50 protein-coding genes and 1 riboswitch (2 of these 51 only partly in view) are annotated in these 57671 nt (G+C 58.9%); of the genes, 30 read left to right on the forward strand and 20 right to left on the reverse strand.

Annotated elements, in window-relative coordinates; genetic code table 11:
- On the reverse strand, positions 1-25 hold the beginning of the coding sequence (locus tag B145_RS24125; RefSeq protein ID WP_083917573.1) for a histidine phosphatase family protein. Its footprint begins 575 nt before the window's first position; only the first 25 of its 600 coding nucleotides appear in the window; its start codon is at positions 23-25; the stop codon falls past the left edge of the window.
- A gap of 36 nt (positions 26-61) precedes the next feature.
- Positions 62-511 carry a hypothetical protein gene (locus B145_RS0102350; protein WP_018604906.1) on the reverse strand — a complete coding sequence of 150 codons (450 nt, stop codon included), beginning with the start codon at positions 509-511 and terminating at the stop codon, positions 62-64.
- Between the two features lie 476 nt (positions 512-987).
- On the opposite strand from B145_RS0102350, the gene fdnG reads away from it, so the two are divergent.
- The 4 genes from fdnG to B145_RS24130 all read left to right on the forward strand — a co-directional run bounded on the left by fdnG (position 988) and on the right by B145_RS24130 (position 6481).
- On the forward strand, positions 988-4053 hold the full coding sequence (fdnG, locus tag B145_RS0102355) for a formate dehydrogenase-N subunit alpha (RefSeq protein WP_083917585.1): 3066 nt from the start codon (positions 988-990) through the stop codon (positions 4051-4053).
- A 2-nt stretch (positions 4054-4055) separates the two neighbouring features.
- Positions 4056-4943 (forward strand): formate dehydrogenase subunit beta, encoded by an 888-nt coding sequence (fdxH, locus tag B145_RS0102360; RefSeq protein WP_018604908.1) that lies wholly within the window; start codon positions 4056-4058, stop codon positions 4941-4943.
- Positions 4940-5560 (forward strand): formate dehydrogenase subunit gamma, encoded by a 621-nt coding sequence (locus B145_RS0102365; RefSeq protein WP_018604909.1) that lies wholly within the window; start codon positions 4940-4942, stop codon positions 5558-5560. Before fdxH ends, B145_RS0102365 begins: the two co-directional genes overlap by 4 nt.
- 99 nt (positions 5561-5659) lie before the next feature.
- Complete coding sequence (locus tag B145_RS24130) at positions 5660-6481, forward strand: formate dehydrogenase accessory protein FdhE (protein ID WP_018604910.1); 822 nt, start codon at positions 5660-5662, stop codon at positions 6479-6481.
- Positions 6482-6601: 120 nt separating this feature from the next.
- Here the strand turns inward: B145_RS24130 and B145_RS0102375 are convergent, their stop codons facing one another.
- Complete coding sequence (locus B145_RS0102375; RefSeq protein WP_157288232.1) at positions 6602-6907, reverse strand: hypothetical protein; 306 nt, start codon at positions 6905-6907, stop codon at positions 6602-6604.
- 1203 nt (positions 6908-8110) lie between these two features.
- Here B145_RS0102375 and B145_RS0102385 point away from each other — a divergent pair.
- From B145_RS0102385 to rbsD, 6 genes are read left to right on the forward strand one after another with little or no spacing between them, the layout of a single operon-like run.
- Positions 8111-9061 carry a sugar ABC transporter substrate-binding protein gene (locus tag B145_RS0102385; RefSeq protein ID WP_018604919.1) on the forward strand — a complete coding sequence of 317 codons (951 nt, stop codon included), beginning with the start codon at positions 8111-8113 and terminating at the stop codon, positions 9059-9061.
- A gap of 56 nt (positions 9062-9117) precedes the next feature.
- Positions 9118-10656 carry a sugar ABC transporter ATP-binding protein gene (locus B145_RS0102390; protein WP_018604921.1) on the forward strand — a complete coding sequence of 513 codons (1539 nt, stop codon included), beginning with the start codon at positions 9118-9120 and terminating at the stop codon, positions 10654-10656.
- 7 nt (positions 10657-10663) lie between these two features.
- A complete protein-coding gene (locus B145_RS0102395) occupies positions 10664-11653 on the forward strand; it encodes an ABC transporter permease (protein WP_211209734.1) in 990 nt (329 codons plus the stop codon).
- Positions 11654-11671: 18 nt separating this feature from the next.
- A complete protein-coding gene (locus B145_RS0102400; RefSeq protein ID WP_018604925.1) occupies positions 11672-12682 on the forward strand; it encodes a LacI family DNA-binding transcriptional regulator in 1011 nt (336 codons plus the stop codon).
- An 8-nt stretch (positions 12683-12690) separates the two neighbouring features.
- Positions 12691-13620, forward strand: coding sequence for a ribokinase (gene rbsK, locus B145_RS0102405; RefSeq protein WP_018604926.1), 930 nt, complete (start codon positions 12691-12693; stop codon positions 13618-13620).
- Positions 13621-13657: 37 nt separating this feature from the next.
- Positions 13658-14053 (forward strand): D-ribose pyranase, encoded by a 396-nt coding sequence (gene rbsD, locus B145_RS0102410; protein WP_018604927.1) that lies wholly within the window; start codon positions 13658-13660, stop codon positions 14051-14053.
- Positions 14054-14610: 557 nt separating this feature from the next.
- Here rbsD and B145_RS0102420 read toward each other — a convergent pair.
- From B145_RS0102420 to B145_RS0102430, 3 genes are read right to left on the reverse strand one after another with little or no spacing between them, the layout of a single operon-like run.
- Positions 14611-16395: an SEL1-like repeat protein gene (locus tag B145_RS0102420; protein ID WP_018604929.1), complete on the reverse strand. Its 1785-nt coding sequence runs from the start codon at positions 16393-16395 to the stop codon at positions 14611-14613.
- Positions 16388-18505, reverse strand: coding sequence for a phospholipase D-like domain-containing protein (locus tag B145_RS0102425; RefSeq protein ID WP_018604930.1), 2118 nt, complete (start codon positions 18503-18505; stop codon positions 16388-16390). The genes B145_RS0102420 and B145_RS0102425 overlap by 8 nt, the downstream gene beginning before the upstream one ends.
- Positions 18506-18539: 34 nt before the next feature.
- On the reverse strand, positions 18540-21401 hold the full coding sequence (locus B145_RS0102430; RefSeq protein ID WP_018604932.1) for a type VI secretion system Vgr family protein: 2862 nt from the start codon (positions 21399-21401) through the stop codon (positions 18540-18542).
- 344 nt (positions 21402-21745) lie between these two features.
- Here B145_RS0102430 and groES point away from each other — a divergent pair, with 344 nt between their 5' ends.
- The 3 genes from groES (at position 21746) to B145_RS24145 (ending at position 25735) form a co-directional block, all read left to right on the forward strand.
- Entirely contained in the window at positions 21746-22036 is a 291-nt protein-coding gene (gene groES / locus B145_RS0102435) for a co-chaperone GroES (RefSeq protein WP_018604934.1), read from the forward strand.
- A gap of 48 nt (positions 22037-22084) precedes the next feature.
- Positions 22085-23731, forward strand: coding sequence for a chaperonin GroEL (groL, locus tag B145_RS0102440; RefSeq protein WP_018604937.1), 1647 nt, complete (start codon positions 22085-22087; stop codon positions 23729-23731).
- 348 nt (positions 23732-24079) lie between these two features.
- Complete coding sequence (locus tag B145_RS24145) at positions 24080-25735, forward strand: hypothetical protein (RefSeq protein WP_157288233.1); 1656 nt, start codon at positions 24080-24082, stop codon at positions 25733-25735.
- Here the strand turns inward: B145_RS24145 and phoR are convergent.
- Both phoR and phoB read right to left on the reverse strand, forming a co-directional pair.
- Positions 25686-26966: a phosphate regulon sensor histidine kinase PhoR gene (phoR, locus tag B145_RS0102450; RefSeq protein ID WP_018604942.1), complete on the reverse strand. Its 1281-nt coding sequence runs from the start codon at positions 26964-26966 to the stop codon at positions 25686-25688. The genes B145_RS24145 and phoR overlap by 50 nt on opposite strands.
- Before the next feature lie 54 nt (positions 26967-27020).
- Positions 27021-27731, reverse strand: a complete 711-nt coding sequence (phoB, locus tag B145_RS0102455) for a phosphate regulon transcriptional regulator PhoB (protein ID WP_018604943.1) — start codon at positions 27729-27731, stop codon at positions 27021-27023.
- 163 nt (positions 27732-27894) lie between these two features.
- Between phoB and B145_RS0102460 the strand changes: the two genes are divergently transcribed.
- Genes B145_RS0102460 through B145_RS24150 form a run of 3 tightly spaced genes read left to right on the forward strand, consistent with a single transcriptional unit; the run spans position 27895 to position 29702 of the window.
- A complete protein-coding gene (locus tag B145_RS0102460; RefSeq protein WP_018604944.1) occupies positions 27895-28329 on the forward strand; it encodes a gamma-butyrobetaine hydroxylase family protein in 435 nt (144 codons plus the stop codon).
- Between the two features lie 11 nt (positions 28330-28340).
- A complete protein-coding gene (gene ubiE, locus B145_RS0102465) occupies positions 28341-29078 on the forward strand; it encodes a bifunctional demethylmenaquinone methyltransferase/2-methoxy-6-polyprenyl-1,4-benzoquinol methylase UbiE (RefSeq protein WP_018604945.1) in 738 nt (245 codons plus the stop codon).
- 54 nt (positions 29079-29132) lie between these two features.
- Positions 29133-29702, forward strand: a complete 570-nt coding sequence (locus B145_RS24150; RefSeq protein WP_018604946.1) for a ubiquinone biosynthesis accessory factor UbiJ — start codon at positions 29133-29135, stop codon at positions 29700-29702.
- A 79-nt stretch (positions 29703-29781) separates the two neighbouring features.
- Here the strand turns inward: B145_RS24150 and B145_RS0102475 are convergent, their stop codons facing one another.
- On the reverse strand, positions 29782-32163 hold the full coding sequence (locus B145_RS0102475) for a putative Ig domain-containing protein (protein ID WP_083917586.1): 2382 nt from the start codon (positions 32161-32163) through the stop codon (positions 29782-29784).
- 58 nt (positions 32164-32221) lie between these two features.
- Positions 32222-32307, reverse strand: a riboswitch (cyclic di-GMP riboswitch).
- 322 nt (positions 32308-32629) lie between these two features.
- On the opposite strand from B145_RS0102475, the gene norR reads away from it, so the two are divergent.
- The 9 genes from norR to B145_RS0102520 all read left to right on the forward strand — a co-directional run bounded on the left by norR (position 32630) and on the right by B145_RS0102520 (position 42475).
- Complete coding sequence (gene norR / locus B145_RS0102480; protein ID WP_018604949.1) at positions 32630-34177, forward strand: nitric oxide reductase transcriptional regulator NorR; 1548 nt, start codon at positions 32630-32632, stop codon at positions 34175-34177.
- A 150-nt stretch (positions 34178-34327) separates the two neighbouring features.
- Positions 34328-35989: a hydroxylamine reductase gene (hcp, locus tag B145_RS0102485; RefSeq protein ID WP_018604951.1), complete on the forward strand. Its 1662-nt coding sequence runs from the start codon at positions 34328-34330 to the stop codon at positions 35987-35989.
- Between the two features lie 130 nt (positions 35990-36119).
- Positions 36120-37172: a flavin reductase family protein gene (locus B145_RS24155; RefSeq protein WP_018604953.1), complete on the forward strand. Its 1053-nt coding sequence runs from the start codon at positions 36120-36122 to the stop codon at positions 37170-37172.
- 193 nt (positions 37173-37365) lie between these two features.
- Positions 37366-38301 carry a type 2 periplasmic-binding domain-containing protein gene (locus tag B145_RS24160; protein WP_018604955.1) on the forward strand — a complete coding sequence of 312 codons (936 nt, stop codon included), beginning with the start codon at positions 37366-37368 and terminating at the stop codon, positions 38299-38301.
- A gap of 176 nt (positions 38302-38477) precedes the next feature.
- The gene (locus B145_RS0102500) at positions 38478-38756 is read left to right on the forward strand and encodes a hypothetical protein (protein WP_018604957.1); all 279 of its coding nucleotides are present in this window, start codon (positions 38478-38480) and stop codon (positions 38754-38756) included.
- A gap of 118 nt (positions 38757-38874) precedes the next feature.
- Positions 38875-39885 (forward strand): TraB/GumN family protein, encoded by a 1011-nt coding sequence (locus B145_RS0102505; protein WP_245541819.1) that lies wholly within the window; start codon positions 38875-38877, stop codon positions 39883-39885.
- Positions 39886-40043: 158 nt separating this feature from the next.
- Positions 40044-40475 (forward strand): hypothetical protein, encoded by a 432-nt coding sequence (locus B145_RS0102510; protein ID WP_018604959.1) that lies wholly within the window; start codon positions 40044-40046, stop codon positions 40473-40475.
- Positions 40476-40616: 141 nt separating this feature from the next.
- The gene (locus B145_RS0102515; RefSeq protein ID WP_157288235.1) at positions 40617-41063 is read left to right on the forward strand and encodes a hypothetical protein; all 447 of its coding nucleotides are present in this window, start codon (positions 40617-40619) and stop codon (positions 41061-41063) included.
- 125 nt (positions 41064-41188) lie between these two features.
- On the forward strand, positions 41189-42475 hold the full coding sequence (locus B145_RS0102520; protein ID WP_018604961.1) for a peptidase U32 family protein: 1287 nt from the start codon (positions 41189-41191) through the stop codon (positions 42473-42475).
- On the opposite strand, the gene B145_RS28500 is transcribed toward B145_RS0102520, so the two are convergent.
- Complete coding sequence (locus tag B145_RS28500; protein ID WP_157288236.1) at positions 42406-42762, reverse strand: hypothetical protein; 357 nt, start codon at positions 42760-42762, stop codon at positions 42406-42408. The genes B145_RS0102520 and B145_RS28500 overlap by 70 nt on opposite strands.
- Positions 42763-42926: 164 nt before the next feature.
- Here B145_RS28500 and B145_RS0102525 point away from each other — a divergent pair, with 164 nt between their 5' ends.
- Positions 42927-44393 carry an aminotransferase-like domain-containing protein gene (locus B145_RS0102525; RefSeq protein ID WP_026258757.1) on the forward strand — a complete coding sequence of 489 codons (1467 nt, stop codon included), beginning with the start codon at positions 42927-42929 and terminating at the stop codon, positions 44391-44393.
- A gap of 30 nt (positions 44394-44423) precedes the next feature.
- On the opposite strand, the gene B145_RS0102530 is transcribed toward B145_RS0102525, so the two are convergent.
- The 3 genes from B145_RS0102530 to B145_RS0102540 all read right to left on the reverse strand — a co-directional run bounded on the left by B145_RS0102530 (position 44424) and on the right by B145_RS0102540 (position 49321).
- Positions 44424-45227: an alpha/beta hydrolase gene (locus B145_RS0102530; protein ID WP_018604965.1), complete on the reverse strand. Its 804-nt coding sequence runs from the start codon at positions 45225-45227 to the stop codon at positions 44424-44426.
- A gap of 257 nt (positions 45228-45484) precedes the next feature.
- Positions 45485-48385 (reverse strand): HD domain-containing phosphohydrolase, encoded by a 2901-nt coding sequence (locus B145_RS29200; RefSeq protein ID WP_026258758.1) that lies wholly within the window; start codon positions 48383-48385, stop codon positions 45485-45487.
- A gap of 51 nt (positions 48386-48436) precedes the next feature.
- A complete protein-coding gene (locus tag B145_RS0102540) occupies positions 48437-49321 on the reverse strand; it encodes a LysR substrate-binding domain-containing protein (protein WP_018604969.1) in 885 nt (294 codons plus the stop codon).
- Positions 49322-49432: 111 nt separating this feature from the next.
- Between B145_RS0102540 and trpB the strand changes: the two genes are divergently transcribed.
- Both trpB and trpA read left to right on the forward strand, forming a co-directional pair.
- On the forward strand, positions 49433-50650 hold the full coding sequence (gene trpB, locus B145_RS0102545) for a tryptophan synthase subunit beta (protein ID WP_018604972.1): 1218 nt from the start codon (positions 49433-49435) through the stop codon (positions 50648-50650).
- The gene (trpA, locus tag B145_RS0102550) at positions 50647-51432 is read left to right on the forward strand and encodes a tryptophan synthase subunit alpha (RefSeq protein ID WP_018604973.1); all 786 of its coding nucleotides are present in this window, start codon (positions 50647-50649) and stop codon (positions 51430-51432) included. Before trpB ends, trpA begins: the two co-directional genes overlap by 4 nt.
- A gap of 110 nt (positions 51433-51542) precedes the next feature.
- Here trpA and B145_RS0102555 read toward each other — a convergent pair whose 3' ends face one another.
- Positions 51543-52934: a DUF805 domain-containing protein gene (locus B145_RS0102555; RefSeq protein WP_157288237.1), complete on the reverse strand. Its 1392-nt coding sequence runs from the start codon at positions 52932-52934 to the stop codon at positions 51543-51545.
- A 267-nt stretch (positions 52935-53201) separates the two neighbouring features.
- Entirely contained in the window at positions 53202-53504 is a 303-nt protein-coding gene (locus B145_RS24165; RefSeq protein WP_157288238.1) for a hypothetical protein, read from the reverse strand.
- 165 nt (positions 53505-53669) lie between these two features.
- Between B145_RS24165 and B145_RS0102565 the strand changes: the two genes are divergently transcribed.
- Together B145_RS0102565 and B145_RS0102570 are read left to right on the forward strand one after the other, a co-directional pair.
- The gene (locus tag B145_RS0102565) at positions 53670-53984 is read left to right on the forward strand and encodes a DUF4124 domain-containing protein (RefSeq protein WP_083917574.1); all 315 of its coding nucleotides are present in this window, start codon (positions 53670-53672) and stop codon (positions 53982-53984) included.
- A gap of 47 nt (positions 53985-54031) precedes the next feature.
- Positions 54032-54439, forward strand: coding sequence for a YchJ family protein (locus B145_RS0102570; protein ID WP_018604980.1), 408 nt, complete (start codon positions 54032-54034; stop codon positions 54437-54439).
- 8 nt (positions 54440-54447) lie between these two features.
- On the opposite strand, the gene queC is transcribed toward B145_RS0102570, so the two are convergent.
- From queC to tolB, 5 genes are all read right to left on the reverse strand, one after another.
- On the reverse strand, positions 54448-55128 hold the full coding sequence (gene queC / locus B145_RS0102575; protein WP_018604981.1) for a 7-cyano-7-deazaguanine synthase QueC: 681 nt from the start codon (positions 55126-55128) through the stop codon (positions 54448-54450).
- A 27-nt stretch (positions 55129-55155) separates the two neighbouring features.
- Positions 55156-55806: a 7-carboxy-7-deazaguanine synthase QueE gene (gene queE / locus B145_RS0102580; RefSeq protein ID WP_018604982.1), complete on the reverse strand. Its 651-nt coding sequence runs from the start codon at positions 55804-55806 to the stop codon at positions 55156-55158.
- A gap of 4 nt (positions 55807-55810) precedes the next feature.
- Positions 55811-56611, reverse strand: coding sequence for a tol-pal system protein YbgF (gene ybgF / locus B145_RS0102585; protein ID WP_018604983.1), 801 nt, complete (start codon positions 56609-56611; stop codon positions 55811-55813).
- Between the two features lie 145 nt (positions 56612-56756).
- Positions 56757-57299, reverse strand: coding sequence for a peptidoglycan-associated lipoprotein Pal (gene pal, locus B145_RS0102590; RefSeq protein WP_018604984.1), 543 nt, complete (start codon positions 57297-57299; stop codon positions 56757-56759).
- 43 nt (positions 57300-57342) lie between these two features.
- On the reverse strand, positions 57343-57671 hold the end of the coding sequence (gene tolB / locus B145_RS0102595; protein WP_018604985.1) for a Tol-Pal system beta propeller repeat protein TolB. It continues 943 nt past the right edge of the window; 329 of the gene's 1272 nt are visible here — the last part of the coding sequence; its start codon lies beyond the right edge, outside the window; the stop codon is at positions 57343-57345.

Genomic DNA, 57671 nt, shown 5'->3' on the forward strand with positions numbered 1-57671 from the left:
GTCTTACGATAAACAGACGTTTCATGGATACTTACTGACTCACGCTCAATGGAGTGTTGCATTATCTATTTTCATTGCGATTGAAAATTCCTTGTTTATCAAGTCTTTTTGCAACTTCAAGAAGTTTATCTGCGTTGCATTCCTTCCAGGCCAATTGAGGGCAATATGAAGTTGCGTGATCCAGAAAGGTTTGCGCTTCCTGATCCGCCCCTCTCTTCTTGGCAAGTGCATACAGGTTTGCGTAGGCTTTTGCTGCATCGAATGCAGCAACGCTGCCATTGAAGATCTCGTCTTTGTGGTGACTGCGTTTTTCGATCAATGCCAGATGGCTCAATATGGCTTTCTCTTTCGCTGCATCAGCGCCTTCTTCCAATTGAGTCGCTATGTATGAGGAATAAAAATCAATCTCAGTGCTATCAAATGCAAGGCTGACATGGTACGCAGCCCAATAGCCTGCAGCGGCACCAACTAACATAGAAACCAGAATGGCAACAATGGCGAGAAATTTCATTTTTGGCCGATTTTGGAAAGCAGCATCAACCGCAGTATACGGTTCCCTCTAGCGTTTGGGGACTGAGCCACCCAACAGCCCGGATGGGGTAGCTCAAGGTTTCCCCATGTATGTCGAAAGATGAAGAGGATGTCGGTGGTGGGGGCGGTCTGCGGTCAAATCGTGAATCACCGTTATGGGGGCGACGCTAAACCCCTTGGCGCCTTAGGGCAAAAGGATTACTCTGTGCGCGAAGCTCGAAATCGGTGCAGGTAGGCGTGCTCGACGTGTCTGTGATGTGACGATTTGGGGTGTCCTGCTGCCTGTGGGCTGGCGAAACAGAGCCGGTGCAGGCGGTGGAAAAGATCACCAAGAGAGAGAAACAGTCTGGATGTGCCCTTGTGCGCCATGCATTCAATTGCCTGGTGCCGCATGCTTGCATCTGGAGCCTGTGGGAGATTCGAATGAACAAAAAGGCAATCCCCAGTGCTGGAGACGTGCGTGTCAGCCGTCGCCAGTTCTTCAAGATTTCCGCCGCCGGTCTGGGCACCACCAGCCTTGCCGTGATGGGCATCGCGCCTACCGAGGCACGCGCGGAGGTGCGCCAGTACAAGCTGGAACGCGCCAAGGAAATCCGCAACACTTGTACCTATTGCTCGGTGGGCTGTGGCCTGCTGATGTACAGCCTGGGCGATGGCGCCAAGAACGCCAAGGCCGAGATCATCCACATTGAGGGGGACCCGGACCATCCGGTCAGCCGGGGTGCTTTGTGCCCCAAGGGCGCGGGCCTGCTGGACTTTATCCACAGCCCCGGTCGTCTCAAATATCCCGAAGTCCGCGAGCCCGGCAGCAGCGAGTGGAAGCGCATCAGTTGGCATGAAGCCGTTGAGCGCATCGCCCGCCACATGAAGGCTGACCGCGACGCCAATGTTGTGGAAAAGAATGCAGACGGGGTGCCCGTCAATCGTTGGCTGAGTACGGCGATGCTTACCGCGTCGGCGTCCTCCAACGAAACCGGCATCCTCACCCAGAAGTTTATCCGTTCGCTCGGCATTGTGGCCACCGATGCGCAGGCGCGCGTCTGCCACGGCCCCACGGTGTCCGCACTGGCCTCCACCTTCGGGCGCGGAGCGATGACCAATAGCTGGGTGGATATCAAAAACGCCGACTTCATCCTGGTGATGGGCGGCAACGCGGCCGAGGCGCACCCGGTGGGCTTCCGCTGGGCGATTGAGGCTAAGAAGCAGCGCGGGGCCAAGCTCGTGGTGGTGGACCCGCGTTTCAACCGTACGGCAGCCGTGGCGGACCATTACGTACCGATCCGTGCCGGGTCCGACATCGTGTTCCTCGGCGGGATCATCAACTGGCTGATCGCCAACGACAAGATCCAGTGGGATTACGTCAAGGCCTTCACCAACGCCTCCGCCATCATCAAGGAAGGCTACAGCTTCAACGAAGGCTTGTTCTCCGGCTACGACGAAAAGGCTGGCAAGTACGACCGCAGCAGCTGGAACTATGAGCTGGACGACAAGGGCATCATCAAGACCGACCCCACGCTCGCCCACCCGCGCTGTGTGTGGAATCTGCTCAAGGCCCACTACGCACGCTATACGCCAGAGGTGGTGAGCGACCTGACCGGCAGCCCGCAAGACGGCTTCCTGCTGGTGTGCAAGCTGCTCGGTGAAACCGCTACGCCGGAGAAGGTCGGCACGATCCTCTACGCGCTGGGCTGGACGCAGCACACCGTCGGCACCCAGAACATCCGCACCATGGCGATGATCCAGCTCCTGCTGGGCAATATCGGCATGCCCGGCGGCGGGGTGAATGCCCTGCGCGGCCACTCCAACATTCAGGGCTTGTCCGATCTGGGCCTGCTGTCCACCTCGCTGCCCGGCTATCTGGTGCTGCCGAACGAAAAGCAGCACGCCAAACTCGCGGATTATCTGACCAGCAACACGCCGAAGGCATTGCGCGACGGGCAAATGAACTACTGGGCGAACACGCCCAAGTTCTTTGTGAGCCTGATGAAGTGGTTCTGGGGCGACAAGGCCACCAAGGACAACGACTGGGGTTACGACTGGCTACCCAAGTGGGACAAGATGTACGACGTGATCCAGATTATCGAGCTGATGTACCAGGGCAAGATGAATGGCTTCATCGTGCAGGGCTTCAACCCGCTGGCCTCCTTCCCAGATGCCAACAAGGTGGCTGAAGCCTTCGCCAAGCTCAAGTACATGGTCATCATCGACCCGATCGCCACCGAGACTTCCACCTTCTGGAAGAATCAGGGCGAATCCAACGATGTGGATACGGCCAAGATCCAGACGGAAGTCTTCCGCCTGCCCTCCACCTGCTTTGCCGAAGAAGACGGCTCCATCGTCAATTCCGCCCGCTGGCTGCAATGGCACTTCAAGGGTGCCGAGCCGCCGGGAGAAGCCAAGTCCGACCAGGAAATCATCGGTGAGCTGTTCGTGGCGCTGCGCGATCTGTACCGCAAGGATGGCGGCAAGGTGGCCGACCCGATCCTCAACCTCTCTTGGGCCTATCGTGATCCCAAGGCGCCCACGCCCGAGGAACTGGCGCGGGAATCGAATGGCCGCGCGCTCGCCGATATTCCCGATCCCGCCGACAAGACCAAGACGCTGGTCAAGAAGGGCGAGCAGTTGCCCGGCTTCGCCACCTTGCAGGACGACGGCACAACCGCCTGCGCCTGCTGGATTTTCTCCGGCAGTTGGACGCAGGCAGGCAACCAGATGTCCCGCCGGGACAACACCGATGTTGGCCTGGGCAACACGCCGGGCTGGGCATGGGCCTGGCCCGCGAACCGGCGCATCCTCTACAACCGTGCCTCCTGTGATGCCAATGGCAAGCCCTGGGATGCATCGCGCCGCCTGATCGCCTGGAATGGCGAGCGCTGGGCCGGGATCGATGTGCCGGACTTCAAGGTGGATGCGGCCCCCGAGACGGGCATGAACCCATTCATCATGAACCCGGAAGGCTACGGGCGTCTCTTCAGTGTGGATAAGCTCGTCGACGGGCCTTTCCCGGAACACTATGAACCGATGGAATCCCCGCTGGGCACAAACCCGCTGCACCCCAAGGTGGTGAGCAGCCCGGCCGTGCGCCTGTTCAAGAGCGACAAGGACCGTTTGGGTACGCATACGGAATATCCGTATGTAGGCACCACCTATCGGCTCACCGAACACTTCCAGTTCTGGACCAAGTCCGTGCGGCTTAACGCCATCGCGCAACCCGAGCAGTTCGTGGAAATTGGCGAAGTGCTGGCGCAGGAAAAAGGCATCCGCCAGGGCGACTGGGTCAAGGTCAGCTCCAAGCGCGGCTTCGTCAAAGCCCGCGCGGTGGTCACCAAACGCGTCAAAGCACTGACGGTCAACAAGAAAACCCTGCATCAAATCGGCATACCTCTGCACTGGGGCTGGGAGGGGGTGGCCAAGAAGGGCTATCTGACCAATCGCCTCTCGCCCTCAGTCGGTGACTGCAATACGCAGACGCCTGAATACAAGGCATTCCTTGTCAACATTGAAAAGATCGCGGGGGTCTGATTATGCCATTACAATCTCTGGACATCCTGCGTCGTTCCGCCACCACCACGCCCAGCACGCAGGCGCGCAAACCGATTGAAGTCGCCAAGCTCATTGACGTGACCACCTGCATCGGCTGCAAAGCCTGCCAAGTGGCCTGCTCGGAATGGAATGATCTGCGCGAAGATGTGGGTAGCTGCATCGGCGTATATGACAACCCCATTGATCTTTCCGCCCAGGCCTGGACGGTGATGCGCTTCACTGAAACCGAGGAGAATGGCAAGCTCGAATGGCTCATCCGCAAGGATGGCTGCATGCACTGCGCCGACCCCGGTTGCCTGAAAAGCTGCCCCTCGCCGGGCGCGATCATCCAGTACAAGAACGGGATCGTCGATTTCAACGAGGAAAACTGCATCGGCTGCGGCTACTGCGTGACCGGTTGCCCCTTCAACGTGCCGCGTATTTCCAAGGAAGACAGCAAGGCCTACAAGTGCTCGCTGTGCTCCGATCGCGTTGCCGTGGGGCAGGAGCCCGCCTGCGTGAAGACCTGCCCGACCGGCGCCATCCAGTTCGGCAGCAAGGAAGACATGAAGGAAGTGGCCGCCACCCGGATTGCCGACCTCAAGAAGCGCGGCTACGACAACGCCGGCCTCTACGACCCTGAAGGCGTGGGTGGCACCCATGTGATGTATGTGCTGCACCATGCGGATAAACCGCAGCTCTACCACAATCTGCCTAAGAATCCGACGATCAGCCCGCTGGTCTCCCTGTGGAAGGGGGCTACCAAACCGCTCGCTACCCTCGCCTTGGCAGGGATCGCGCTGGGTAGCCTGTTCCATTACGTTGCCAAGGGACCCAATGAGGTTTCCAAGGAGATTGAAGACGAAATCGAGAAGGAGGACGCACAATGATCCGCGATCCCAAGGACCTCAAGCGCTATAACGCCTCCGAGCGCGTCAATCACTGGATTGTCGGTATCAGCTTTATACTGCTGGCATTATCCGGGTTGTCGTTCTTCCATCCCGCCTTCTTCCCACTCAACCAGTTGTTTGGCGGGCCGGTGTGGGCGCGGATTCTGCACCCCTTTGTGGGCGTGGTGATGGCCGTGGCCTTCTTCATCATCTTCTTCCGCTTCCGCAAGCTCAACGTGATGCACGCCAGCGACTGGGAATGGCTCAAACGCAGCCATGAAATGGTCAATGGGGATGACCACAACATGCCCGAGCAAGGCAAGTACAACGGCGGGCAGAAGATGCTGTTCTGGGTGCTGGGCCTGTGCATGCTGGGTATGACGGTTTCCGGCATCCTCATCTGGCGCGCCTATTTTGGTTTTGACATTACCCTGGTGCGCTTGGGCGCCGTGGCCCATGCCGCCGTGGCCGCCGTGATGATCGGGCTCATCATGGTGCACGTCTATGCCGCCATCTGGGTGAAGGGCACGGTGCGTGCGATGTGGTACGGCACCGTTACCCGCGCCTGGGCCAAGCAGCATCACCGCGCATGGTATCGGCAGGTTACCGGCAAGTAGTCGAAATCGTTTGTCATCAAAGCGGCATGCGCAGCATGAATCTGCGCATGCCGTAATTTTCAGCCCCCTTCAGTTTCCTCAGCAGCCTGCGACGCTTCCATGATCTCTGTACCCTCTTCTTCTCTGCAACCGCCCAGCCTGTTGTGCCCTGCCGCCGATGTGTTCGCCCAGCGCGCCGAACGCTTCCGCCACCTTGCCACCGGGCATAGTCTCGGCTCCTGGCTGACTTGGCTGGCCGCACTGTGCCAGACACAGCAGCACGCACTCGATACCCGCAAGGCAACCCCGCATGGCGAAAACCTGCTCGATGATGCCTTTGGCATCATCCGCCCGCTGGCAGCCACATTGGATCAATCCCCCGCTCTTGCCGGGCTGGATGATGCGGCACTGCGGGTAAGCCTGCAGAGCGCATATCAATACGCCTGCGAGATCACCCCGATTGCCAACTGGAACATCGTGGACCTCTTTGCCGCAGCCGCCCTGCAGGTGGCCGGTACGCATCACGCCTTGCAGCAGACGCCTGCTGATGTCCCCCAGAGCGCCCACTGCCCCTGCTGTGGTGCCGCGCCGGTCGGTGGCATCCTGATGGCCGGGGACGGCAAGGCAGGCGTGCGTTATCTGGAATGTTCACTCTGTTCAAGTCGCTGGCATGCCGTGCGTGCCCGCTGCACCCTGTGCGACTCCAGCGGCGTGGTCAACTACCTCGGCCTGCAAGGTCATCACCCGGCTGTGCAGGCCGAAACCTGCGATACCTGCCACGGCTACATCAAGCTATACTCGCAGCTCAAGGACATCCATGTCGACCCTGTGGCCGACGATCTGGCAACCCTGGCGCTGGACGTACTGGTTGGCGAACAGGGCTTTGCCCGGGGTGCGCCGAATCTGCTGATGCACGAGGGTGAGGCCGTGCTGGCGCACTAGTTGGGCCAGAATTTCAAAAACTTATCCACAACAGGTAGAGATAAGCCGCTTGCAGGGGGAGGCATAACGCATGCATTTCCCTGTTGAAGGCTTGGCCGTAGAAATTCAGGGTTGAGTGTTTCATGGCCGTACAACCTTCAATTCTGCAAGTGCTTGGCCAAGGGGGAACGATAGCCCGATATTCAGGGCCTCCCAACAATCCAGTTTCAGACCACGGAGCAATTCGCTCAGATTTTCCGTTCCGGCAAAATAAATAGCACACCAAACTAACTCTGCATCGAGTCTGCGTTCAGCATCACCGTATCTCAGCAGTTCTCGAATCTCTTCAACACTCTTCTTTTCGTAGCCTTCTTGACCGGGAAGAGGGGCTATGAGTCCTGCCTTGAGCACGTGGCAGATAAACTCAAGTACAGATTCACGCCACACCTGGGGGTATTACCGTACTGCCCCCCGTAAGTATTCGGTAACATTGCGATGGGTGAGCTGTCGTCAAGCGACAATGAAATGATTTGCTGCTGCAATTCAATATCAAACTTAAGCATATAGTTACCGTGTCGCGTGTTTCTTTCAATGTTTGAAAGTTGTGCGATACAGCGTGGTTGGGAAAGCCGTAGGCATTTCCCAACGCCTTTTGGCAATAGGGCGTGATGGGCGTTATGTGCCAATGTAGAATGGCAATTGCATACTGCTCGGTCCCCGTAACCCGGAGTCGATCGGATCAGCCGTAGGCGTCATCCGACGCATGCCGTCGGTTCGCATAGCCGTCATACGTCAGAAGGCACTGTGCTTTTCTGGCCTACAATTTAAACATTCATTCCGGGTTACGGCCTTGTCTTACCGGTCAAGCTCACGCGCTCGTTTGACCTGATCTTTCGGCTTGCATTCCGTACGTTCAAATACGTAGCCATCAGGCCATGTGAGTCCCACTTGAACAGCCCGAGTCTTCAGTGCTGCAATGTCGTCCACTCTCCCATAGGCCCAAATACGCCATCTGGGCACCGCGTAGGACCACCAGGACCAAGCGATAACGAACCCCAAAACGAACAGGGCCAACAGAACCCCTAGCTCTTTTGGAGTTGCCGGGTGGTCGGGGTTCGGCGCCAGCAGAAGTATCCAAAAACATATGGGTGTGAACATTAGAGGTATCACCGGGATGTTGACCCAGATAGTGCCAACGGCTATCGCATAATTGATCGACACGCGTTTCATTGAAAATGGCTACCTATGGTGTAGAAAAAGTCAGTGCCTGACTGGATTCACTAACAGTCAGGTTGGCTTCCGGTTGCAATCGTTTATCCTACACTCAGGAATGACGGTAGTCTCTTTCCGGCCATCTGCCAGCCATTGCTGTGATGCAGGTTGAGAGCACGCCCTTTGGCGGACCCCGGCTTGTGCTTTGACCGCATCCTTGCACGACCATGCACTGCTTCTAAAGAGGGGAAATCCGGGGTTTGTTGGCCTCGGGTTTCCCCTTATTCATTTTGTTCTTGCTTCCCGAAATGAACTCACTAATAATTACGCAAACGTTTGCGCAAACGTTTGCCTGGACGGCGCAAACTTTGTGAAGGGCTGTTGCCCTTGACGACTTATCCACATATACCGGGCGGAAGAACATCAAAGGAGCGTTCCATGATTACTCGTCGCTTTGCTCTCAAGTCGCTGGCCGTGATGGCCGTACTCGCCGCATTCCCGATGTCGCAGGCCATGGCTGCCGAAGGTGGCAAGCCCAAGGTGGCCTTGGTGATGAAGTCGCTGGCCAATGAGTTCTTCCAGACCATGGAAGAGGGTGCCAAGGCTCACCAGAAGCAGCACGCTGCTGAATATGGGCTGATTGCCAACGGTATCAAGGACGAAACCGACACCACCGCACAGATCAAGATCATCCAGCAGATGATTGTGGAAAAGGTTGATGCCATTGTGCTGGCCCCGGCAGATTCCAAGGCGCTGGTGCCGGTGGTGAAGGAAGCTGTGGACAAGGGCGTGCTGGTGGTCAATATCGACAACAAGCTCGACGAAGCAGCGCTGAAGGAAAAAGGCTTGGTCGTGCCTTTCGTAGGCCCGGATAACCGCAAGGGTGCCCGTCTGGTGGGTGACTATCTGGCCAAGCAACTGAAGGCTGGCGACAAGGTTGGTATCCTCGAAGGGGTGTCGACCACGTTCAACGCCCAGCAACGTACCGCAGGCTTCCAGGATGCCATGGCGGCTGCCAAGGTGAAGGTGGTGGGTGTGCAATCCGGCCAGTGGGAAATGGAAAAGGGCAACCTCGTCGCCAGCGCCATGCTGCGTGAAAACCCCGATCTGAAGGCATTGCTGTGTGGTAACGACAACATGGCCCTGGGTGCCGTGGCGGCGGTGAAGACGGCGGGCAAGGCTGGTCAGGTGAAGGTCGTGGGTTATGACAACATCAATGCCATCAAGCCGCTGCTGAAGGATGGCAAGGTGCTTGCCACGGCGGATCAATATGCAGCCAAGCAAGCCGTGTTCGGCATTGAAACCGCGCTGAATGCAATCAAGGCCAAGAAGTCGCAGAAGGATCTGCCTGCTGCAGTTGAAACCAAGGTTGATCTGGTTACCAAGTAAGTCTTGATGGGCATACCGCAGCGGCGCAATGCTGTTGCGGTATGCCGGAGTAATGCATGAACCCGATGCCTTTGTTACGTGGCGAGGGTCTTGGCAAGACTTATGTCACCCCGGTGCTTAGCGGCGTAAGCTTCGACCTGTATGCAGGCGAGGTATTGGCCTTGACGGGGGAAAACGGTGCTGGCAAGAGCACCCTGTCCAAGATCATTGCCGGTTTGACCGAGCCCACCACGGGGCGCCTGATGTTGGGCGAAACCCCGTATGCACCCGCATCGCGCCACGAAGCCGAACGCCTGGGGGTACGCATGGTGTTGCAGGAGTTGGGCCTGGTTTCCACCCTTACCGTGGCCGAGAATCTGTTGCTGGATCACCTGCCCAGCAGGAGTGGGTTCATCCGCCGCAACGAACTCAATGAACTGGCCCGCCGCCAGATGGCCACCATCGGCTTGGATTACATCGATCCGCGTACCCCTGTAGGTGAGCTGGGCGTGGGCCATCAGCAGATGGTTGAAATCGCCCGCAACCTTGTGGGGGATTGCCGCCTGTTGATTCTGGACGAACCCACGGCCACGCTGACCAGCCGCGAGATTGAGCACCTCTTCACCCAGATCGCTGCGCTCAAGGCGCGCGGGGTGGGCATCATCTATATTTCCCACCGCCTGGATGAACTCGCGCAAATTGCAGACCGTGTGATGGTGCTGCGCGATGGGCGGCATATCGATACCCGCCCGATGCCGGAGATGACGCAGGACGACATCGTGCGCCTGATGGTGGGGCGCGATGTGCGTGAAGAATTGGATCGCCCACGTCGCCCGGCAGGCAAGGAAGTGCTCTCGGTGCGTGGCCTGTCGCGTGGCAAGGCGGTGCAGGATGTGTCATTGTCATTGCATGCAGGTGAAGTGCTAGGCGTGGCGGGCTTGGTAGGCGCGGGGCGCACCGAGTTGTTGCGCCTAATCTACGGTGCCGACCACGCTGATGCCGGTGATATTTTCCTGGATGGATCAAGCACACCGGCCCACATCAGCAGCCCGGTTTCAGCCGTGCGCCAGGGTATCGGTCTGGTCACCGAAGACCGCAAGGCCCAGGGCTTGCTGCTGACCCAGTCGATCCGCGTCAATACCACGCTGGCGAATATGGCAGCGGTATTCCGCAAGGGCTGGTGGCAACCGGCGAGCGAACGCCAGCAGGTAGGCGCCTTGCGCGATACGCTGGCCATCAAGGCCTATTCCATCGAACAGCCGGTGGGCGAGCTTTCCGGCGGCAATCAGCAGAAGGTGATTTTTGCGCGCTGGCTGCACCGTGACTGCAAGGTCTTGCTGCTCGATGAGCCAACCCGTGGGGTCGACATCGGTGCACGTGCCGACATTTATGCACAGATGGATAAGCTTGCCGCCGCTGGTAAAGGCTTGCTGATGGTGTCCAGCGATTTGCGCGAACTGATGTCGGTTTGCGACCGCATTGCGGTGATGAGCGCCGGGCGGCTGGTGAGTATTTTCGAGCGTGGCCAGTGGACCCAGCACAATCTGCTGGAAGCAGCCTTCAGCGGCTATCTTGGCACAGGCAACGCACAGCCCGAAGCGGGCTCGCAACACTGAGGTTTCTATGAGCGATATGACTTCAAAATCGGTTTCTCCTGGCTTCAGGAGTACATTGCGCGGCGCGCTGGGCAACTACATCGGTCTGGTGATTGCGTTGGTGGCGATGGTGGCGCTCTTCGGTTCGCTGAGCGAATACTTCTTCTCCGTCAGCACTTTTGTGACAATTGCCAATGACATTCCGGCCATTGCCATCATGGCGGTGGGCATGACCTATGTGCTCATCATCGCTGGGATCGACCTGTCGGTCGGCTCGGTCATGGCGTTGGCCGCTGCGGTGGCAGGCATCGCCATGGTGCAGTGGCAATGGCCGCTGTATCTGGCGATCTTCGTGGCAATGGGCGTGGGCCTGCTCGCTGGGGCGCTGAACGGCATCATTTCGGTAGCTTGGTGTCTGCCTGCCTTCATCGTCACCCTGGGCATGCTGGAAATCGCCCGGGGCTCTGCCTACATCGCTACCGGCTCGCGCACCCAATACATTGGTGGCGCCATCGAGTGGTTGAGTTCGCCCATGCTGGGTGGGGTGTCGCCCGCTTTCATCATGGCGATTGCCATTGTGATTGGTGCGCATCTGGTGCTCACACGCTCGGTATTTGGCCGCTACATGATCGGCATCGGCACCAATGAGGAAGCCATGCGGCTGGCCGGTGTCGACCCGCGCCCGATCAAGGTGGCGGTGTATGCCATTCTTGGCCTTATGGCCGGGCTTGCCGGTATCATCCAGGCTTCCCGTCTGGAAGCGGCCGACCCCAATGCCGGGATCGGCGCCGAACTGGTGGTGATTGCCTCGGTGGTCATTGGCGGCACCAGCCTCATGGGCGGGCGTGGCTCGGTCATCAGCACTTTCTTTGGCGTGCTGGTGATCTCGGTGCTGGAAGCCGGGCTGGCGCAGGTGGGCGCAAGCGAGCCGACCAAGCGGATCATCACCGGCTGCGTGATCATCGTGGCGGTGATCCTGGATATGTATCGTGAGCGGAGGAGGAACCGCCGCAGTTAATACGGCGGTGTTGCCAGCATGGCAAACATCAAGGATGTAGCAGCGCGTGCCGGGGTGTCGGTCACCACGGTATCCCACGTGGTCAACGGCACACGGTTTGTGAGCGAGGCTGCGCGGGAGCGGGTTGAGGAAGCGGTATCGGCCCTGGGCTATGTGCCCAGCGCCGTGGCCCGCAGCCTCAAGCACAATGTGACCCATACCTTCGGGGTGGTGATCCCGAACAACTCCAACCCTTATTTTGCGGAAATCATCCGTGGGCTGGAGGGGCGCTGCTTTGCCGCAGGCTATAACCTCATCCTATGCAATTCCAATGACGATGCCGACCGGCAGGCGAGCTACTTCCGCACCCTGACCGAAAAGCGCATCGATGGGCTGATCGTGGTGGCCAGCGGCAGCGACGTGGTGGTGCGCCAGAGCATTGGCGAACTCAAGATCCCCCTGGTGCTGGTCGACCGCGAAGTCAGCGGTGTGGAGTGCGATCTGGTGGAGGTCGATAACATCACCGGCGGCCATCTGGCGACTCAGCACCTGTTGGAACTGGGTCACCCCTATGTATATTGCATCAGCGGCCCGGCGGGTCTGTCGCCCAGCACACAGCGCCGTGCAGGTTGGAAACGTGCATTGGCGCAAGCAGGGCTGGCCCGCAAGGAAGGAGACCTGGAGCGTGGCGATTTCTCCTCGCGCAGTGGCTACCAAGCCATGCAGGCCCTACTCAAGCGTCATCCACGGCCTTCTGCGGTGTTTGTGTGCAACGACCTGATGGCCATCGGGGCCATGGCCGCTGCCCGCGAGGCGGGGCTGTCTGTGCCGGGGGATATCTCGATTGTAGGTTATGACGATATTGAACTGGCCGCCTACTCCACACCCCCGCTGACCACCGTGGTGCAGCCCAAGGTGAAAATTGGCGAGCTGGCCGCAGAACTGCTTTTTGAGCGCATGGATGGCACCCGCAGCACCGTGCGCCGCGTAATACTGGACCCGCGCCTCAAGGTACGCGGCTCCACCGCCCCCTATACCCAATCTGCGTAGGCAAGAACATGAATCAAATCGATTTGAGCAAACAACGAGGCAAGCCCATTGTCGTGGTGGGCAGCCTGAACATGGACCTGGTGATGCGCACCCCGCGTGTGCCACAAGGCGGCGAAACCATGTTCGGCCATGAATTCGCCACCCTGCCCGGTGGCAAGGGTGCCAATCAAGCCGTGGCCTGCGCGCGCCTAGGTGCCCAGGTCATCATGATCGGGCAGGTCGGGCAGGATGGCTTTGGCCAGACCCTGCGTGAGGGCCTGCGCAGCGATGGCATCGATGTGAGCCATCTGGAGCAGTCTGCCGCCCAGACCGGGGTTGCCATGATCCTGGTTGAAGATATTGGCGAGAACCGCATCATTCTGGCGCCCGGCGCCAATGCCACCCTGAGCACAGCAGATATCGACAAGGCCGCCGAGGCTATCGCCTCTGCCGCCATGCTGGTGGTGCAGCTGGAAGTGCCGCTGCCGGTGGTCGAATACGCCATGCGCATGGCCCGCAAGGCCGGTGTGCCCGTGCTGCTCAACCCGGCCCCGGCCTGTGCCTTGAGCGAAGAATTCCTGCGCCAGGTCGACATCCTGGTGCCCAATGAAACCGAAGCTGCGCTGCTGGCCGGACGCGAGGTCACCGATGTAGCCAGCGCCATGAGCGTGGCCCGCCAGTTGCGTGACCGTGGCCCGAGCTGTGTGCTGCTAACCCTGGGCGACAAGGGCGTGGTGATTGCCGAGGCGCAAGGCGAACGGCATATCGAGGCCCAAAAGGTTCAAGCGGTGGATACCACGGCAGCGGGCGACACCTTTATCGGCGGCGTCTGCAACGGGTTGGTCGAAGGCATGAGCATTGATGCTGCTGTGGCCCTCGGCCAACGTGCCAGCGCCATCTGCGTGACGCGCCACGGTGCGCAGCCTGCCATTCCGTACCGGCGTGAACTGGAAATTTAAACTGAGAATTTATTCTCAATAAAGGGGAGACAAGATCATGAAAAAAACCACCTTGCTGCATGCCGAACTCTCCGCCGTCATTGCCCGTCTCGGCCATGGCGACATGATTGTGATTGGCGACGCAGGCCTGCCGATTCCCGACGGCCCCGCACGTATCGATCTGGCATTGACCGCAAATGTGCCGCGTTTTGACGACGTATTGCGGGTCGTGCTGAGCGAAATGCAGGTCGAAGCCGCCGTAGTCGCCACCGAGTTGGCGCAGAAGAATCCGCCAGTAAACGCGGCGCTACACGAACGCCTCGCCGGGGTGCCGATCAGTGAAGTACCGCACGAAGAATTCAAGGCAATCAGCGCCAAGGCTAAGGCCATTGTGCGCAGTGGCGAATTCTCAGGATATGCCAACGTGATTCTCAGAGCCGGTGTGGTGTTCTGATCCACGCAGGGCTACAGGCTGGTACATGGGGCGCATATAATGCGCCCCATGCTTTTTGTGGATACACCTTCATGATACCGCAAGTCTAGGCCAGCTTTGATGAATTACGCGGAAAACTGCGCTCCGCCCCGATTGCTATGCTGGGTGGTTTCCGCCCGCCGGAAGACCCGCTTACCTCCTGGTTCGGCAAACCCGTGGCGCGGGCCGATGAAGGCTTGCCGATGTGGCAGGGGGAAGCGATGTTTCCACTCCTGTAGATCCGCGTCAGCGAACTGCCCTATGTGCCTGCAGCACTGCAGGGGGTGGCCTCCCATTCATGTCCCGCCTTACACCGAAAACGATAGTGTTGGGTAATCCCCAGGTACTGCTCACTCAGGCAGACACCTCCACGTTGTGCTGCCTGAGCTGCAAGAGTTCCAGACCATCACGCAATAGACGGGAGGATTTGACACGCTGCGAGCGTTCAGGTGTCGGGGGATTGCCTGCCGTTTCTAACGCCGTCGGGCTGGTTGAAGACATGATGTGGGCAAGGATTTTGGTGGCCTGGGCGTCTGCATTTACCCCAGCGTCACACGCTTAAAGCCACTGCTGTCCACATCGTTTTCCTGGCCGAGCCATTCCCAGGTGATGGCATCCGGCTTGATATCCAGATAGGCCGGGCTGGGGAAGGCGTTGCCTGCTTCAACATAGGCTTGATTGAGCATGGGGTGCTTGAAGACTTGCCTAAAAACTTGGGCAAGCGGGTGTTTGGGATCGGTAAAGGCGTACCAGACACCGGTACGTGGGCAGGGGCGGTTACCGGCGCAGGTCACGGACTCTTGCGGCATGACAATTTCAATGGCGACCTTGCGTTGCACCAAGGGGTGCGACGCAGCAGGGGCCAAGGGAATCGGCTCGCCAAAGTAGTGCCAGACCATGCCTTGGAGTTGGTTGCGGGAGAGGTCGTGCCAGTCTGTGTGCACGCCTGTCGCGTAGTGCAGGGCCTCAAAACTGGCGAGTGCCTCACCGGCTGCGTAGCGACGGGCGGGCAATGCGTTCAAGCGCTGCGCGGCTGCGCGGGAGCGGTCCTCGGTGACGTCGAGGGGAAGACTGGGCTGCCAGAACCCCGCCATGCTCGCCTTGTGCATGTAGCCTTGCAGGCTGTCACGTGGCGCCTTCGGTAAAGTGTAGCCTGCGGGAATGTGGTAGGCCGGATCTGCCAGACTGGTGTTGGGGTGAGCCGGAACCGGCTTGGGTGCCGGTATCGCGCCTTTGGCGGCATCAATGAGTTTTTGCTTGTCACCATCCCACTTGGGCAATCGGGCCGGTGGCAAGGGTAAAACCTTGTCCAGGTTGGGAAAACGCAGGTCCGGGTTGTTGAAGAGCGCATCGTCCAACACCGAATAACGCTCTGCGCGGGCAAGGTCTTTGGCGCGGCCTACAAGGAGCGAGCCTGAATGAAAGGCTGCTGACATATACGAAGTGGCCTCCTCCGAACCAAATTTGACCGCATCATGCAATATCTGGAGGGCACGTGCATAAGCGGCTTTGGCGGCCTGGGCGTCTGGAATCAAGTCCGCCTCCACATTTTCTAAATGTGTGCCCAATTCAAACGCGCCCACCGCATTGCCCTGCGCATAGGCACATTCCAACATTGCTTTGGATACGGGGACATTGGCCCATCTCTCAGGCGGGCGATCATAGACTGCCGAGAATTTTGTCCCTAAAAAGGCCTGTGCATCCGCGTTGCCCAGGTCGGCGGCAATCTCCCATAACGCATAGGCGCGGCTGATGTCCTGCTTGACCCCCGTGCCGTCCTGGTGGAAGGTGCCCATCAGGTCAAATGCGGCCGGGATGCCTAGTTGCATGCCGTATTCCACCATCTTGACGGCAGCTTCCGTGTCGCGGGGCACGCGGTATTTGCCCTGCCCCGCACCGGTGCTCAGCGTACCGGCCACAAAGATGATAGCCTTCCAATGCTTGAGTTCGGCGGCTTGGCGGGCAAGCGCCATGGCTTGGGGCCAGTCCTGCCCGTCCGGCCAATCGCCAGGGCTGGTGAGCTTGAGGGCTTGTTGATACAGGGCCTCGGCTTGCGCAGCGAGGGGTGGCACCTTATCCGCCTCATGCACGCAACTGAAGTCTTTGCGGTGGGGGTTGAAGGTTCTCAGATTGACGTTACGCGGCAAGACTTTGCCATTTTGGGCGGGGTCCAGCTCAGACAGTGGAGATTGGGCGCTAAAGGGGTTCATCGTCAAGGCTCGCGGTTTCAGTGAGTTCCAGTCAAATGCCTGGGCATTGCCACTCAGGCTCAGCCATGCCACCAGCAGGTAGCGTAGCGCACGCAGTGAGAAGGATTTATCCATGGCGGAATGTACTTTTTCGGTTATCGACAAAAGGAACAATAAAACCGCTCGCGGGGGGGTGCTTATGATCCATCTTTTGCCCATTTTGGGTTGAAATAGCCTTCCATTGTTTAAATGCGGTTGCAATCGCCTCTTGGCCGCCTGTGCCGCCAGTCGCATCGATATCCCAACCAGTCATCATGCCCCATACCTCTTGCCGCAAGTCCTGTGCGGTGGCAGGGTGGGCGCAGCCGACATTCAACTCGGAATCCACAGCCATGCTGCGCTGGTTGAGGTTGGCGCTGCCCAGGGTGAACCACTGGTCGTCCGTGATCATGAGTTTGCTGTGGATATAGATCTGGCGGTACATCACGTCTGTTTCTTTAACCACGTCGGCGGCTTTTTTTAGGTTGTCGTTGGCCGCAATCTGGTCTTTGTTGATGTCGGTGCCCCGGTAGGACACACCCTTGATGCCGGTGCTGTTGTAGGTCACCATGCGACAAAACAGCGCCTTGACCCCCAGCGTCTGCCCCACTTTGTCTTTTTGCTTGTCATCGACAAGGTAGAGCACCCCGTTTTTGTCTGTCTGGGCGGCAGGCAGGTTGTCTGCGTCTTGTGCCAGGGACGACCGTCTGGGTGTAATAGGGGTGCCTGTATCGTAGGACTGACTCTCTTTAAGTGCCGCTTCGTCCTGGTGATAGGTCTGGTTTTCTGTATTGAGTCGCTGGTCTTGCTGGGGCATGCTATTGGCATGGCCCAGCATCTTGAGCGTGTCGTAGGTGCGGGGCACCATGCCGGGGTCTTCAGGCCAGGGCAGCACCACGAAAAGGTGCAGGATAGGGTGCTGTGCCTTGTCCCAACCTGCGTTCTGAATACCTGCGGTGAAATCCTTGCGGTTGTTTTGAAACTCGCGTGCCCAGATCTCGTAGAAGAAGTATTGTTGCTCGATGTAGATGTAGTCTTGCGCTTGGCGGGTGGCGTGCAGGTAGGCGGCCTTGATGGATTTGTCCAGGTCGGCTTCTGGATGTGTACGCAGCACTTGCAGTTGGCAGGGATGCTTGGGATTGGCTTTGAACGGCTTCTTGGGCTCGGCCTTGAGTGGTGGAGGCAGGGCTTCCTTCAGCGCTTTGTAGCTCTTGCGAGGGGTCAGGGTTTTGGTGTCTTTACTATTCCAGCCAAACTCAAAATTGTCATGCACGCCTTTGAGCACACTGCCCCGTAGCCGGGCAGCATAATCCCGATACGGTTCGCGGCTCAGCGGGGTGTTGCCGATCATCAACGAGGTGTGACTGGAGCCCTCCCAATCGGGTTCGCGTTTCGGGTCGTCGAATAGATGCGCTGCCGTATCCCAAAAGTCTGAGATGCTGTTGAGCCCCATGATGTAGCCCACGGCGTAATCGCCCTGCTCATCTTTTTCCCCCCAGTCAATTATGATGGGCTTTTGGTGGTGGGTGGCATAGCCTTCTAGCAGCGATTGCTCCGAGTCGATCCAACTGACGTACTGCGAGGTACTGCTGTCGGTCGCGTCTTCATGCTCGGCCAAAGATTGCTTGACGGCCTTGCTGTTTCCCTCTCGATATTTGACCTCGATTCCGTGATGCAATTTGCTGAGCACCTCGTTCCACCAATGGAAGCAATAGTTTGAGCGCTGTTGCTTGATGCTGAGCGTCTCGTTCTTTTTGGCGGTCTCAAGACCCGGTGTGTAGAGCCATGGAACGATGTAGGAGCCGCTGGAGTATCCCAGCAGACTTTGTTGTTTTGCAGAACCGGCCTCGGTGAACCATACTAGGAGCCGTATCGTCACCCCTTCCGCAGCTTTGGCTTTGAGCAACTCGCCGTAGGTGTGCTCTTTGCGCCAAGGGCCCCCATCGCGTATCAATGGCATGCCAGGGTCAAAGCCCCAGCAAACCAGGTCCACGGATGTTTTTGCCGCCATAATGTCTTCGTAGATACTGGCAAAACCTTGCTGGCCGCAAACGAAGACATTGATCTCGTTATCGCTGCTGATTTCAGCAATGGGATACTTGGATTTTTCCAATAGCCACTGCACACCGCTTTTGGCACTCAAGCCTTGTTTGTCGGCATGGACGGTGACGTTGCGGTGGGTGTCGAGTTGTTCTGTTCCTGCCATGTGTCTCTCTTCTTAATAAAAGGAACGACAGTTCTTACGCGTCCTGGTCTCGATGACCTTGATTACTGCGCTGATGCGAGGGGTCTAGCTTTTCGTGGATAGGGATGTGGTACTCCGCGCCGTGATAGAGCACGACTTTGTACTGGGCGGTGCTGTCTTTGTGATCCTTGATGGCCACCTGCCCATATTCATCCGTGACGCCATGTTCGACAAATGCCCCGTCTTTGTAGAGCTTGTAAGGGGTATTGGCACGTGCGCGGTCTGTATGTTCGTGTGAAAGCAGCGAGAACACAAAGCTTGCCTGATTCTGCTGGACAATCTCCTTGTCCGAGTGGGTAACAAGCTGCGGAATGGATATCGGTGCATTACTGGGCCCCGGCATACTGTGACTGGCCGCGTGCGAGACCCAGGTGCCACTGGTGCCGATTTCAATCCCCCCAGCGCTCCATTTGGTGTAGCTGCCGCCACCATTGACCAATACTTCTTCCTTGGCGGTTATCGTGATCTTGTTGGCCGTGTGGGTAATTTCCAACTTGGCCAGCAGGTTGATGTTCTTCTGTAGTGCCTGGATGTCAATATCCTCTTTGGCCGAAATGAGTTTGACCCCCGCCTTGTAGGCAAACATCCGAATGGCTTCTTTGACACTGACGAGCCAACTCTTCCCCGCTACCACGCTGACATGCCCACTCGCAGAGATGGCATGATGCTCGCCACTGTGCTGGTGGGTGCTCTTGGGCGTGGTGCTTTCAATCCCGGCGGGGCTGGCAAGGATGAGATGGGGTTCAGCAAGTTCGGGGAAGTTGCCATCGTTCTGGCCGCCCGTGCCACCTCCACTACCCTGGATGGCTTGGTGTTGCTCTTTGAGGCTTTTGACGACTTCGGCCTGATCGCTGTCTTCCTGGGCCTGATGGTCTTTGGCGAGGCCGCCCAGGGTGTCATGCAGGTCCTGGCCTTGGCTGAGGCGTTGGGCAGTCTCGGCCAGGTCGGTGATATGGGCCTTCGCACCAGGACGGGCTTCGGTGGTAATCAGCAGTCCGGCTTGGGCGCGCAAGGCGCCATGCCCATCGGTTCTGAGTTCAAAGCCTTGGCCTCGGGCGTCTTTGCGTCCGCCGTTGTCTTCAATGCGGGTGATGTGCCCGAGGGATAGCTGGCTGTGCTGATGGTCACTTCTGAGCTGGGCCTGAATCTTTGTATCGGTGTCATCGAGCACAAGATGATTGCTGCGCCCACTGGCTGCATTGCCGCCGCCCGAGGTGAGTTCCCGGCTTCTGAAGCCGCTCAAGGCTTGTTGGGCGGGCAATGCCCAGGGCGGCATGTTCAACTGGTTGTAGACATTCCCCATGCAGATCGGCAAGTCAGCATCACCGCCTATAAAGCCAATGATCACCTCTTGCCCCACTCGCGGGATGTGCATCGCCCCGAGTTGATTTCCTGCCCAGGTGTTGGCCACCCGTACCCAGCAGGAACTATTCTGGTTCCTCTGGCCGTAGCGATCCCAGGGGAATTGAACCTTGATACGGCCGTACTGGTCGGTGTAAATGTTGCTCTCGGCCGTGTCGCCTGCCGGGCCTGTTACCAGGGCTGTTTCCGGGCCGTGGGTGCGGGGTTTGGCTTGGTGGAGTTCGGGGCGCAGGGCTTCGGTGCTGGGCTGGGCGTCAAACCGGGTCACGATGCGCCATTGGCCGGTGAGGCGTTGGGGGTCGGTCAAGGCGCTCAATGCACTGGTGATGCCTGCCGTACCCGCTGTGCGCTGGGTGTCTTCGCTGACGTTTTCGATAGTCAGGTGGGTGGCCAGCGTGACGTATTCACAGTTGGCGGCTTCCTGGGGGTGGCCGGTGAGCGTGAAGCTGTGGCCTGGAGCAATGCCCCGGATGTGGCCTTCGCCGTGGGCGCGGTGCCCCTTTTGGCGTTGGGCCTGGATGCGTAGCCGTGCGAGGTGTTGACCTTGCTCTTCGGTCTGGTTGGCGGCTTTGTCGGCGCCTGCGTTGGATTGGCTGTAGTTGTTCTGTTGCCAGCGGTAGAGTTCGGCGTCGCTGTGAGCAGTGTTGCGGGGGGCTTGGGCAGAAGTCTCTAATGTGGCTTTGGGGCGGGTGTAGTCGTAGTCCCGACTGGCGTAAGTGCCGCTGGTGAGCTGTTCGTCGATGCGGAAAGCATGAACGTATTCGCTGTCGATCTTGTGGCCGGGTGGATAGTACGCAATTTGCTGATAGGCAGTGCTGGTACTGGGCTTAAAAGCACTGTTACTGTCGGAGAGAATCAGCCGGTGATGGCTGTCCTGATACTCAAAATGGTAATTGATCCCCCACTCTTGCATGAGCCGGGTGAGAAATTCGTAGTCCGTTTCATTGTACTGAACGCAGTAGTCTCGAACGGGATAGGTTTCGATCAGACGTTTGTCGACCGGAAAGGGATAGTCAGCCAACACGGCGTCGATCACTTGGATCGGAGTCTGGTCCTGGAAGACTTTGCAATCAGTGGTGAGGGTCGCCAAGTGGAGCCAGGGACGTAAAGTCAGCTCATACAAGGCATGGCGGCTGTCTTCGCCCAGGAAACGCGCATCGGTGATGAGCGCGTTGATCTCCCGCACACCTGCACCTTGATTGACCGCCCCCGCCGCCCCCGCCAAGCCTTCCATGAAGTGCCCATAGCCTTCGAGTTCGATCCGGCAGCTGACCTCCTGACCGATGAAACTCTCCAGCGCGAAGTTGCTCCCCAGCCCGGCTTTGAAGTTGAGCGCATCCGGGGTTTGCAGCGTGAGGGTGTATTCGAAGAGGCTGTTGATGCCTTCGTGACCTTCGAGCTTGAGTGGCACCAGGGCGGGGGCGCCCATTACTTCGGGGATGGCCGTGCACTTGACGCTCAAAGCACGGGGGCTGGGAAACAAGTCGATAGACATGGGTCGTACTCCTTTAGTGGAGTATTCTATACGACCATCATTCACACTTGTTTGCAGAATTGACTGGTGGTTGAAACAGAGAGATGCGAGGGGAAGTGAGTACCGATGGATGACAATTGATTGCTCAGTTCATTTGCTCAAGATTGCTCGGTTTATCTGCTTACTCACACCAACGAAAAAACACTTGCCCGGGGCTCTTGAAATCGGGTTGGTCCGCACCTATTATTAGCACTCCCCGAGGGAGAGTGCTAACAAGTGCTCTGTCGCAAGACCCTGACCCTCTGAAACTGAGGTGCCATTTTGGCCCTAACTGATTGATTTTACTTCGACTTACAGGAGTGGATATGAAGATTCGTCCCCTGCACGACCGCGTGGTCGTCAAGCGCGTTGAGGCTGAACGCAAGACTGCATCCGGCATCGTGATCCCTGATTCTGCTGGTGAAAAGCCTGATCAAGGCGAAGTGGTTGCCGTGGGTAATGGCAAGAAGCTGGACAACGGCGAAGTGCGCGCGTTGGACGTCAAGGTGGGTGATCGCGTTCTGTTCGGCAAGTACTCCGGCCAAACCGTGAAGGTTGATGGCGTGGAACTGCTGGTGATGCGCGAAGAAGACATCATGGGTGTGGTTGAGGCCTGATTGCCTCCCCTGCTGCTTGATCCCCTATCAATATTTTTGGAGTAAGACATGGCTGCTAAGCAAGTTCTGTTCGGCGACGACGCACGTGCCAAGATCGTTAATGGTGTTAACGTTCTGGCCAACGCCGTCAAGGTGACCTTGGGCCCGAAGGGCCGTAACGTGGTTCTGGAGCGCAGCTTCGGTGCCCCGACCGTGACCAAGGACGGTGTGTCCGTGGCCAAGGAAATCGAACTGAAGGACAAGTTCGAAAACATGGGCGCCCAATTGGTCAAGGAAGTGGCTTCCAAGACCTCCGACAACGCCGGTGACGGTACCACCACCGCTACCGTGCTGGCTCAAGCCATTGTGCGCGAAGGCTTCAAGTATGTGGCTGCTGGTTTCAACCCTGCCGACCTGAAGCGTGGTATCGACAAGGCTGTGGCTGCAATCGTTGCTGAAATCAAGAAGATTTCCAAGCCGACGACCACCAGCAAGGAAATCGCCCAAGTGGGTTCGATCTCCGCCAACTCCGACGAATCCATCGGCAAGATCATCGCTGACGCGATGGACAAGGTGGGCAAGTCTGGCGTGATCACCGTTGAAGACGGCAAGAGCCTGGACAACGAGCTGGATGTGGTTGAAGGGATGCAATTCGACCGTGGCTACCTGTCCCCGTACTTCATCAACAACCAAGAACGTCAAATCGCCACGATGGAAAACCCCTTCGTGCTGCTGTTCGACAAGAAGGTTTCCAACATTCGTGACCTGCTGCCGGTGCTGGAGCAAGTTGCCAAGGCTGGCCGCCCGCTGCTGATCATCGCTGAAGATGTTGAAGGCGAAGCGTTGGCTACCCTGGTGGTGAACAACATCCGTGGCATCCTGAAGACTGTGGCCGTCAAGGCTCCTGGCTTTGGCGACCGCCGCAAGGCTATGCTGGAAGACATCGCCATCCTGACTGGTGGCCAAGTGATCTCCGAAGAAGTCGGTCTGTCGCTCGAGAAGGCTACCCTGGCTGATTTGGGCCAAGCCAAGCGTATCGAAGTCGAGAAGGAAAACACCACGATCATCGATGGTATCGGCAAGGCTGATGCGATCCAGGCTCGCGTTGCCCAGATCGACGCTCTGATCGAAACTTCCACGTCCGACTACGACAAGGAAAAGCTGCAAGAGCGCAAGGCCAAGCTGGCTGGCGGTGTGGCTGTGATCAAGGTTGGTGCCGCCACCGAAGTCGAAATGAAGGAAAAGAAGGCTCGCGTGGAAGATGCGCTGCACGCTACCCGCGCCGCTGTGGAAGAAGGCGTTGTGGCTGGTGGCGGCGTGGCGCTGCTGCGTGCCCGTGCTGCCATTGGCAATCTGAAGGGCGACAACGCTGATCAGGAAGCCGGTATCAAGATCGTGCTGCGCGCTATTGAAGAGCCGCTGCGCCAGATCGTGGCCAACGCTGGCGACGAACCCTCCGTGGTCATCAACAAGGTGCTGGAAGGCAAGGGTAACTACGGTTACAACGCTGCCAACGGCACCTACGGCGACCTGGTTGAACTGGGTGTGCTGGACCCGGCCAAGGTGACCCGCTCCGCGCTGCAAAACGCGGCTTCCGTGGCTGCGCTGATCCTGACCACCGACGCGCTGGTTGCTGAACTGCCGGAAGACAAGCCTGCTGGTGGCGGTATGCCCGGCGGTATGGGTGGTATGGGCGGCATGGGCATGGATATGTAATAGCCCACTGCTGTGGAGGGTGGCTTGCCACCCTCTTCGCTGTGTCAAAAAAGCCTCGCATTTGCGGGGCTTTTGTCTTTTTTGGCCTTGCCGTTCAAGGCTTTATGCGCCCCTCCGGTCGGAAACCCTTGTGTCTCATTCCCCTAAGGGCAAATTCGGGCGGATTCCCGTTGTCAACTGTGGCATTTGCCATACTCCATATATCTGTGCCACGTTAGGCTCCACATGGGTCTGACGTCTTTTGCCCGATGCGCTGCGTTGGAGTTGGGCCGGTGGCAAATGGTTTTCCAAGGCGTTTTGCTTCAGGCAAAGCGATCATGCAAGTATTGTTTCGTGGATGGTTGGCGCATGCAATTTACTTTGACACGCAGTAAAAACAGCATCGACTTCAATAACGCCGAGCAATGCATGGCGTTTCTCGATAGTCTGAATGCGACCAATGTCGACCAAGCCACCGTTGCCTTGTTGGAGTTGCTTGAAGGTATGGCCGTGGCGTCGCCCGACCCGAAGGGGCATCTGGACGTTCTGGAGCACTCGCGCCAGACCATCGATTTTGTACAGGGCGAGGCGTCCAAGCGCTATGCTGCCCGTCCGCTGCCGCCTGATAGCCAGGAAGAGAGTGTGTTGCAGCAGGTCACGCGTTTGTGGTCGATCCTCGCAACCAACTATGCGTTTGTTGCACAACGCGTGTCGACCTCCAACAATCCGGCCTTGTATGAGCAAAAAACGCTGCTAACCCAAAGGCGCATCCAGTATCACACTTTCTGCATGATTGAATTTTTCCGTGCCCGCCGGGAAATGCCGGTGGGATTGTGGAAGGATCTGCATGAGCAATATCTGGCGGCAGAACGCGGCGGTTTTGCCGACATCCGGGTGGCCGATACGCTGAATGAAACCTGGGGTGCCCAAAGCGCCAAGGAATGCTATGTCAGTGCGCTGCTGATTGATGCCGCCAGCCCCTATAGCCGCACGCCACGGGAATTTACCTGGCTGGTGCGCTGGGCGCAGCGCTTTGCGCCCTACTGCGCCTTGCAGAACGGCTTGGAAGTCAAGGACAAGACCCCCGGTTTCGTGTTGGATATGGATGCCGATTGCGGCTTGCGCCCGATCAATGCCAACGCTGCTGCTTCCAATCCGCGTAGCCTGAGTACGGCCAAGCTCGCAGGCCATATTCAGGCGGTGGTCAATCAGCTGAAAAAGGGCGTTTCAGCAGCTTCGCTGGGGCTGGGCAATGACTGTGTGCAGCCCGCCTGCGCACGTCTGCTGGTCTCCCTGTATCGCCCCTGGGGGTTGGCTGCATCAGGGCGGCGCTTCCCCCGCCACCGTGCCAGCCAACAGGCCATTGTGTGCATCGACCCCGCAGCGGCTGCGTTTTTCATTACCGGTAAGCCATTTGAGCAGGACGGGCGCCCCCGCATCATGGATTACAGCCGTACTGAGGCCATGCTGACCTTGGGTGAGCGCGTGGATGGACAAGACCTGAGTGACGACAAAATCGATGCCCGCGCCATACAGCTAGGCTATACGCTGGAGACCTGGGACATCATTGATCAGTCGGTCGCAGGCTTCAAGATGGTCCGCCAGGAAGGCAATTCCAGAGTCCAGCACAGACAGCTGATCGGGTTGCGCATCCCCAACAGTGGAAACCTGCTGTTGGCTGAAATCAGTTGGCTGCAGTTCAGCCAGGGCGGGCAATTGAATGCCGGGGTGTCGATCCTGCCCGGCCCGCCTTCCGTGGTTGCGGTGCGCATTGCGGGTAATGAGCGAGGCATCAAGGACCAGTATAAGTTGGGCTTCATCATCCCGCCTGTTTCGGCGCTCAAGACCGAAATCTCGCTGATGATTCCTGCGGGCTGGTTCCAATCGGATCGGCGCCTCACCGTCATGGCTGACGGCGTGACTTGGCAGGCGCGGCTGGACAAGCTGGTCTCACGCGGTGCGAACTTTGATCGCGTCAGCTTTGTGCGGGAAGAAACACCCGGCGTGCGGGCAGATGTGCAGTAAAGCGGCTGCCCTTGCCCGGTTCGCTGGCGATTTCCAGCACGCCTTGATGGCGGGTGAGGATGTGCTTGACGATCGCCAACCCCAGCCCCGTGCCGCCCGTTTCGCGTGAGCGCCCGCGATCCACACGATAAAAACGTTCGGTCAGGCGTGGCAGGTGTTGGGGCTCGATGCCGATGCCGGTGTCTTCCACGCTGAAGCAGCCACTCCCATCGGCCGCAAGTTGCCAGATCAGCCGGATGCTGCCCCCTTCCGGGGTATAGCGCACCGCATTGCTGGCAAGGTTGGCAAACGCGCTGTGCAGTTCTTTGGAACAGCCCAGCAGTTTGGCGGCAGGGCCGGGGAGGACTTCGATCTGGTGGCGCCCGCCAGAGAGTGCCTCCGCCTCCCGCCCTACACCGGCAATCATCGCCTGCACATCGACTTCTTCCTCATTCACCACCACGCTGGCTGCCTGAAGGGAAGACAGGGTGAGTAGGTCATCAATCAGGCGTTGCATGCGCAGCGATTGCTCCATGGCCATGTTGAGGAAGCGCTCGCGTTGTTCCAGGGGGTAGTCGTCGCCCCCGTCAATCAGGGTTTCGATAAAGCCTGAAACCACGGTGAGCGGCGTTTTCAGCTCATGCGAAACGTTGGCCACAAAATCCCGGCGCATGGTTTCCAGCCGCTCAAGCTGGGTAATGTCACGGGCCAGGATCATCTGCTGATCATTGCCGAAGGGAATGACCTGGATGGTCAGCACCAAGCCTTCCTGGCGTAAGGAGCGCAGCAGCAAGGGGTCTTCAAATGCCCCTTGGCGCAGGTAATTCACAAAGTCCGGCTGGCGCACGAGGTTGGTGATGGCATGCCCGGTGTCGCGCTCGGCATCAATGCCCAAAAAGCGCTCGGCAGTATGGTTGCACCACTCGATGGTGAAATGGTCCGACAGATACACCACCCCGTCCGGCATGGCCTGGCTGGCTTCACGGAAGCGGGAGAGTGCCTGTACCAGACGTTCGCGTTGGTCGTAGGCGATCCGGGCGCGGCGGTTGATGGAGGCAAAGGCATAATCCCACACGCCCAAGGCACGCGGCACCGGTGTGCCGATCGGCTCCGCCGCCCAGTCGAGCAGTTTGCCGATGTTGCGCAGATGATGGGTGCTCAGGGCCAGTACAAAGAGCAGCATCATGCTGACGGCGGCCAGCGGCCCGAAAAAGAACCAGCCTGCCCCGCCAATGGCGAGTGTCAGCCCCACCAGAACGGCAATCGTCAGGCGGATATAGTGAGTGGGATCGATGGCCGTGCTCCCTTATTCCAGCTCACCAGTCGCCATCACTTCAACCGAAAAGCGGTAGCCGGAGCCGCGCACCGTTTGGATCAGGCGGTCATGGTTGGTCGCCTCCAGTGCACTACGCAGGCGGCGGATATGCACATCCACCGTGCGCTCCTCCACGAATACGTGATCCCCCCATACCTGATCGAGCAATTGGGCGCGTGAATGTACGCGCTCGGCATGCGTCATCAGGAAATGCAACAGGCGGAATTCAGTCGGCCCCAGGTTGATCAGCTGGGCGCCGCTGGAGATACGGTGCGTGACCGGGTCCAGCCGCAGCCCGGCCATTTCCACCGCGTCTTCAGTGGTCTGTGGCGCGCGGCGGCGCAGCACGGCCTTGATGCGTGCCATCAACTCGCGTGGTGAAAAAGGCTTGGTGACGTAATCGTCTGCCCCGATTTCCAGCCCCAGCACCTTGTCATGCTCCTCGCTGCGGGCCGTGAGCATGATGATCGGTACGTTGCGAGTGCGCTCCTCGCCACGCAGGCGGCGGGCGAACTCGATGCCCGACTGGCCAGGCAGCATCCAGTCCAGCAGCACCAGGTCCGGCAGCGCATCGCGCACGATACGGGTGGCGATCTCGGCATCCTGTGCGCGTAGCACGGTGTGGCCAGCGCGAGTCAGATTGGCAGCAATCAGCTCCTGGATCGCAGGTTCGTCTTCAACAAGAAGTATGTTCGCAGCCATCGCATTTACACTCCATCGGGGGTATGGTGAAGCAGTCTATTGCAGCACCGTGACGATTTTGTGACAGGTAAGCATTCTGCAACAAATCCAAAAACAGCGTTGGGTGCCGCCATCGTCCGGTGCCTCGGTTATCATTGCCCCATTATCGTTTGCTTGCACCGCCATGGCTGATCATAGTTCCCCCCCGCCCATGCCCGTCGCCATTACCCTGCAACAGCGCAGCAGGGTGCTGGAGATCAGCTTTGAAGATGGACTGAGCGCGCAGCTCAGCCATGAGTTTTTGCGTGTCTATTCGCCCTCGGCAGAAGTCCGGGGCCATGGCAAGGGCCAGGAAGTGCTGCAGGTGGGCAAGCAGGAAGTCAGCATCACCGACATCGAGCAGATCGGCAACTACGCCGTCAAACTGGTGTTTTCCGATGGGCACGACAGCGGCCTATACTCATGGAGCTATCTGTACGAACTGGCTCATGACCATGATGCGCTGTGGGCGACCTACCTGCAACAGCTCGCCGCCGAAGGTGCCAGCCGCGACCCCGCCGCCCCCGTTCCCCCGCATTTGCGCCCGGCGCCCCCCAGCACCGGATGTGGCAAACACTGAGAATCCAGACCATGAATGACAAGACTACCCACTTCGGCTTTGAACAAGTGCCGGAAAGCGAAAAAGCCCGTCGCGTGCGTGGCGTATTTTCCTCGGTTGCCCAGAAGTACGATGTAATGAACGACCTGATGTCCGGCGGCATGCATCGTTTGTGGAAAGCCTTCACCATCCAGATTGCCAACGTGCGCCGTGGCGAGCGGGTACTGGACGTGGCCGGTGGCACGGCCGACCTCTCCCGCGCCTTTGCCCGTCAGGTGGGCGAGGCCGGGCAGGTCTGGCTCACCGACATCAACCCGGAAATGCTCGCCGTGGGGCGCGACCGCCTGCTCGACCAGGGCAACATCACACCGGTGGCGCTTTGTGATGCCGAAAAGCTGCCCTTCCCGGATAACCACTTTGATCTGGTCACCGTTGCCTTCGGGTTGCGCAACATGACCCACAAGGATGTGGCGCTCGCCGAGATGCGCCGCGTGCTGCGCCCCGGCGGACGCCTGCTGGTGCTGGAGTTCTCGCAGATCTGGAAGCCGCTGGCCAAGGCCTACGACGTTTATTCCTTCAAGGTACTGCCCTGGCTGGGCCAGAAGGTCGCCAACGATGCCGACAGCTACCGCTATCTGGCCGAATCTATCCGCATGCACCCGGATCAGGGTACGCTGGCAGGCATGCTGCGCGAGGCCGGGCTGGAGCGGGTGGAATACTTCAACCTTGCAGCAGGAGCGGTGGCTTTGCACCGTGGCTACAAGTTCTAGAAAGCACCCGGCTGCTGTCCTCCCGCTCAAGATTGCAAACAGGTTCACTCCGCCATGTTCAAGCGTTCCGCCCTCGCCTTCCTCAACCATCTGTTGGGCCAGCAAAGCTGGGCACGCAAGCGCCTGGGTGAGCATGTGGGCGAGGTCGCCATCCTGCACTGCGGCCTTCTCGCCCTGCGTTTCCAGGTTACGGCAGAAGGGCTGGTCAGCGAAGTAGGGCATGAGGTGGAGGCGGATGTTGAACTCCGGCTCCCGGCTTCTGCCCTGGGGGACATTCTGGGGGGCCGGCTTGATGATTTGTCCCGCCATGTGGAGGTCGGCGGCAACGCACGCTTTGCCGAAACCCTCTCGCTCCTGCTGGGCCATCTGCGCCCCGATCTGGGCGCGGCGCTGAGCCCCATGCTGGGCGACGCGCTGGCCCACCGTACCGAACTTGTTGTGGGGGGCGCGCTGAGCCAGACGGCGGAAATCTTCAAACGCGGGCCGGCCGGGCTGGCCGAATTCCTGCGCGAAGAACGCCAGGGCGGGCCACTTGGGCAGGCGGAATTCCAGGTCTTCCGGCAAGAACTGGATACGCTTGGGCAACGCTTGGCGCAGTTGGAAGCACGCCTGCACAAGCACTGATCCACGACGCGATTCAAGGCCCGTATACGGCACAAGGCTTGCCTGCTTCCAGGCAGGCCTTGTCACTGATACACAGGTTTTACCTGGCGGCGATCGTGATGGGCAAGGTCGTCGAACTGCTCAGCCCTGCCATATCGGTGGCAACGATCTTCAGCACATAACTGCCCGTTACAGGGCTCGGCCAACGCAGGCTGATGGTCGAACCGCTGACTGCGAAGCTCATGCCATAGGGCACCCCGCTGATGCTGACCGACATGGCATAGCCATTCGGGTCCGTCACCGTGAATGAGCCGGTCAGCACCTTGCCCGCCACCCCGGTCAGGGCCGTGGCCGTGATCACGGGCGCCTGCGTTGCGGCGGTGATCGTCACCGTGTAGCTCCCCTGACCACTGAGCAACGTCTTCTGGTCTTGCGCTACAACCGTGACCACGTAGCTGCCCTTGACCGGGCTGGGCCAGCTCACCGTGCCGGTGGAGCTGATCGTCATACCCGTGGGCGCTCCCCTGAGCGAATAGCTCACCGGGTTGGCTGCCGTCACCGCCACGCTGAAGCTCAGCGCCGCACCCGTCTTGCCGCTGATGCTGCCAGAACTGACCACCGGAGGCTTCGGCGCAGTAATGCTGACGGTATAGACCCCCTGGCCGCTTAACAAGGTCTGGATATCCCTGGCGATCACGGTGACGGCATAAGTCCCCGCCATCGGGCTGGGCCAGCTCACCACCCCGGCGGAGCTGATCGTCATCCCCGTGGGCGCTCCACTGAGGCTATAGGTCAGCGGGTGGGCAGAGCTGGCCGTCACGCTGAATGACAATGACGTACCCGTGACCCCGCTGACACTGGCGGAACTCACTACCGGTGTGCTGGCCGTGGTGCTGCCACCCAAGGCTGTCAGCAGGCTCGATACCTTGGGCGTGCCCAGGCCGGTTGGCAGGTCATACCCCACGCGGGCCGAGCAGCTTGAGCAAGTGCCATCGTTACCGCTGGTCACATCCAGCATGGAATTGGCATAGGTTGCGGAAACGGCTCCGATCTGCGCATACAACATGGTGTGTGGCAAACCGAGGATGGTTTTGCCCGCCTGCACCCGTGTGGCATTGGCAACCGCGAGCAGCCCTGCCCATTGTGGCGTCGAAAGGCTCGTGCCACCGGCGCTGACCCAACTGACCGTGGAGCTACCCGGTGAAATGACTGCAACATACTGGCCGGAATACGGATCGGCGTTGAAAGCGACATCTGCCGTCGCCCGCCGGGCGGGTGTGCCAAAACCGGGCAGGCTGCTCTGGTAGCTCGGTGTCGCCACATAGGCGCTGATGCCGCCACCTGTGCCGCTCCACACCGTTTCAGTACGTGCAGTGCTGTCAGCGTAACTCAGGGTCGTGCCGCCAACGGCCAATACCTTGGTGGATACGGCGGGCCAGCTTACCGCAGCGCCATTGTCACCCGTTGCGGCAAGGTAGCTCATATTGCTGCTGGCAAAGGCCGAATCAATGGTACTGGCCCAACTGCCTTCATTGGCACCAAAACTCATCGAGACAATGCCCGATCCCATTCTCGCGGCCAACTGGATGGCGGCAACCAACGAATTGACCGAAGCATCAGGTGCTTCAATCAGCACGATGCGGGCAAGTGGCGCGGTCGCATGTGCCCATTGCACATCCAGGGTGATTTCCGTTGCCCAACTGGAATTGTATGCCGGTGGCGTAGTTGTCAGCGCGCCCGCTGTCGTGCTGTAGGCAATCGAGAATACACATGCACTGGAAGAGGCTGTGGGCAATGGCAGGCTGGCTGTGCCCAGCATATTGGTGGTGCAGCCGGGCAGACCAAATTTCTGGTTGAAGGCTGCCAGTTCTGCTGCTACGTTCGGGTCGTGCATGGCATCCACGATATAGATGGTCTGGCCCGCCCCCATCTGCGCAGCCTGAAGTGATGCCAGGGATATCCACGTCGACGGCATGGTCGGCATATTGTATGCTGCACGAATCTGCGCGGGCGTATAGGTGGTCACCACCGAAGGGGTGGCCAGCGCCCCTACATTCGGTGTGGCCGAGGCCTGCCCGGAGATTTCCAGTGCATGCGCCAAGCTGATGTCCTGAACCGTCAGGCGCGTGGTGTTCAGCGTTGTCGCATATCCGCTAAGGCCCTGGACGTGAGGGAGGGCGTGGGAGGAGGCCGTGTTGTCCAAGGCATCGCTATCATCCGGCTCGCTCAACACCGTCGGGGCGAGGTGGAAAACCGGTTGCACAACCTGCGTTGAAGCAAATTCAGAGGATGCTGGCGTACTATCCGATGCAGCAGGCTCGGAGCTGCCTGTTGCCGCCATGGAAATCAGGATCTGGCTGGACGTAGCATCTGTGCTTCCCCCGCCGGAGCCGCCGCCACCCCCGCAAGCCACCAGCAGCAGGGCGCTCAACAGCGTTGTGGCTGTAACAGGGTGGGATGAAATTGATTTTATGAAAGACATGTGCATGACCCATCCAATTGCGTGACGGGGCAACGCATTCACGGCTGACAAATATGCCAACGGCGGCCCCGCTGCCATTGCGTTCTACGCTTTAGGCCGGAAGCTTTGCGTCTCCACCTTTCGGTGGGTTTGCCCTTTTTTACAAACAGAAAAAACACACAGGATGACCGTCTTTGGCATCCCTAGCGTACAGACTATGCAATGAACGGCGTATTTCCAATGCCTGGATTGTGGATAAAAGTGTCGAAATCGCTGCTAACACACATTATTACGCTTGGCTTCCGAAACCCTTGGCCGCCAGGAAAACGGGGGGCCGTATACGGCATGGCGTTCCCTGCCAAAAAGCGCGGGACTTTATCCACGGAACCGTATCAGGCAGCACAAAATCGGGTAGCATCAGTGCCTGGCCAGGGGGTGCAAATCAAGTCAATCCCCCTCCTTTTTTCTCGGATCACGCAGCCTCTTCATGCTCAACCAGCAGGCCATTGACCATGCTTTGAGCCAGATCGCCACCGATCTGGCCAATTCTATGCCAGGAGAATTGCACTTTCAGCGCCTGGTTTCTGCCATGGGTGCTGTACTGCCTTGCGATGCGGTTGGCGTGTTCCGGCTCCAGGCCCAAACCCTGCTGCCTGTTGCAAGTTTTGGTTTGGCGCCGGAGTTGCAGGGCAGGCGTTTCGAGCTGGCCGAGCATCCCCGGCTGCGGGCGATTCTGGCCTCGGATGTGCCGCTGCATTTCCCCGCAGATAGCCCTTTGCCGGACCCTTTCGATGGCCTACTGGCCCGTGACGCCCAGCGTGCCCAAGATGTCCACGCCTGCATGGGGTGTAGCCTGCATATCAATGGCGAAGCCGTGGGGGTGCTCACCCTGGACGCGCTCGACGCCCATGCTTTTGATGATCTGCCCGATTCCACGGTTGCTGCCTTTGCTGCGCTGGCGGCCGTCAGCCTCCACAATCTTGCCTTAATCCAGGCTCTGGAATCGGCATGCGAGCATCAACGCGCCATTGCCCGCGATCTGGTTAGCGAGGCTTTGCAATTGAGGGGCCATCTGTTGGGCCAGAGTACGGCCATGCAGCACCTGCGGCGCGATATCACCCTGGTTGCACAAACCCCGCTGGCGGTGCTGATCACCGGGGAGACGGGCACCGGCAAGGAACTGGTGGTGCGCACCCTGCATGCCCAGTCGGCACGTGCCGATCAAGCCTTGGTGCAGATCAACTGCGCAGCCCTGGCCGAATCAGTGGTCGAAAGCGAACTCTTTGGCCACCGCCGTGGGTCATTCACCGGTGCCCATGCCGACCGTGTCGGCAAGTTCGAGCTGGCCCACGGCGGCACGCTCTTCCTTGATGAGATCGGCGAACTCCCGCTGACCTTGCAGGCCAAGCTTTTGCGGACTTTGCAGCAAGGTGAAATCCAGCGTGTCGGGGCTGACCAGATCATCCATGTGGATGTGCGCATCATTGCCGCTACCAACCGCAACCTTGCCCGGGAGGTGGAGGCGGGGCGTTTCCGCGCCGATCTTTTCCACCGGCTGAACGTTTTTCCGTTGGCCGTCCCGCCCCTGCGGGAACACCGTGAGGATATCCCCGAGCTGGCCGGGCATTTCCTCGATATGGCCCGCAGCAAGCTCGGCGGCGAACGTATCGACCTCAGCCCCGACGCGCTGGCCGCCTTGATGGCCTACGATTGGCCCGGCAATGTGCGCGAACTGGAGCACCTGCTCCTGCGTGCCAGCCTGCGGGTGCGCCAGCGCTCTGCAAAGCGTGGCCTTGTCCAGGCAGCGGAACTGGATCTAGCGGAGGCCGCCTCATCTTCCCCAGCCCTGGTGGTTGCAGATGCCAATACCTTGGGGCTGCGCGAAGCGATTGAGGCCTATCAGCGCCAGTTGATCAGCAATGCTTTACTGCGTGCACAAGGCAACTGGAGCCAGGCCGCGCGGGCCTTGCAAACGGATCGGGCCAACCTGCAACGCCTTGCCCGTCGCCTGGGTTTGAGTCAAATCGACGCATAAGAGTCAGATTGACTCAGAGATAGAGGAGTCAATCTGACTCTATTCATGTTAGGCCCCTGGTAAAAAGCCTATAAGCATCAAGGGCTTTCACGTTGCGGCACACTTCTCGCACTAGGAGAGGTTCCAATCTTTCTGTAGGAATCTTCCACCATGTTCTGCGTTCAATGTGAGCACACGATCCGAACCCCGCAAAGCAACGGTTGCAGCTATGCCGCAGGCATGTGCGGAAAAACCGCAGAGGTCTCCGACCTGCAAGACGCACTGGTCAAGCAGTTGCAGGCCGTCTCGCTCTACGCCGTGGCCGCCCGCAAGCTCGACGTGATCGATGCTGAAATCGATTGTTACGTGCCAGAGGCGCTTTTCGCCACGCTGACCAACGTCAACTTCGACCCGGCACGTATCGTCGCATTCACCCAGCATGCCCAGGCCCTGCGCGATGCACTCAAGGCCCGCTATCTGGAAGCCTGCCGCAGCCAGGGCGTGGCCCCCGAAGCCCTGCCTGCCATTGCAGACCTGCAACTACCCGCGCAAGGCGAAGCGATTTTGCAACGCGCCGGAGAATTCGCACTCAATCGTCATCGTGCCGAAATTGGTGAAGACGTGCTCGGCCTGCGCCTGCTCTGCCTATATGGCTTGAAGGGTGCAGCGGCCTATATCGAACATGCCCGCGTACTGGGCCAGACCGAAGCCGGTGTAGCGGCCAAGTTCCACGAATTCATGGCCTTTCTGGCGACCGAGCCCACCGACATTGGTGCCCTGTTCCAATGCTCGATGGATATCGGCCAGATCAACTACCGCATCATGGCGATGCTCGACAAGGGCGAAACCGACACCTTCGGCCACCCCGAACCCACCCGCGTCAACACCCAGCCAGTGACGGGCAAGGCCCTCCTGGTTTCCGGCCACGACCTGCGGGATCTCGAACTCATCCTGCAACAGACCGCTGGCCGGGGCATCAACGTGTACACCCACGGCGAAATGCTGCCCGCACACGCCTACCCCGCCTTCAAAAAGTACCCGCATCTTGTGGGCAACTATGGCACCGCCTGGCAGAACCAGCAGCGCGAATTCATGGCCTTCCCCGGCGCCATCGTGATGACTTCCAACTGCATCATCAACCCGGCGGTCGGTCAATATACCCACCGCATATTCACGCGCAGCATCGTGGGCTGGCCGGGTGCCACCCACATTGAAGGCAACGATTTCTCGGCCGCCATCGAGGCCGCACTGGCCGAAGAAGGCTTCAAGCAGGATGCTGCCCCGGTCTACACCACCACGGGTTTTGCCCGCAATGCGCTGATGGCCGCTGCCCCGGCAGTGATCGAGCAGGTGAAGGCAGGCAACATCAAGCACTTCTTCCTCATCGGCGGCTGTGATGGCGACAAGCGCGAGCGCAGCTACTACACCGAGCTGGCGCAAAGCGTGCCGCAAGACAGCCTGATTCTCACGCTGGCCTGTGGCAAGTTCCGCTTCAACACGCTGGAGTTTGGTGACATCAACGGCATCCCCCGTCTGCTGGATGTGGGCCAGTGCAATGATGCCTACTCCGCGATCCAGCTTGCCCTGGCGCTGGCGGACGCCTTTGGTTGTGGCGTCAATGAGTTGCCGCTGTCGCTGGTGCTCTCCTGGTTCGAGCAAAAAGCCATTGTCATCCTGCTTACCCTGCTCTCGCTGGGCGTGAAGGATATTCGTGTCGGCCCGACAGCCCCCGGTTTCCTCACCCCCAACCTGCTTGGCATCCTCAACGAGAAGTTCGGCCTCAAACTCATCACCACCGTGGAAGATGATCTGGCCCAGATGCTGGCTGCCTGAGCACTGCCCCTAAACCGGCTTGCGATCTGTTGCCAGAAGGCGTGATCGCAAGCCGGTTTGCCACTGCAAATTTTACGGCACCGCTGCTGGTGCCATAGCTGTTGCCCACTGTTTCCCCCTCGTATTCAAAATGACAACCACCCCCGTCTGGCAAGGGCAGGCAAACCTGACCTGCCTGCTGCGCCACGAAGAAACCGCCGATTGCACCCGTTTCGAGTTTGCCGCGCCTGCAGGCATACATATCGACTTCCTGCCCGGCCAGTTCATCTGCCTGGGCGGTCTCATTGAAAATCAACTCAAGCTGCGTGCCTATTCGATTGCCAGCGATCCCGCTGTGCAGGACAGGGTGAGTGTCGCCATCCGCCGTGTACCCGGTGGGCAGGTTTCCAACTGGCTGATTGACCACGTCCAGCCTGGCAGCCAGGTGCCTGCGCTCTCCCCCGCAGGCAGCTTCCACCTCACCCCCGCACATCATCTTGATGTGGCCTCCCCGCGCCATGTTGCGTTATTTTCTGCGGGGTGCGGCATCACCCCGATGGTGGCGATGTCCCACTGGCTGCTGGCTCATCGCCCAGATGTGGAGATCCATTTCATCCACAGCGCCCGGGATGAAAACAACCTCATCCTCCATGCAGAAGTCCACCAGCTTGTTGCACGCCACCCAGGATTCCATCTGCATCACTTCCTGACCCGGCCACAGACTGACCGCCCCTGTCATGTCGGGCGCATTGATGCCGCACGCATCCGCGAGATACTCCCCGCCGCAACGCCGATCGAAGCCTATCTGTGTGGGCCACAACCCTACATGGACTTGATTGCGGACACCTTGCGAGCAATGGGCATCGCCGATCATGCTATCCACAGTGAGAGCTTCTTCACTCCGCAGGCGCCCGTAGCTGCATCGGGCGAAGCAGCTGCCAGCTATGCCTTGAACGTACCCGCCTTTGGCAGCCAGAACCAGATTGACAGCACTGAAACCCTGCTTGATGTGCTGGAGCGTGCCGGGCTTCCCATCATCGGCGCCTGCCGGACCGGGGTATGCGGCTCCTGCCGCTGCAAGGTGAGCCAGGGCGAAGTCCACCGCACCCAGACCGGCCCGCTCAGCCCGGAAGACCAGCAAGCCGGCTACGTGCTGGCCTGCAGCACCCACGCCCGCAGCGACCTGACACTCGAATTGGGTTGAACGAACGCAGGCATGCGGTACGCAACACGTATCGCACCCCTGCCGGGCCGGGGACTCGTGTGACACGGCGTGCGATCATATATCTTGATGCTATGCTTCAAGGAATCACCCGAGGTGCCGGATTATGCAATTGATGAAGCACCGGGTTGGGGGAAAGTAAAGAGTTGGCTTTGCTGCATTGGTGGAGGCGTCAATGGCTGGCCGCGACCTGAATATCGGTATCCGAAAGATCTGCTTGAGCTTGATGCTGATGGCGTTATTGCTGCCAGGCGGGGCTGTTGCCGCACCCGGGCGGATGTTGGTGATTATTGATCCACCCGAAACGGCCCTCGACAAGCGCAATGATTTCCCGGATAAGCTGCTTTATGCCATTTTGGAGAAGACCCGCCCAAAGTTTGGCGACTACGAAATCCGTTTCAGCCGCATGGCGATGGACCGCAAACGCCTGCTCTATGAACTCGAACGCGGCGAGCGCGTGAATTTGAGCGCAAAGGCCAGCCAATCAGAGTGGGAAAGTCGACTGGTGCCCATCCGCATACCGATCGACAAGGGCATCGGCGGTTATCGCCTCTTCCACATTCGCTCGCAAGATCAAGCACTGTTCGATCAGCTGAAAAGCATTGACGAACTCAAGCACCTCCGCGTTGGCGTACAGCTGGGATGGTCATCTTTGCCGATCTACCAAGCGTATGACTTTAACATGGTGACTGGCAATAACTATGAGGGCCTGTTTGGCATGCTGGGTGCCAACCGGTTTGATTATATGCCGAGGGGACTTGCAGAAATTTTCATTGAGCATGATCTGCGCAAGACTCAATACCCCAAGCTCACCGTTGAAGAGCACCTATTGCTCTATTATCCGTTTCCAAAATATTTCTTCGTTTCGCCGACAAAACCCGAGTTGGCCGAGCGCGTTCGTACCGGTTTGCTGGCGCTGATTGCCGATGGCACATTCGACCGCATGTTCTACGGGTACCACGCTGCACTGCTCCGGCGCGCCAATCTATGCCAGCGCCGACTTTTCACAGTGGGGAATCCAGAGTTGGGCAAAGAGACTCCGTACAACATCGAGACATACTGGTACGACCCGCAACGGGAACCGGTAAAATATGGCGGCTGTAAGAAGTAGCGCATCCCATTGCCTTCCTCCCCATGTGTGATACGGCAAGATATTTCTGTATTGACGAACAGGCGGCTTGATCGGGTCATGTCCCCCGGCGTATGCTGACCCTTCCGGCATTACCTCTGCATCACAGAGGCATGCGGCTTGCTGTCATCTTCAAGGCTGTGGGAAAAAAATAGATCATGATCTGGAACGAACTACCCGCTGATTTTAAAGGCTTCATCATCGCTGCAACCGGTGGCCTTGTTATGGCCACGGTCACTCGGATCTTTAGTGTACAGTCCGGGCTGACATGGCCCATGAGGCTCTACTTGTGGCTATTTAAAAACTCACACGGGCTCCCTGCCTTGCGTCGCTATGGCGAGAGCCGTACCACTGCCAAATTCCGCGAGCAATTTATAGTGAGCTGGTTTGTGTGGTTCTTTATCCTTTTTGGATTGATGGTGTTTTTTCACTTATAACGGATAAGGCCGATTCAGCAAGGAGAGACTAGATGGCATAATGGCGGCATCGCTACGCGATCCTGTCTTATGCGTTGTTTAAACGATGCCGCCCTTCACATTGACCACCTTGAAGAACATGAGCCAGCATAAATATAAAACTGAGACACGACGTTTTGCCAACTTGTGTAATCTATATGTATTCATTTGCCTGACCGCAATTTTCATGTCATTTGCCGGTGCTGCGTTTGCAGATGGGCAGGCTTGCCCAAGTCTGCCGGCAACGGATCAAGCGAGCTTGCAGAAGCTTGCTCGGTCCAGGCATGCAGATCGAGGTGTGCTATGGGAGGTGAGCAAAAACGGACATTCCGCATACCTTTATGGCGTGATACATCTTGGCCGCCTGGATTGGGATTTTCCTGGACCGATTGTCAGTCAGTCACTCATTCAATCCAAGCTCTTGGCGGTAGAGCTTGATACCGACAACCCCACATTGGCGGCACGCATGGCAGCGGCTACCCAGGCAGCCACTCAGGCCTTGATACAAAACGTATCCAATCCCTTGAGCATCTCTGACGAGGAGCAGTTTGCACACCGAGTTGACAAACTGCTAGAGGCTGCATGCATATCACAGGAGCAGGTCGCAGGTGTTTCGCTTGGGTCCAGAACGGAAATACTGGATTTTCTCTCTGCGCGTGATCAAGGCATTTTCCACGATTTTGCGATTGATCAGGCTGTGATCGCATATATGAAAGTGAAGGGTAAACCGCTGGTCGAACTTGAATCTGTTGAGGAGCAGGCTACGGCGCTTGCATATATGCCCCGCGATCTAAAAGCCTATTGGGAAGGCTTACTTGAGCGTTTCGAAAGCGGCAAAGTCCGTCAGGCGCAGATTGAATTTGCCAGCGCATGGGAAGCCGGTGACATCAAAACCCTGCAAGTTAGTATTGATCGCATGGAGAAAGATCTGAAGAAGCAACTGCTGGATGACCGAAACGAAAAGCTTGCACGTCGAATCGACCAACTGTATAGAACACGCGATGGCGCATTCGTCGCCATCGGGGTATTGCATCTGGTGGGCGATGGCAGTGTCGTCGAGCGTCTGGGCGCGATGGGCTACACGCTAAGAAAAGTGGTGCCAGCGAAGTAGGTTAGGTAAGCTGTGGCGCATATTGTATGTGGGTGGTCGGTTATCTCTTCGGTAGATGTGTGCGAAATGTTGGGTGACGCCTACGGCTTACCCAACCTTGCTCGGTTAGAAATAATAAATTGAGCGTGTACATGTGAATTTGTTATTGTGGAATGGTTATGAAAGATACGTCATATAAAGTAAGTAGGTTGTATATTGTTTTTTCTTCCTGTGTTGTTTTTCTTGCTTTTTGTTGGGGATGCTATTTGGTTTTGGATGCTGTGTTTTTCAATTCTTTGGGCAGGTTTCAGTCTTTGACGGTTGGTTTTGGGGTGTGGTTATTGGTGTTTTTGTTTGTGCCGGCAATATACAAAATTGGAACGACAAAAATTACGAATGAGTATGTTTGGCAAGGAAGTCTTTTTAAAAAAGGAAAGTTTTTTGTCATGAAAAGACTGGCTTGGGATGAAATGTCAAGTTTTATGGTTTCAGCGCAGGCGTTTCGTTTGGTAGGAAAGTCCGTTTCTATAGAAATCAACCTTGCGTTCTATAGTCAGCCTCAGTGTGTAAGGGAGTTTGTGCTAGCGAAATTGTCTGGTACAGAAAAGTGAACTTGATCTTTGGGCCTCCGGATGCACAGCTTGCCGCGCCCTGGAGGGCGTTGATTAGGGGAAATGTCGCTTGACTAGCGAGACGGTATCTACGCAATACGCGTTGTAATTGTCCCAGCACGAAGAGATCGGTGTCATTGTATGGTGAGGGGCTTTATTTTCATCGCGAATCTGACAGGCAGGCATAAAAACTTATCTGTTATGGCTTCTTTTACTCGCATCTTTACTGTCAGCGCCTTGGCAGCTTGTTTCGGTCTGATTGCGGCACGGATCCCCAGTTTTGGTGAAGCCAGCCCCTCCTTTTCCTGGCTTGGGTTATGGGTGGGGATGGGGATTGTTCTGGTGGCATTCCTGCTTTCCCGCCTCTTTATTTCAGGCGCTGAGGCCAATTTCCAGCAGGGAACGCCGTTACAGCGGTTTTTGCTCCAGTTGGCGTTGATTTGCTTTCTGGCCGCATTGCTGCTTTTCGTTGCCATTCTTTACTCCCACTGGACCTGGCCTCGTTCCGTACTTCCAATGGCGGTTGGCTGTGGCGCAATATCCGTGTTGGTGGGTACGGTCATTGCGGCGCTTCGTCGCGGTGATTAGGCGGGTGAACATCGGGTGATCCTCGCAGATCACTCCATGCGTGGTGGTGCGAGTCGTCCTTGGCTGCCAGAATCCGGCGAATGTGGTAAAACGGATGATCCCCCACCCCTGTTTGTCTGTGCATCATGAACAAGAAAACTGAACTTCTGGCGCCGGCTGGTTCTTTGGCCATGCTGGATACGGCTTTGGCCTTTGGCGCCAATGCGATCTATGCGGGTCAGCCGCGCTATAGCCTGCGCGTGCGTAACAATGATTTTGGTGATTTGGCGGTACTCAAGAGCGGGATTGACCGCGTGCATGCGGCCGGGGGCCGTTTCTATCTGGTGTCCAACATCTATCCGCACGGGGCCAAGCTCAAGACCTATCTGCGCGATATGGCGCCGGTGATTGAGTTGAAGCCCGATGCGCTGATCATGTCTGACCCCGGCTTGATGATGATGGTGCGCGAGGCGTGGCCGGAGCAGGAAATCCACCTTTCGGTGCAGGCCAACACAGTGAATGCGGCGGCGGTGCAGTTTTGGGCACGCAATGGCGTGTCGCGGGTGATTCTGTCGCGTGAATTGTCGTTGGAAGAGATTGCGGACATCCGCCAAGCCTGCCCGGATACCGAGCTGGAGGTGTTCATCCACGGTGCGCTGTGCATTGCGTATTCCGGGCGCTGCCTGCTCTCAGGCTACATGAATCACCGCGACCCGAACCAGGGCACCTGTACCAATTCCTGCCGCTGGGATTTCAAGGTGCATGAGGGGCGCACCGAGCCGGGCGGAGATGTGTATCTGCTGGAAGAGCGCGAGCGCCGTGCAGGCAGCTATAACGTGATCGAGGAAGATGAACACGGCACCTACATCCTCAATTCCAAAGACCTGCGCGCCATTGAGCATGTGCAGCGGCTGGTGGAGATCGGTATCGATTCCTTGAAGATCGAAGGCCGCACCAAGAGCCCATATTACGTGGCGCGTACCTGCCAAGCCTATCGGCAAGCCATTGATGCTGCGCTGGCCGGGCGTGGGCTGGACCCGGCCTTGCTCGATTCCCTGGATGGGCTGGCGAATCGGGGCTACACGGGCGGCTTCTTTGCCCGCCACCAGGAAGCCAATGCCGGACGGGATGATAGCGAATACCAGAACTACGAACGCGGTACCTCGGAATCCGCCCGCAGCCTCTACGTGGGCGATGTGGTGGCCTTTGATGCGGTACGCGGGCTGGCCGAGGTGGAGGTGAAGAACCGCTTCGCCGTGGGCGATCGCCTGGAGATCGTCCAGCCCCAAGGCAATCGCGTACTCACGCTGGAGGCGATGGAGCACGCCGATGGCTTGGCCATGCCTATCGCACCGGGCAGTGGTCATCGCGTCTGGCTGCCACTGCCTGCCGATAGCGTGGGTGCCTTCCTGGCGCGCTTCATCAACGCTTGAAGTAGGCTGCGCAGGCGCCCGGCACATTGCCGGAGCAGCCCGGGTGGCGCGGGGCAGAGCACAAACCGGGTGGCGTGCGGGGCGGCAAGTTCATGCATCCCGGAGTCAGGCGTGGCCCACGCCTGCTCTGCCCCTAATTCCAGCGTGTGGGACCACACGGTGCCCGCCAGCGACTCGGTGGGCCTGCGCAGGATGAGGCCGCCTTCCAGTACCAGAAGGACGGCGCCTTGCCTCAGCCAGACGCCCTGGCGTTGCCCGCTTTGCAGGTAATACTCGGTTTGGTCCATGTTTGTGCTCCGCTCTGTGTGTGGGGGATGCAGCACATCGTAGGCGGGCAACGCGAACCATAACAGGCACAGAAAATCCCACTCTGTACCGGAACAGAAGAAAGATTTATCCTCTGTTATGCCCGGTTTCGGGCAGATCTGTTACGGCTGCGGGGGACGGGCGCATGCGAACATCGGGTATGGAATCGACACCGCTGTACCAACAATTGGCGAATCATTACCGCGAGGCCATCGAATCCGGCAGCCTGTCTGCCGGGGAACGCTTTGCGTCAGTGCGCATGCTGATGGCACGCCATGCGGTGAGCTTGTCGACCGCGTTGCAAGTGTGCCGCCATCTGGAAGCCAAGGGCTGGCTGGAGGCGCGGCCACGCTCGGGCTACTTCGTCTGTCATCCACGCAGCCTGCGTACACCGCAACTGGAAGAACCCCGGGCGGACCAGCCGTTGGATGCCGCACAGTACGTGGGCATCCATGCGCGTGTGTCGGCTTACATTGCGCGGGGGCAACTGGCGCCGATCAAGGTGAATTTCTCGGGTGCGCGGGCCGCGCCGGAGCTGTACCCCGCCGCCGCCTTGGCGCGTGCCACCATGCGGGCGCTGCGCCAGCAGCCGGATATGTTCGGGCGGGTGGCCCCTCCTGCGGGCAATCTGGCATTTCGCAGTGTGTTGGCACGCCGTGCGCTGGAGTGCGGCATGGTGTTGGCGCCGGAAGAGATTCTGGTTACACAGGGCTGCATCGAGGCGCTCAATTTCGCCTTGCGTGCTGTGACTCAGCCGGGGGATATTGTGGCGGTAGAGTCCCCCACCTTCTACGGCCTGCTGCAGATACTGGAAACGCTGGGCCTGCGCGCACTGGAAATCCCCACCAGCCCGCAGACTGGCATCTCCATTGAAGCCTGCGAGCTGGCCTTGCGTAGCGAGTCGGGCATCAAGGCTATCGTGGTGGTGCCCTATCTGCAGAACCCACTGGGCAGCATTATGCCGGATGAGAACAAGGCGCGGCTCGTCGAGTTATGTTCCCAGCATCAGGTGGCGTTGGTTGAGGATGATACCTACAGTGCGCTGGCGGACGTGGCCATGCAGCGCCGCGCCATCAAGAGCTGGGACCGTGATGGCAGCGTGATCCACTGCGCATCCCTGCACAAGATTCTGGCGCCCGGCCTGCGCTTGGGCTGGATGGCGGCGGGGCGCTGGCAAGCGCGGGTCGAGATGCTCAAATACGCCCAAAGCCGCAATAACGATACCTTGCCTCAACTGGCTGCAGCCGATTTCATGGGCTCGGCCGCCTATGACCGCCACCTGCAGCGGCTGCGCGCCCGGCTGCGCGAGCAACGCAGCCGCACCGCCGAGGCCGTGGCACGTTACTTCCCGTCCGGCACCCGCATGAATACTCCCGCCGGAGGGCTGCCGCTGTGGGTGGAGCTGCCTCGTGGGGTATCCTCCGACGCCTTGTTTGATGCAGCACTGGCTGAAAACATATTGATATCGCCAGGGCTGATGTATTCCAATACCATGCGCTACGAAAACTTTGTGCGCATCAACTGTGGCTTGCCGTATTCCGATGGCGTTGATGATGCATTGCGACGTCTGGGTGAGATCGCAACATTGGCGGCCAAGCGGGGCAAACGCTGAGCGTGTGCCTGTTTGCACAGGCCTGCGGGATCATGCTGTTGGGGTTTCAACGGCAGGGAAGAAGTGCTGCAATGATTTCTCCAGTGCCTCGTTGAAGAACACCCAGTCATGTTTGCCCGCCCAAGACTCGAATGCCATATCGAGTTGCAGCGCATCCATGTCCTGTTTGAAGCGCTGGTTATCGGCGCAGAAATAATCTTCACTGCCGCAGGCCAGATAGATCTGGGGCTGATTCGGCATGGTTTTGGCGCGGGCGGCCAAGGCGGTGATTTCGTCCTCTTCTCGCCATATCAGCGCCGGGCTGAAGATCGCCTCGAAATCATTCAGGAGCCGCTCACCATACACCGAGCGGAATACCGAATTGTTGCCATGGGTGCGCTGGCGCTCCAACCCCTCCTTGAGATACAGGCTGGCCGAAGAGAACGCGGCACACCAGGCGTATTGTTCAGGCCGCGAGAGCGCGCACTTGAGTGCACCGTAACCACCCATCGAGGCACCGATGACGCCGGTATCCTCCCGGCGGGAAGATACCTGGAAGACGTTGCGCACGATCTGCGGCAATTCATCTACCACGTAACTGAAGAATTTCTGCCCGAACTGCATGTCATTATAGAAACTGCGGGCAACTTCGGGCATTACGAAGACCAGATCATGCTGCTCTGCGTATACCGGAAGCATGGTGTAATCCAGCCAGTCACCACTTCTGCCGCACAGGCCGTGGAGCAGATAGGCGACCTTGCCGAGCGGCTGGCGCAGCCGGTTGTTGGGGATGAGGACGGTAAGGTTGGTCTCCATCTCCAGCGTGGTGGAGAAAAATGTGCCGCGCAATATCATGTGCTGAACCCTGGAATGCTGTATGTACTTGTGCGGAAGAAGCTGTGTCACGTCCGCTTAGGCCATATTGTCCAACGGCGGCCCGCGTTGGTGAACAGGTTGTTGCATGCAGACTGTGGGTATGATCAAAGATAGGGCACATATCTATGGTCAATAGGCGCCTGCCAGCTGGTGGCGCGACTGTCTTGCCCCGGTCCTCCACTGCCCTTGAGCAATGCCATACACAGGATCAGCTCACTGAGCGAGGCGCCGACGGGTTATGTACTTTTAGCCTGCGCCCGTAGTGCGTCGATATCGATAGTGTCGATCTGTTCCGGTTTGAGGAAACGGTTGGCATAGTCCTGATACACGCCCGAAGTGAGGAATATCTCGAATATGTCCCCGTCAAGATGTTGTTCGTGGACCATGCGGGCCATGATTTGCAGGGATTCCGATAAGGTCTTGGCGGATTTGTAGGGGCGGTCGGCTGCGGTGAGTGCTTCAAATACATCGGCAACCGCCATGATCCGCGCGGGTACGCTCATCTGCTCGCGCTTCAAGCCTTTCGGATAGCCGCGACCATCCATGCGCTCGTGGTGCCCACCGGCGATTTCCGGCACATTGCGCAGGTGGCGCGGGAAGGGCAGGCGCCCCAACATGATGATTGTCTGGACGATGTGTTCGTTGATGATGTAGCGCTCTTCATCGGTGAGCGTGCCCCGGCTGACCGACAGGTTATGCACTTCTCCCCGGTCGAATTTGTGTTCCGGCACACGCATGCAAATGCCCCAGGGGTTGTCCGGGGGGATCAGGTCCTTGGCAGGGCGCTCCACGATATGCTGGGGCTTGTCGGCCAGCAGCAGCTCGGTGGCGGGCAGCGTGGGGGCGGGAATCGGCGCCAGCACCCGCTGTTCTTCGAGCGAGAGGCCCAGGCGATCATCCAGGGTGCGTTGCCAGGTGCGCGTGGCAATCTCGTACAGGCGGGCGATCTTGTCTGGGTCGAGGAATTCGCCACCCACATTGCATGAAGCCACGAATGCAAATTCTTCATCTAGTTTGCGCCATGTGGTGTCGAGTTCGGCGCGTGCCTGTTCTTGTTCAGAGGCAGTCGGGTTGGTTTTGAGGAAGGCAATTTCTGCATCGCGTTTGAGCACTTCGAAGCGCATGCGGATTTCATGAACGCGGTTATAGATTGTCTCAAGCTTGGTGGCTTTGTCGACGACATATTCCGGTGTCGTGACCTTGCCGCAATCGTGGAGCCACGAGCCGATATGGATCGCTTCACGGTCTTCGTCGTTGAGGTGGTAGTCCTTGAAGGGGCCCTGCTTGCTCTCATGCACAGCTTCAGCCAGGGCACGGGTGATCTGTGGTACGCGTTGGCAATGCCCGCCGGTATAGGGGCTCTTGGCGTCGATTGCACCGGCAATAATCTGGATCAAGCCTTCGAGCAATTGCTTTTGGCTGTCGACAAGGTGGCGGGTGGCAATGGCCACGGCGGCCGTGGAAGACAGGGCCTCGATGAACGCCCGCAGTGGATCGCGTCGCCCTTTGTGGCTTTGCAGTGGGCGGGGTAATTCCAGCACCAGTGCGCCAACAAACTCCTTCTCGAAGGTTTCCAGCGCGACGGCGATGAGTTCCGGCCCGTCGGTATAGGCGATGCCGACCACGCTGTGCTCGCGGGTCACGCGTGCGGCCGGGTGCTCCAGCGCAATAGAGCAGTCTATGCTAACGGGGTAATTGCTCTCGTCCCCGTTGTGGGCGCGTAGTTGGGCGCGCTTCAGGCAGCGGCTATCTTCGTCATACAGGTAGAGGGCGCCGGAGTGGGCATGGGTGCTGACGGCCACATCGTTGAGCACTACTTCGAGCAGGCTCTCCAGCCGGGTTTCGGAATTGAGCGCGGCACTTACATTGAGGAAACGCGCGATGGTTCCGCGCATCTGTGAGGCCGCACTGGCCAGCAGGTCGACCTCCGCGATATGGGAGCGGTTGAGCTTACCGGGGCCGAATTCAAAGGTGGCCACGGCGTGGGCATCATCAGCCAGATCCTTGAGGGGGCGTACCAGTTGCTGGGTCAGCCAGAAGCCACCGGGAATCGAGAGCAGGATGACTGCCAGGGTGATGAACAACTGGCGATGCAGCAAGGTTTGTGCCTTCAGGAAGAGTTCATCCTGAGGGACCGCCATGAGAACACGCAACGTGTGGCCTGCCGCAGCATTGATGAGCGGAATGGAGATCAGCTCCCAGTCTTTTCCGTTGATGGACTGGGCGGTACGGACCACGCCTGCCTTGTCCAAGCTTGCGGCAGCTTGTAGGGGCGCCAAACCCAGCTGCCGGATATTGGCCATTCGTGGGCTGCCGTCGGGATTGCGAAAAACGGCTTTGCTCAGGTCTTCCACGGCTACGACATTGGAATTTTCATCGATGATGGCGACCTGGGAACCCTTGGTCATTTTGAGGCCACTTGTCTCCTGGGCAAGGTTTTCCAGTGTGGCATCCAGGCCAATGACCGCTTTACCATCGGCACTACGTTGCGAGAGGGTGGCTCCAATGGCTTGGCGGGTAAAGAAGATATAGGGGGCGGTGATTGAAGCGCCTTCGCTGGATAGCGCATTGGCATACCATGCGCGGGTGCGTGGGTCAAAGCGGTAGCCGGGGAGAACTTCTTGGCGCAGGATGGCCCCGGCGGCACTGTAGAAATAATACTCACCTAGAAAACTTCCGTCGTTGCGGCGGGTGATGCTTTGTACCAGCATGGCAGCGGTTGCGGGGGCATTTGTGACTTTGCGCATGGCTGCGTCGCGCAAGGGGCGGAAAAGAATGAAATCCCCATTCGGGTAACCTACGTACCACGCGTCCAGCAGTGGGTTGGAGCTCAGTACGGTGCGCGCCATGGGCAGCGCATTGATCCGCTCGGCAAGGGTAGTGGCCTGGGTGATCGGGTGGTAGGCGAGCAGTTCGAGTTGGTTTTTGGCGGGCAGCAGAATGCCCCGGATCTTGTCCTTCAGGGCCGTGGAAACATGCTGGATGGATTCATTGACCGTCGTGGAGATGACTTGGCGGGTATTGTGGTAGGACGTAAAAGCCAGCGCAAACGCCACCAGCAGCAATAGCAGGGTGGAGCCGCCTGCCATCACGACATGCAGTGGAACTTTCAGGTGACGCCGCTCCGCCCGATCCATGGTCAGCCCCTTCTGTGCGCGCTACTTCAGCCTGTCATAGATTACAGGATACTAGCTTGCGGAGGTGAGTGCAGCCTCCAGCAACCATTGGTGCAAGGTTTGCAGGGCGGCTTCGTTTGCCCGGCGGGTGGCGATGCATAGGGTGAAGTAGGCCCCGCATGGTACGAAGCCCAGTGGTGCCAGCAGGCGGCCCTGGGCAATATCCCGCTCGACCAGCAGTTGGGGCGCAATGCCGATGCCCAGCCCGCTGGCGGCAGCTTCCAGCATCAGGGGCAGATGATCGAAATGCCTGCCTGTCGTCAGGTGGGCAGGGTCGATGTGCTGCGCCCGTGCCCAGTCTGCCCAGGCTTCTTTGCGTGAGGCCGTATGCAACAAAGTTTGCCCCTGCAAGGCGCTAGCTGTGGTGGGGATGTTGGGCCAGGTGGGGGCGCATACTGGGCCCACCGCCTCTGCCAGTAGTGGGGTGGCCTGAATCTCACGCGGCCAGGGCGCATGGCCGCTGATGACCAGGGCGTCCACCCGGCGGCTGGCCAGTTCAGCCAGATCGGCGCCGGTTTGCAGGCGCAGCCGGATGTTGGGGTGGCGGGCTTCGAAATGTTCCAGACGCGGGATCAGCCAGTTTGCCAGGAAGCTGCCTGGAGCACCCAGGGTGAGTTCGGTGGCCTGCGGGTGATGCGCAATTTCTGCGCAGCGTGCCTCAAGCATATCCAGCGCCTGAGCGGTGGTCTGTTGCAGACGCTGGCCTGCCTCGGTCACCTTGACGCCATCGGCATGGCGGGTGAACAGTGGCTGGCCCAGCCAATCTTCCAGCTGGCGGATCTGATGGCTCACCGCACCGTGGGTCACGCAGAGTTCTTCTGCCGCAGCAGAGAAGCTTAGGCAGCGTGCGGCAGCGTCGAAACTGCGCAGGGCATTGAGTGGGGGCAGGCGTCGCATCGCTTACTCTTGATGTGAAATTAATTCACAGATAGATGCCAGAATATATCGATTTATAGACGATTTGTTCATGGTTAAGCTGAAAAAACAGTTCACACCCTGGAGCGAATCATGGAAACCCAGACCACGCCTTATTGCGGCGAAGGGCCGGATGCAGCCGGGCTGTTCGGGCGTTTTGGTGGCGCCTACATGCCTGAGACCCTCATGCCTGCGCTCGATGCGCTTACCCGTGCATTTGAGGCCGCGATTGCCGATCCGGCGTTCTGGAGCGCCTACCGTGGCATTTTGAGTGATTACGTTGGGCGGCCCAGTCCGCTGTTTCTGGCCGAGCGCCTGAGTGCCGCACTGGACGGGGCGCAGATCTACCTCAAGCGGGAAGACCTGAACCATACTGGCGCCCACAAGATCAACAACTGCGTCGGCCAGATCCTGCTCGCTCAGCGCATGGGCAAGCGGCGGGTGATTGCTGAGACCGGCGCAGGCCAGCATGGCGTGGCCACCGCCACGGTTTGCGCTCTCTTCGGGCTGGAATGCGCGGTCTACATGGGGGCGGAAGACATGGCCCGGCAGGCGGCCAACGTGCGCCGCATGCGCCTGTTGGGGGCCGAAGTGCGCGCCGTGCATGCTGGCACCGCCACGCTCAAGGATGCCATGAACGAAGCCCTGCGCGACTGGATCACCAACGTGGGGGACACCTACTATCTGCTCGGTACTGGGGCCGGGCCTCACCCCTACCCCCGTCTGGTGCGCGAATTCCAGCGCATCATCGGCATCGAGACCCGCGAACAGATCCTGACCAAGACCGGGCGCCTGCCCGATGCCATGGTTGCCTGCGTGGGGGGCGGGTCGAATGCGATTGGCTTCTTCCACCCCTTCCTGGCAGAACCTGCCGTGCGTTTCTACGGCGTGGAAGCCGGTGGCCTGGGCCTTGTCAGTGGCAAGCATGCTGCCTGTTTGGGGGCGGGCAGCCCAGGCGTGCTGCATGGCAATCTCACCTACCTGTTGCAGGATGGTGATGGCCAGATCATCAATGCCTACTCGATTTCCGCCGGGCTGGATTACCCCGGCGTGGGCCCGGAACACGCCCTGCTGCATGAATGCGGCCGGGTGAAGTACGAATCCGCCACCGATGCCGAGGCGCTGGACGCCTTCCACTGGCTGGCGCGCCTGGAAGGCATTCTCCCTGCACTGGAAAGTGCCCATGCGCTCGCCTTTGCACGCAAGCTCGCCCCTACGCTGGGGCGCGACCAGAACCTCGTCGTCTGCCTCTCCGGGCGAGGCGACAAGGATGTCGACACCGTGATCGCCCATCAGGAGGCTGCACAATGAACCGTATCGACCATACCCTCGCACGCCTGCGCCAACGCCCCCGCAGCGCCCTGGTGAGCTACTTCACCGCCGGAGACCCCGACTTCGCCACCAGCCTGCGCCTGCTGCAAGGCCTGGGTGCAGCCGGGGCCGACCTGATCGAACTGGGGCTACCCTTCAGCGACCCGGTTGCCGATGGCCCCGCCATCCAGGCTGCCCACATCCGCGCCCGCGCTGCCGGACAAACCGCTGCCCGTACCCTGGAACTGGTGCAGGCGCTGCGCCAGAGCGACGCGCAGACGCCGGTGATCCTGATGGGTTATCTCAACCCGGTGATGCAATATGGCGCCGCAGGTTTCATGCAGGATGCTGCCCGGGCGGGCGTGGATGGCCTGATTCTCGTCGATTTACCTGTCGAGCATATGGCGCCCTACCATCAACTGGCGCAGGAAGCGGGGCTGCACCTGATCCGCATGACCGCTCCTACCAGCGATGACGTACGGCTGGAAAAGGTGCTCCAGGGGGCCACGGGCTTCGTCTACCACGTCACCCTTACCGGTACGACCGGGGCCGCAAGCTGTACCGCCGCGCAGGTGGAAACCGCACTGGCGCAGGTGCGCCGCCACACCACCCTGCCGCTGGCGGCGGGCTTTGGCATCCGCACCCCCGTCCAGGTGCGCGAACTGGCAGGTGTGGCCGAGCTGATCGTGGTCGGCTCGCGGCTGGTGGAAGTGCTGGCCGCGCAGGGCGTAGAAGCCGCCCTGGCTGAAGTTCAAGCGTTGGCGGCCGCCTTGCGGGGGTGATAAACCATGCGTTTGGGATGGATTGATGTGCTTGCGCATGGAGCGCGATAGCACATCAATCTCCTTCTTTACGCCCCAAGATGGCGTTGTGCCAGATTGCCTGAACAGGTTCAGTGCAGCATTTGTAGCTTCTGGAACGCGCCGGAGTCCGCAATGCGCAGAATCAGATGGGCGCTGATCAGGATCAGGAAAATCAGGTTACCCCACAATGCCCGCGTGCTGCATGCCGCAGGCGCCGGGCCGAAGCGGTTATCCGAAGATTGACCAGACATGACCGCCAGCATGATGAATATGATGATTTCTATCAAGACAATCAATAGGACCAGGAGTGTTCCAACCCCGCCGAGTTGCAAGCTTGAGGCCATCAAGACCCGAATCATGGTGAGGATGCCGTAGAGAATCAGCCAGCGACCACTCATTCCTATGTCATGAATGCGTGCGAGGAACAACTGCAAGGTGTAGCCAGTAACCAGAAAGTTGGCTGCAGCAAATGTGATGGGTGATGCTCCGAACAAGCGAAGAAAGAAACCCAGGATAAAAATGTTGAACAGGCTGAACGCGACCCAGATACTCAGAACGCTGAAAATGCGTGACAAGAAGAAAACCCGGTTGGCACGTATGCCGGGGGCGTACCATTCAAACGGTTTGCCAATCGCGCTTGGCGTCCAGCCATACTTGTTGCGCCCTGCTGAGGGCAGGACTGCAAGTAGTAGTACGCCACACTGGAGCAGATTGAGCCCCATGTGGGTGCCGAAAGTCTTGCCGCAGAATCCACAAAGAGCCACGTAGGCGACGGCCAGAAAGCCGGGGAGCCCCAGGTCATGCAGGCGCAGTGCAGAGACACGGGTCAGCTGGAAGACAAAGAATGCGCAGGCCAGCAGGCTGAATAGTCCGGGGTCCGGAATTTTCGCCCCAGCCAGGAGTGCAATGAATTTTTCTCCATGAAAAATATCCTGTATCAGGTAGGCGCCAAAGGTGGCCAGCAGGTAGTGGGCTGGATTCATGCGCCCAAAGAAGCTCAGCCCCCAGAGTGTGGTGCGGTCGGTGGAGTCGTCGGGTGTCTCTGTTACCTGCGGCGGCGCCTGCACTGGTTGGGGGGCTGCGGCTGGCTTGGGTTGCGCTGTTTTGCCCAGGCACACACTGCAGGGCTGCCCGGCCAGGCGCATGGAACCACAGCGTGGGCAGATGTGTTCAGCCGCGTTGTTTGGGCGGGGTTGTGTGGCCTGTTGGGCTTGTGTGTCTTGTGAAGCACTTGGCGTTGTGGCGGGCGCCGTGTGGCTTGTGTCGGGTTCTACGGCGACATCCATGCCGATCTTGCGCAGTTGGGCGAGATAGTGCGCAGCTTTCTCCAGTGGTAAACCCTGTTTGAGGGTGACCGGGCCGCCCCGGAAGACTGCGTTGAGCTGGGCCGCACTGAACGCCCCGCGTTGTTCCAGCAGGCTGCGTACTTGGGATTCTTCAAAGCCCGGCAGACACTGACCACTGAACCTGATCTTGAACACCGCTGCATCCATACTCACCCACCCCGATTTGACTACTATTATTTGTAAGCATTTTCGAGGGATTGTAACTGGTCAGCATGCAGCTATGTGGTAATGCGTCACACCTGCGCATGGGCAAGGCTTTTGTCTGACTTCCTACAAACAATGCTACCTCTCACGGCAGGCTTTAGCCTCCGCCCAGATACGCGAACTGACAGGTGCGGCAGAGCCAATCGGGGTCAGTTCGCGTCTGGTTGAAATACAAAGGCAGCTGCTTTGCGGGGATGATCAGTTGTCCTCGTGATGCTTGCGGATGTTGTTGATCTCGTTGGTCATCGAGTCAAAATCATGCAGGATTTGGCGTTCTTCTTTGTTGAGTGTGCTGCGATCCAGGTGTTCGACCAAAACAGTCATCATGCGAAGCAGGCGTCCCAACTGCCGTCCATAACTCCAATGAACGATGATGCCTTCTTCCAGAACGGGGTTTTGACTGCCACTGAGGTTGACGTTGATGAGGCCGAACTGCCCCATTGACCGCATCCATTGGAATACGTCGCCAGACCACGGAGAAGCAAGCTTGGTTGTGCTCATGATAGGAGCCTCCCAGAAGTATTACGCCCTCAGCATGGTTCGATTTTTCAGTTTTGCCAGTTGGTCGAGCCTTCAGGGTATGCATTTGACAGGTTGCGTTAATTTGCGAAAAACCCGGATAAAGAAGGATAATATTCCGCTTCGATTGTGATGGCGGGATAGGCCTTGAAAGCTTGGCTGATAGTGTTGCTACTTGTAGTGGCGGGGGTGGCCTGGAGCCAGGACTGGTTGCGCCCTGCGCGCTGGCGTGAGGTGGTGAGCCAGCCTGAGGTGGTCTATCGCTGGAAGGATGAGCGTGGCCAGTGGGCTTACGGCACCCAGCCTCCGGCGGGCAAGAAGGCCGAGCGCGTGCGCGCTGAGGACAAGATGAGTGTGGTGGAGGCCCCCGCCGTCAAACCCGTATCCGCGCCTGATCCTGCCGCCAGCAATATCGAAGAGATGCGCCGCAAGATGATGGATAAGGCTATCGACGGGCAATAATTCCATTTCTAACCTGCGTGATCGTATTGATCTGGAAACGGAATAGCATGAGCAAGAAGAACAAGGCGGGGGCGTTGGAGCCGTGCCCCTGCGGATCAGGCAGCGGTTATGCGCAATGCTGCGCGCCCTACCATGGCGGTTTGCCTGCGTCTACGCCAGAAGCATTGATGCGCTCGCGCTACAGCGCATATGCCATGGGCTTATCTGATTATCTCTTGGCAAGCTGGTATGCTGGTACCCGCCCGGAAACCCTGGATCTTTCCGATCCGCCGACCAAATGGATCGGTTTGCAGGTGCTGGGCGCGCAGATGCAGGACGCTAGCCACGGCACCGTGGAGTTTGTGGCCCGCTGCCGTATCAACGGGCGGGCTGAGCGCATGCACGAAGCGAGTCGCTTTGTGAAGGAAGGCGGGCGCTGGTACTACGTGGATGGGGATTTTCCCAGCGCAGCCTGAACAGGTTCTCAGGCGTAGGGGGTGGGGTCTGCCAGCCCGGCTGTGACGAAACCGGCGCTGCGCAGGCGGCAGGCATCGCACTGGCCACAGGCACGGCCTTGGTCGTCGGCCTTGTAGCAGGAGACGGTCATGCCGTAATCCACGCCCAGCGCGGTGCCACGCTGCACGATCTCGGCCTTGGAGAGCTTGATCAGCGGCGCGTGGATATGCATCTTGGCGCCTTCCACCCCGACCTTGGTCGCCAGATTCGCCATTGCCTCATAGGCGGCGATGAATTCCGGGCGGCAATCCGGGTAGCCCGAGTAATCCACCGCGTTGACCCCCACGTAGATGTCATTGGCGCCCAGCACTTCAGCCCAGCCCAGGGCCAGCGAGAGCATCACGGTGTTGCGCGCAGGCACATAGGTCACGGGGATACCACCGGCTTGAACACCGCTGGTGGGGACTTCGATGGTGGCATCCGTTAGGGCTGAGCCACCGAATTGCCCCAGGTCGACATGGGCCAGACGATGTTCGCGCGCGCCCAGTGCTGCAGCTACGCGGCGTGCAGCGGCCAGTTCGGCGGCATGGCGTTGGCCATAGGCGACCGACAGGGCGTAGGTTTCAAATCCCTCGGCACGGGCAATGGCGAGGCAGGTGGCGGAGTCCAGGCCGCCGGAGAGCAGGACGACAGCGCGTGGTGCGGGCATGACGATTTCCGGTTCCGGTGAAAATGTTCAGACGCCGGTGCGATTGCCCCAGATCACACGGTGCATCTGCAACTGCATGCGCACCGGCAGGTGATCGCGGAGAATCCACTCGGCAAGTTTATGGGGCGGCAGCGTGCCTGCCACGGGTGAGAGCAGCACGGTGCAGCGTTGATGCAGATGATGCTCATGCAGCATCTCGCGGGCCCAGAGGTAGTCCTGCTCGTCGGAGATGATGATCTTCAGTTCATCGCTTGCGCGCAACAGCGGGATATTTTCCAGCCGGTTCTTGCTGACTTCGCCTGAGCCGGGGGCCTTCAAGTCCATGATCCGCGACACGCGTGGATTGACTTCGGCAATGTCCAGCGCGCCACTGGTTTCCAGCGACACAGAGTAGCCCGCGTCGCACAGGGCATGCAGCAAGGTCAGGCAATGCTTCTGGGCCAGTGGCTCGCCCCCGGTGACGCACACATAGGGTGTCTGGTGGCGGGCCACTTCGGCCAGGATCTCATCAATGCTGTGGTGGGTGCCGCCGGTAAAGGCGTATTCCGTATCACACCAACTGCAACGCAGCGGGCACCCGGTGAGGCGTACAAAAACCGTGGGCAGCCCGGCACGCGTCGATTCCCCTTGCAGGGAATAGAAAATCTCACTGATGCGCAAACGCGGGGGGCTGCTCATGGGCTTACTTCTTCTTCAAACGTTGCTTGGCGACCTTGGCCGCTTCGCTATTGGGGTACTTGGCGATCAGCTTATCCAGTGCGGCACGTTCGGCCTTTGCGTCGCCCAGTTCTTTTTGAACGCCGGAGAGGCCCAACAGGGCATCCGGGGCGAGGATGTCATCCGGCCAGGTATTGGCAACCTTGGTGTAGGCGTCGCGTGCGCCTTCAAAGTCATGCGCCTTGACTAGGGATGCGCCCAGCCAGAAATTGGCCCCTGGCAGAAAACCGCTCTTGGGGTAATTCTTGATGAACTGTTTGAAGCCTGCGGCCGCATCGACATGCTTGCCGCCGCGCAGGGCGTTGATGGCAGCCTCATAGTCCCGGCTTTCCTGGGCAGGGTCTGATGAAGCGCTCTGGGCCGGGCCATCGGCCTTGGCACCCGGCGCCGATTGGCTGGTGGGGATGGCTCCGCCCTGCTGTAGCTGGGCCAGCGCGCCTTCCAGGCGACGCACCCGGTTATCCAGGTCGATATAGAAATCTTTTTGGCGCTTCTGGGTCTGGTCCGCGTCGTTGCTCAACACTTCGATCTGCCCCGTCAGGCGCGCCAGATCCTGGCGCAGCGCCTCAATCTGGGCAATTTGCCGGGTCTGGTTATTCAGCACCAGCTCATTTGAGGCTTCCACTTTTTGCAGACGGGTTTCAACATCCTGACGTGTCTGCTCGATCCGGCGGCGCGCTTCATCATCATCAAACAGCCCTGCATGGGCAGGCGGTAGCCAGGATAAGAGTGTCAGACAAGCGAGCAACGAGAGACGGTTTTTCAAGGCTGTTCTCCTGAAAACAGGGGCACAAGCGTGCAGATTACAATGCAGAACCCGGCCAGCAGAGCCTGCCCGCCTTGGGGCGGACACACTCCGGCTGTGCCGGGTGGGGCCAGGGGATTATCCCCTAGAGCAAACAACGGGCGGATTAGTATTCGCCGTTGTAGAGGATGTCGTCACGACGGTTTTCAGCCCAGGAGGCTTCGTCATGACCGGTTGCACGGGGCTTTTCCTTGCCCAGGCTGACGGCTTCAATCTGGCTGTCCTTGACGCCCAGCGTGGTCAAGGTTTGCTTGACGGCGTTGGCGCGCTTTTGGCCCAGGGCCAGGTTGTATTCGCTGGAGCCGCGTTCATCGGCGTTGCCTTGGACGAGCACCTTGGCGTCGCCATTGGCCTTCAGGAACTTGGCGTGAGCTTCAACCAGGGGCATGTAGTCGAGCTTGACTTCATACTTGTCGAAGTCGAAATACACGCTGCGCTTGGACAGGATGTTGTTCGGGTCCTTCAGCGCATCCCAAGGGTTAGCCTTCTTGGTGGTATCTGCAGCCTGGGTCACGGCGGGAGTCGTGGGGGTAGTGGTGGTTGCAGTGCCAGCAGTCGGGGTGGTCGGCGCGGCTTGTTCAGTCGGCGTCGTGGTACAAGCTGCCAACAAGGCAGACAGGATGACAGAGGCGAGAAGGGTTTTCTTCATAGTGTTCTCCGGACAGTAATTAAACAAGCGTCACACGGTCATTTTACTTGGCGAGCGGCCCCCATGCTGGTTCGCGAACATCGCCAACCTGGGCACTGCTCAGGCGCTGACGCACACGGCCATCAATGGATACTGTTGCCAATACACCACGGCCACCAACCTCGGTTGCATACAGGATGGTGCGCCCGTCGGGTGCAAAACTGGGCGATTCATCCTTGGCGGAATCAGTCAGGATCTGGGTCTGCTGCGTTGCCAGATCCTGCACGGTGACCTGGAACATGCCGTTGTTACGGGCGATATAGGCCAAGGTTTTTCCGTCAGGAGAGATGCGAGGGCTCACATTGTAACTCCCTTCGAAGGTTACGCGTTGCG

The sequence above is a fragment of the Uliginosibacterium gangwonense DSM 18521 genome (assembly GCF_000373965.1).
Classification (GTDB): domain Bacteria; phylum Pseudomonadota; class Gammaproteobacteria; order Burkholderiales; family Rhodocyclaceae; genus Uliginosibacterium; species Uliginosibacterium gangwonense.

What these genes read in the sequence shown, in the direction of transcription:
- ubiE (WP_018604945.1), top strand. Translation starts at nt 28,341, where the DNA reads ATGAATGACAAGACTACCCACTTCGGCTTTGAACAAGTGCCGGAAAGC.
- B145_RS29200 (WP_026258758.1), bottom strand. Translation starts at nt 48,385, where the DNA reads ATGGATCGGGCGGAGCGGCGTCACCTGAAAGTTCCACTGCATGTCGTG.
- B145_RS0102420 (WP_018604929.1), bottom strand. Translation starts at nt 16,395, where the DNA reads ATGGATAAATCCTTCTCACTGCGTGCGCTACGCTACCTGCTGGTGGCA.
- B145_RS0102425 (WP_018604930.1), bottom strand. Translation starts at nt 18,505, where the DNA reads ATGGCAGGAACAGAACAACTCGACACCCACCGCAACGTCACCGTCCAT.
- rbsD (WP_018604927.1), top strand. Translation starts at nt 13,658, where the DNA reads ATGAAAAAAACCACCTTGCTGCATGCCGAACTCTCCGCCGTCATTGCC.
- B145_RS0102540 (WP_018604969.1), bottom strand. Translation starts at nt 49,321, where the DNA reads ATGCGACGCCTGCCCCCACTCAATGCCCTGCGCAGTTTCGACGCTGCC.
- B145_RS0102430 (WP_018604932.1), bottom strand. Translation starts at nt 21,401, where the DNA reads ATGTCTATCGACTTGTTTCCCAGCCCCCGTGCTTTGAGCGTCAAGTGC.
- fdxH (WP_018604908.1), top strand. Translation starts at nt 4,056, where the DNA reads ATGCCATTACAATCTCTGGACATCCTGCGTCGTTCCGCCACCACCACG.
- B145_RS0102530 (WP_018604965.1), bottom strand. Translation starts at nt 45,227, where the DNA reads ATGATATTGCGCGGCACATTTTTCTCCACCACGCTGGAGATGGAGACC.
- B145_RS0102460 (WP_018604944.1), top strand. Translation starts at nt 27,895, where the DNA reads ATGGCTGATCATAGTTCCCCCCCGCCCATGCCCGTCGCCATTACCCTG.
- B145_RS0102510 (WP_018604959.1), top strand. Translation starts at nt 40,044, where the DNA reads ATGAAAGATACGTCATATAAAGTAAGTAGGTTGTATATTGTTTTTTCT.
- phoB (WP_018604943.1), bottom strand. Translation starts at nt 27,731, where the DNA reads ATGGCTGCGAACATACTTCTTGTTGAAGACGAACCTGCGATCCAGGAG.
- B145_RS0102475 (WP_083917586.1), bottom strand. Translation starts at nt 32,163, where the DNA reads ATGTCTTTCATAAAATCAATTTCATCCCACCCTGTTACAGCCACAACG.
- B145_RS0102365 (WP_018604909.1), top strand. Translation starts at nt 4,940, where the DNA reads ATGATCCGCGATCCCAAGGACCTCAAGCGCTATAACGCCTCCGAGCGC.
- queE (WP_018604982.1), bottom strand. Translation starts at nt 55,806, where the DNA reads ATGAGCAGCCCCCCGCGTTTGCGCATCAGTGAGATTTTCTATTCCCTG.
- trpA (WP_018604973.1), top strand. Translation starts at nt 50,647, where the DNA reads ATGAACCGTATCGACCATACCCTCGCACGCCTGCGCCAACGCCCCCGC.
- B145_RS0102505 (WP_245541819.1), top strand. Translation starts at nt 38,875, where the DNA reads ATGAGCCAGCATAAATATAAAACTGAGACACGACGTTTTGCCAACTTG.
- groL (WP_018604937.1), top strand. Translation starts at nt 22,085, where the DNA reads ATGGCTGCTAAGCAAGTTCTGTTCGGCGACGACGCACGTGCCAAGATC.
- B145_RS0102350 (WP_018604906.1), bottom strand. Translation starts at nt 511, where the DNA reads ATGAAATTTCTCGCCATTGTTGCCATTCTGGTTTCTATGTTAGTTGGT.
- B145_RS0102570 (WP_018604980.1), top strand. Translation starts at nt 54,032, where the DNA reads ATGAGCAAGAAGAACAAGGCGGGGGCGTTGGAGCCGTGCCCCTGCGGA.
- B145_RS0102385 (WP_018604919.1), top strand. Translation starts at nt 8,111, where the DNA reads ATGATTACTCGTCGCTTTGCTCTCAAGTCGCTGGCCGTGATGGCCGTA.
- B145_RS24130 (WP_018604910.1), top strand. Translation starts at nt 5,660, where the DNA reads ATGATCTCTGTACCCTCTTCTTCTCTGCAACCGCCCAGCCTGTTGTGC.
- trpB (WP_018604972.1), top strand. Translation starts at nt 49,433, where the DNA reads ATGGAAACCCAGACCACGCCTTATTGCGGCGAAGGGCCGGATGCAGCC.
- rbsK (WP_018604926.1), top strand. Translation starts at nt 12,691, where the DNA reads ATGAATCAAATCGATTTGAGCAAACAACGAGGCAAGCCCATTGTCGTG.
- groES (WP_018604934.1), top strand. Translation starts at nt 21,746, where the DNA reads ATGAAGATTCGTCCCCTGCACGACCGCGTGGTCGTCAAGCGCGTTGAG.
- B145_RS24145 (WP_157288233.1), top strand. Translation starts at nt 24,080, where the DNA reads ATGCAATTTACTTTGACACGCAGTAAAAACAGCATCGACTTCAATAAC.
- pal (WP_018604984.1), bottom strand. Translation starts at nt 57,299, where the DNA reads ATGAAGAAAACCCTTCTCGCCTCTGTCATCCTGTCTGCCTTGTTGGCA.
- B145_RS0102400 (WP_018604925.1), top strand. Translation starts at nt 11,672, where the DNA reads ATGGCAAACATCAAGGATGTAGCAGCGCGTGCCGGGGTGTCGGTCACC.
- B145_RS28500 (WP_157288236.1), bottom strand. Translation starts at nt 42,762, where the DNA reads ATGGACCAAACCGAGTATTACCTGCAAAGCGGGCAACGCCAGGGCGTC.
- B145_RS24150 (WP_018604946.1), top strand. Translation starts at nt 29,133, where the DNA reads ATGTTCAAGCGTTCCGCCCTCGCCTTCCTCAACCATCTGTTGGGCCAG.
- B145_RS0102390 (WP_018604921.1), top strand. Translation starts at nt 9,118, where the DNA reads ATGAACCCGATGCCTTTGTTACGTGGCGAGGGTCTTGGCAAGACTTAT.
- B145_RS0102500 (WP_018604957.1), top strand. Translation starts at nt 38,478, where the DNA reads ATGATCTGGAACGAACTACCCGCTGATTTTAAAGGCTTCATCATCGCT.
- hcp (WP_018604951.1), top strand. Translation starts at nt 34,328, where the DNA reads ATGTTCTGCGTTCAATGTGAGCACACGATCCGAACCCCGCAAAGCAAC.
- B145_RS24160 (WP_018604955.1), top strand. Translation starts at nt 37,366, where the DNA reads ATGGCTGGCCGCGACCTGAATATCGGTATCCGAAAGATCTGCTTGAGC.
- queC (WP_018604981.1), bottom strand. Translation starts at nt 55,128, where the DNA reads ATGCCCGCACCACGCGCTGTCGTCCTGCTCTCCGGCGGCCTGGACTCC.
- B145_RS24165 (WP_157288238.1), bottom strand. Translation starts at nt 53,504, where the DNA reads ATGAGCACAACCAAGCTTGCTTCTCCGTGGTCTGGCGACGTATTCCAA.
- norR (WP_018604949.1), top strand. Translation starts at nt 32,630, where the DNA reads ATGCTCAACCAGCAGGCCATTGACCATGCTTTGAGCCAGATCGCCACC.
- B145_RS0102525 (WP_026258757.1), top strand. Translation starts at nt 42,927, where the DNA reads ATGCGAACATCGGGTATGGAATCGACACCGCTGTACCAACAATTGGCG.
- B145_RS0102395 (WP_211209734.1), top strand. Translation starts at nt 10,664, where the DNA reads ATGAGCGATATGACTTCAAAATCGGTTTCTCCTGGCTTCAGGAGTACA.
- B145_RS24155 (WP_018604953.1), top strand. Translation starts at nt 36,120, where the DNA reads ATGACAACCACCCCCGTCTGGCAAGGGCAGGCAAACCTGACCTGCCTG.
- B145_RS0102515 (WP_157288235.1), top strand. Translation starts at nt 40,617, where the DNA reads ATGGTGAGGGGCTTTATTTTCATCGCGAATCTGACAGGCAGGCATAAA.
- B145_RS0102520 (WP_018604961.1), top strand. Translation starts at nt 41,189, where the DNA reads ATGAACAAGAAAACTGAACTTCTGGCGCCGGCTGGTTCTTTGGCCATG.